This window comes from Streptomyces sp. NPDC050418 (assembly GCF_044458745.1).
GTDB lineage: Bacteria > Actinomycetota > Actinomycetes > Streptomycetales > Streptomycetaceae > Streptomyces.
In genome coordinates this window covers 392,714-446,006 of record NZ_JBITIG010000006.1, presented here as the reverse complement: position 1 = coordinate 446,006, position 53,293 = coordinate 392,714, and the positions used below count along the sequence as shown (strand labels likewise).

Below are 53,293 nucleotides of genomic sequence, written 5' to 3'. Positions count from 1 at the left end.
GGGGGCCACTCGCACTGGGGGCCCCCCCCCCCGGGGGGGGGGGGGGGCCCCCCCCCACCCCCCCCCCCCCCCCCACACCCACGTCGTCGTTTGGTGCGCTGGTGTGGGGGCTGACGCCCCCACACCCCCTACTTGGCCCGTCGCGGGACCAACCGCCCCATGTGCCACCGCTCCTTGACGGTGATCCACCGGTCCGAGACCGCCCAGCCCACCCGGACGGCCGAACGCGGTGCGAGGGTCGCGCGCCAGCGGGCGCCGCGGCTCATCGACGCGTGCATACCGGCCCGCATCCGGCGGACGTCCTCGGCCACCCCGGGCGCAGGCTGCGGCACCGGTGCGTAGAGGACCTGCTCCACCGCCGCCGCGATCCGGTGCACCGCCTCGGCCGCATCAAGCTCCAGCTCGCAGAGCCGTACGATCCGGGCCGCCGCCTTGCGCGGGGTCTGGGCCTCGTCCGGCGCGATGCCGTAGTCCCAGGCGGAGTCCGTGACTTCGAGCCAGGCGGCGAGGGTTCTCGCCACCCCGTCCTGCGCGGTACGTCCCGCTGATCCCAGCCGTACGCTCCGCAGCCGCGTACGCCACATGAACGGGAGCAGCGGCACCAGGAGGAGCGCCAGGACACCTCCCGCGATGCCGAGATACGTGCCCCACGGCGGACCGCCGTCCGAGCCGCCGGCTGCCGCACCGGGATCCTGCGAGCCGCACTCGTTGAAGCGGCGCAGCTCCGGCGGGCAGGAGTCGGAGGCCGAGGCGGACGGGTCGTCGCTGGGTGCCGCGGTGTCGGTGGCCGAGGGGGCCGCACTGCTCGGCGTGTCCGACGGGATGTCGTCCCGCGTGTAGTCCGGCGCCGAGCCACGCGTGGGTGTCGGCTCGAAGCGGGTCCAGCCCACGCCCTCGAAGTACAGCTCGGGCCAGGCGTGCGCGTCGCGCAGACCCACCGACATCGAGCCGTCCGCGGTCGGCGACCCGGGCGTGAAGCCCACGGCGACCCGGGACGGGATGTCGAGGGTGCGGGCCATCGCCGCCATCGCGAAGGAGAAGTGGACGCAGAAGCCCTCCTTGTCCTTCAGGAAGCGACTGATCGCCGCCGATCCGCTGCCCGCCTCGACGTTGGTGTCGTAGGTGAAGCCGCCCTCGACCGCGAAGTACTCCTGCAGCTTCACGGCCATCTCATAGCTGTTGGTGGCGCCTCTGGTCACCTCCTCCGCTTTCTCGTAGACATCGCGGGGCAGTGACCTGGGCACGTCGGTGAACTCGTCGACGATGTCCGCGTTGGGTGCCGGTGCGTCTGCCAGCTTCTGCGCCGTCGGCCGCACCTCCAGGCTCTTGACCGTGTACGTCTTGCCCTTGGTCGTCTCGCCGCGGTCACCGACCACCGCGCGCCCGATCGGCTCGAAGCGCCAGTTGCCGTCGATGTCGACCTGACTGGCGGGGTACGGCATCGGCAGCCAGGTCTGCGCGTACCAGTCGGCGGCGCTGATGGTGGTGCTGACCTCCTTGGTCGCCACGTCGCCGCTGAGCCCGCGGGGCTGCGGCAGCTGGGTGGGCACCTCGGTGATCGAGCGCTCGGCGGGCTTCCACTCCGTGCCGTCGAACTGGTCGAGCGAGACGATCCGCATGTACATGTCCTGGTTGGACGAGGCGTTCGTCCGGTACTTCAGGACCTCGCGGTCGTTCGGCTGGTTCAGGTTGTTCTGCAGCGAGACCAGCGGATTGACCGCGGAGATCGTGCCGCCCCCGCCGCTGCCGCCCCCGCCGGAGCCCGTCGGATCGAGCAGCCCGCCGTCCAGGGCGGGCAGCGCCGCCGGCACCACCAGCGCGATACCCAGCGCGAACGCGCCGATCCGCCGCCCGGTGCGCACCGGCGCCGTGGCGCCGCCGTCCGTGTCCAGTCCCGCATTCCGGCTCGCCCGCCGCGGCGCCCCGCCGAAGACACGGCCCCACTGCGAGAGCCGGTCGCGGCCCTCGGCGAGCAACAGCAGCAGATAGCCCGCCGCCGCGAGCACGAAGAGCGCCCAGCCCGCACCGTCCTTGGAGAGCCCCGCCGCCACCGAGTACAGCGCGAGCAGCGGCAGACCTGCCGGGGCGGCGCTGCGGAAGGTCACCGCGAGCGCGTCCACGGCCAGGCCGATCACCAGGACGCCGCCCACCAGCATCAGCCGGATGCCCTCGGACAGCGGCGCCGGAGTCGAGTACGCCGCGACGTCCTCGGCTCCCGCCTGCAGCAGCACCCCGAACTCCCTGATGGAGTCCGGGCTCGGCACGACCAGGGCGAAGGCCTGTTCCCGTGCGAAGAACACGGTCAGCAGGAGCAAGGTCACCAGGACCTGCGCCGCGACCGTCAGCGGACGGGCCAGCGGAACCCGCCGGGCCGCCGCGCCCACCCCGGACTGCACGGCGAGCAGAAGCGCCGCCTGGGCGATCCAGCCCGCCGAGAGGACCAGCGGCAGCATCGCGCACGCCGCCATCATCGTGGCCGCGTAGGCGCACAACGCGAGGCGTGTGCGGCCGCTCATGACCATCCCCCTGTCGCCTGTGCTTCCGAACGCCCCACGACGCCGGTCTTCTGCCGGTCCGCCTGCCGCCACAACTCGGCGAGCGGTAGCCCGGGCGGCACCGCGAGCGCCGTCCAGCCGGCCTCGCGCAGCAGCCGCAGCCGCTCCTCGAGCCGGGCCGAGGGGCCCTGGGCGCCGCCCTGGACCCAGGCCTCGTTGTCCATCACGAACGCCACCGCGGCGCCGCTGCGCTGCCGCATCCGGGCCGCGACCGCGGCCTGTTCCTCGTCGAGGTCGCCGAGGAACGCGATGAGCAGCCCTTCGCCGCCGCCGCGCAGCACGTCGTACGCGCGCGAGAGACCCGCGCCGTCCGAGTGGTCGACCACGGCGAGCGTGTCCATCATCAGGCCCGCGGCGTCCGCCGACTCCTGCGTGGAGCCCGCGAAACCGTCGGCGCCCTCACCGGGCACCGCGGTGCCGGTGTCGGTCAACAGCCGTACGGAGAAGCCCCGTTCCAGCATGTGCACCAGGGCCGAGGCCGCGCCCGAGACCGACCACTCGAAGGCCGAGTCCGGGCCCGTGCCCTGGTGGGCGATGCGGCGGGTGTCGAGCAGGACGGTGCAGCGCGCCCGCTGCGGCTGCTCCTCGCGGCGCACCATCAGCTCGCCGTACTTCGCGGTGGAGCGCCAGTGCACGCGCCGCAGGTCGTCGCCGTGCCGATAGCCGCGCGGGATCACATCGTCCTCACCGGCCAGCGCCAGTGACCGCTGCCGCCCGTCGCCGTATCCCTGGGCCTCGCCCGAGAGCCGGACCGCGGGCAGCGGCTCGACGCGCGGGATCACGGTCAGGGTGTCGAACGCGCTGAAGGAACGCGTCAGTTCGCACATCCCGAACGGGTCGCTCAGGCGCAGCTGCAGCGGTCCGAGCGGGTAGCGCCCGCGCAGATCCGAGCGCACGCGGTACGACACCTCGCGCCGCCCGCCCGCCTCGACCCGGTCCAGGACGAACCGGGGCCGCGGCCCGAGCACGTAAGGCACCCGGTCCTGCAGCATCAGGAGCCCGGTGGGCAGCCGCGACACGTTGTCCAGGCGCAGATGCACCCGCGACTCCGAGCCCGCGGGCACCCGGGCGGGCGCGAGGCGGCGCGAGCCGGCCACGCGGTACCGCGTGCGGTAGAGCACGATCGCGCTGACCAACGGCAGGACCGCGAGCAGCAGCCCGACCCGCAGCAGATCACTCTGGCCGAGCACATACGCGCACACGGCCGCGGCGATCCCGGCGGCCAGGAACGAACGGCCGCGTGTGGTCAGTCCCGCGAAGGCGGTGCGCAGCCCGCCCCTGTCGTCGTCCGACTGGGAAATCCCGCCCCGGGCCCGCTGCCCGCTGCCCTGCGCCGGCCCCCCGGCCGTCATCAGAGCCTCCGGGCGCCGGGGTGCTGCTGACCATAGGCAGGAGCCCCGGGCATCTGCGCGGAGGGAGCCGACGGATAACCGGCACCGGGCGCCTGGGCGGCCGGGACCGGGATGCGCTGCAGGATCTCGAGCACGACCTGCTCGGAGGTGCGGCGGTTCAACTGGGCCTGCGCGGTGGGCAGGAGCCGGTGCGCGAGGACCGCGACGGCCAGCGCCTGCAGATCGTCGGGCAGAACGTAGTCGCGCCCGCTGAGTGCGGCGGAGGCCTTCGCGGCCCGGAGCAGATGCAGGGTCGCACGCGGCGACGCGCCGAGTCTGAGGTCCGGGTGGTTACGGGTCGCGGCGACGACCTCCACCGCATAGCGCCGTACGGCGTCGGCGACATGGACCTTGCGGACCGCGTCGATCAGCTTGACGATGTCGTGCGCGTGGGCCACCGGCTGCAGGTCGTCGAGCGGCGAGACACCGCCGTGCACGTCCAGCATCTGCAGCTCGGCCTCGGCATTGGGATAGCCGATGGAGACCCGGGCCATGAAGCGGTCGCGCTGGGCCTCGGGCAGCGGATAGGTGCCCTCCATCTCGACCGGGTTCTGGGTCGCGACGACCATGAACGGGTTGGGCAGCTCGTAGGTCTGCCCGTCGATGGTGACCTGCCGCTCCTCCATGGACTCCAGGAGCGCGGACTGCGTCTTGGGCGAGGCACGGTTGATCTCGTCGCCGATCACGATCTGCGCGAAGATCGCCCCCGGCTTGAACTCGAAGTCCCTGCGCTGCTGGTCGAAGATGGACACACCGGTGATGTCCGACGGCAGCAGATCCGGTGTGAACTGGATGCGCCGCACCGAGCAGTCGATGGAGCGCGCCAGCGCCTTGGCGAGCATGGTCTTGCCCACGCCCGGTACATCCTCGATGAGCAGATGGCCCTCGGCGAGGAGCACGGTCAGCGAAAGCCGTACGACCTCAGGCTTGCCCTCGATCACTCCCTCCACCGACCTGCGGACTTGATCCACAGTGGTGGTCAGATCTGTGAGGCTCGCTCGATCTTCATAGGTCGTCACCCCGGCCCTCCTCGGCCACTTGCCACGGGCCGGTGTCACGACCGACCCGAACCCACCCCTGAATACGGACAGCGCGGCCGAATGGTTCCGCGCGGTGCCTTCCCCGCATTCTTGTTGCCGTTACCCGTTCGTGTCACTTGCCTGCGGACAACTGCCTGACCTATGTCGGGTTTTGGGCGGGTTTACGGGGCGGAATGGTCACCCGGGAGGAGCATGCGCCGGGCGCCGTGCGGGGGCGCCCGACGCGTTTCAGCCTGCGTCGATCTCGTTCAGGAGGCCGGTCTGGACGTCGAAGACGAAGCCGCGGACGTCATCGGTGTGCAGCAGGAACGGCGAGGTGCGCACGCGCGCCATGGACTGCCGCACGTCCTGGTCGACGTCGCGGAAGGCCTCGACGGCCCAGGCCGGACGCTGTCCGACCTCGTCCTCCAGCTCGTGCCGGAAGTCCTCGGTGAGCGTGAGCAGACCGCAGCCGGTGTGGTGGATCAGGACCACGCTGCGGGTGCCGAGGGCGCGCTGGCTGATGGTGAGCGAACGGATCACGTCGTCGGTGACCACGCCGCCCGCGTTGCGGATCGTGTGGCAGTCGCCGAGCTCGAGGCCCAGCGCGTCGTGCAGGTCGAGCCGGGCGTCCATGCAGGCCACGACGGCGACCTTGAGGACCGGGCGGGCGTCCATGCCCGGGTCCACGAAGTCCGCGGCGTAGTTCTGGTTCGCCTCGACGAGTCGGTCGGTGACGGTGCCCTGCCCGGTTATGGCGCCGTCCGGGCCAGGGGAGAACGATCGAGAAGTCGACATGACCGAACCGTAGCGGCGGATGTGTATACAAGCCCGCTGTGAGAGGTGACAAAGAACGTCAAAGCGCCTTGTCGTGATGCACTCCACAGGAGGGGCGGCAGGGGTCCGTACGGGTGAACGGGCGCGGGGGCGACGCGTGCGCCCGGTTGATTGACCGGGACCGGCGGTGGACTAAAGTGACGCGAACCGACAGACGTGTACGCGTCCGGCGGTTACCGAACTCCAGGAGACCGTCCCCCTACGACGGGCTCCCCGCGCGTGCGGTCGTACGTACGGCTAGGGGATCCGGCCGCACATCCGGTCCGTACCTGACTTGAGAAGGTGCGTTGAGCGAGCAGCGACACGTCCCGGTGATGCTCCAGCGGTGCCTGGACCTGTTGGCCCCCGCGCTCACCAAGCCGGGGGCGGTCGTCGTCGACTGCACCCTCGGTCTCGGCGGACACAGCGAGGCGCTCCTGCGGCAGTTCCCCGAGGCCCGTCTCGTGGCGCTCGACCGCGACAAGGAAGCGCTGCGCCTGTCCGGCGAACGCCTCGCCCCGTTCGGTGAACGTGCCACGCTCGTGCACGCCGTCTACGACGAACTCCCCGACGTGCTCGACCGCCTTGGCCTCCCCCACGTGCAGGGCGTCCTCTTCGACCTCGGCGTCTCGTCCATGCAACTCGACGAGGCCGACCGCGGATTCGCCTACGCGCAGGACGCACCGCTCGACATGCGCATGGACCAGACCACCGGTATGAGCGCCGCCGAGGTCCTCAACACCTATCCCGCGGGCGAACTCGTCAGGATCCTGCGGGCGTACGGCGAGGAGAAGCAGGCCAAGCGGATCGTCAGCGCGATCGTGCGCGAGCGCGAGAAGGAGCCGTTCGCGAACAGCGCGCGGCTCGTCGAGCTGATCCGGGACGCGCTGCCGCAGGCCGCCAAGCGCACCGGGGGCAACCCGGCCAAGCGCACCTTCCAGGCGCTGCGGATCGAGGTCAACGGTGAACTCACCGTCCTGGAACGGGCGATCCCCGCGGCCGTGAAGGCGCTCGCCGTCGGCGGCCGGTGCGCCGTCCTGTCGTACCACTCGCTGGAGGACCGCCTCGTCAAGCAGGTGTTCGCGGAGGGCGCCGCGAACACCGCGCCGCCCGGCCTGCCCGTGGTGCCCGAGCGCTACCAGCCGCGTCTGAAACTGCTCACGCGAGGCGCCGAACTCCCCACCGAGGAAGAGGTCGCCGAGAACCGGCGTGCGGCCCCGGCCCGCCTGCGCGGCGTGCAGCGCATCCGGGAGGACCTGTCGTGAGCCCGCGCGGGGTGGCGCGCTTGCGGGGGAGGGCCGCGCAGCTCGCGCGGCTGCTGCCCGCGGGTCCCGCCTCGGCGGCGCGCACCCCGTTCGTGCTGCTCATCGTGGTGCTGCTCGGCGGCGGCCTGATCGTGCTCCTCGTCCTCAACTCGGCGCTGAACGAAGGATCGTTCCAGCTCAGCAAACTCAAGCGGGAGACCACCGAGCTCACCGACGAGCAGCAGAAGCTGGAGACCGACGTCGACGGCTACTCCGCGCCCGACGCCCTGGAGCGCCGCGCCCGCGAGCTCGGCATGGTGCCCGGCGGACCGCCCGCGTTCCTCGACCCCGACGGCAAGGTCCGCGGCAAGCCAGGCGTGGCCGTCGCACCCCCGTCGCCGGCCAAGGCGCGCCCCAAGCCGTCCGCCTCCGCGCCCTCGGTGTCGGTCTCCCCGGGGCCCGGCGCCTCCGGCAGACCGACGCCCACCGGCACCCCCACCGCCTCGACCACCCCGTCACCCTCCACGACCCCCGGCAGGTGAGCCCGTGACCGACCGGCAACCGCCGCGCCGCCGCGTCCCCGGACCGGCGCGGCCCCCGCGTTCCGGAGCGCCGCGCCGGCCGGGTCCTGGCGGCCGGCCCGCCGCACGCCGTCCGCAGCCCGCGCCCAAGCGGTCCGCGTCCGGGCGGCCCGGGCCGAACCTGATCCGGCTCGGCAGCCCGCGCCCGCGGCTGCGCCTGGTGAGCCTCGGTCTGACGCTGGTGCTGCTCGCCTTCGTCGTACGCCTCGTACAGGTACAGGCGGTCGATGCCTCCGCGTACGCGGCGAAGGCCGAGGAGAACCGGTACTTCAGCCGGACGCTCACGGCCACCCGCGGCCAGATCACCGACCGCAACGGCCATCAGCTCGCGTCCAGCGTCGACGCGTACGACATCACCGCGGACCCGTCGATGTTCACGGCGAAGTCCGCCGGGACGAAGGACGCACCCGAGCAGGCCGCGGCGCTGCTCGCCCCGATCCTCGACAAGGACGCGTCCGAGCTCGCATCGAAGCTGAAGAAGCCCAAGTCGCGCTACGCGCTCCTCGCGCGCCGCCAGACCCCGCAGGTCTGGAACCAGATCAAGGACCTCAAGGGCGCGCTCGCCGACAAGTCGCCGAAGACCGGCGGCGTCCTGGCCGGTGTCTTCCAGGAGCCGAGCACCAAGCGGATGTACCCGAACGGTGATCTCGCCGCCGGGATACTGGGCTGGGTCAACGCCGACGGCAAGGGCGGCGGCGGTATCGAGTCGCAGCTCGACAAGGACCTGTCGGGCGAGGACGGCACGATCACGTACGCCCAGTCCGGCGGCCGCCGCGTCCCGACCGCGGGCAGCAGCGAGACCCCGGCCGTGCCCGGCTCGGACGTGGAGCTGACGCTCGACCGGGACATCCAGTACGTGGCGCAGAAGGCCATCGAGGACCAGGTCACGAAGTCCAAGGCCGACCGCGGGTACGTGGTCGTCCAGGACACGAAGACCGGCGAGATCCTGGCGCTCGCCAACGCGCCCGGCTTCGACCCCAACGACCTCACCAAGGCGAACGCGAAGAACCTGGGGAACCCGGCGCTGCAGGACGCGTACGAACCGGGCTCGACCAGCAAGCTGATCTCCATGGCCGCCGTCCTGGAGGAGAAGGCCGCCGCGCCCGACACGCACGTCACCGTGCCCAACCGGCTGCACCGCGGCGACCGGCTCTTCAAGGACGACATCGACCACGAGACCTGGTACCTGACGCTCAGCGGCGTCCTCGCCAAGTCCTCCAACATCGGCACGATCCTGGCGACGCAGCAGCTCGGCAAGACGCAGAAGGAGGCCAACCAGGTCCTCTACGACTATCTGCGCAAGTTCGGCATGGGCCAGAAGACGGGGACCGGCTTCCCCGGCGAGACGGGCGGCATCCTGCACAAGCCCGAGGACTGGTCGACCTCCACCCAGTACACGGTCCCCTTCGGCCAGGGCTACTCGCTCAACGCCGTGCAGGCCGTCTCCATGTACTCGACGGTCGCCAATGGCGGCGTCCGCGTGGAGCCCTCTCTCGTCCGCGGCAAGAAGGGCCCCGACGGACGGTTCACGCCCGAGGACGAGCCGAAGAAGACCCGGGTCATCAGCGAGTCCACCGCGAAGACGCTCTCCGGGATGCTGCAGTCCGTGGTCGACGACAAGGAAGGCACCGGCACCAAGGCGGCCATCGACGGCTACCGGGTGGCGGGCAAGACCGGCACGGCCAACCGGGTCGACCCGGAGACCGGCCGCTACAACGGGTACACGTCGTCCTTCGCGGGCTTCGCCCCGGCGGACAAGCCCCGGATCTCCGTCTACTGCGTCGTACAGAACCCGACGAAGGGCAACTACTTCGGCGGCCAGATCTGCGCCCCCATCTACCAGCAGGTCATGGAGTTCGCCCTCAAGACCCTGCAGGTCGCCCCCACCGGAGCCAAGGCCCCGGGGATGCCGGTCACCTTCGAACCGGGGGACTGAACCGGGACGAACACGCAGCAGCACCCCGTATGTACGCCCACAAGCACGAACAGGTACCGCCGCCGTGACAACCATCACCCCGGGTCCCGGGAACCGGACCGAGCCGTCGGGCAGCCACGCCGCCCCATTTCGCCCCGGGCCACCCACGCCCGGTACGCTCACCGCCGTGCCACACGCTGATCAGTCCCCCACCACCCGTGAGGGCGGCCCCGTGACCTACCCGGGACCGCCGCGGCCGGAGCGGGTCACCGCGAGCACGCTCGCCGACCTCGCCGCCGCCCTCGGAGTCGACAGTCCCGCGGACGCCGAGGTCACCGGCATCACCCACGACTCCCGTGCGGTGCGCCCCGGTGACGTCTACGCGGCCCTGCCCGGCGCCCGTCTGCACGGCGCCGACTTCGCCGCCCAGGCCGCCGACCTCGGCGCCGCCGCGATCCTCACCGACCCGGCGGGCCTGCCCCGCGCCGCGGCGACCGGGCTTCCGGTCCTCGTCGTGGGCGACCCGCGCGGCCGGATGGGCGAGCTGGCGGCCACGATCTACGGGCGTCCCGGCGAGGCCCTGCTGCAGATCGGCATCACCGGTACCTCGGGCAAGACCACGACCGCGTATCTCGTCGAAGGCGGCCTCAAGGCGGCCGGACGCGCCACCGGGCTCATCGGCACGGTCGAGATGCGCATCGGCGACGAGCGCATCAAGTCCGAGCGCACCACGCCCGAAGCCACCGACCTGCAGGCCCTGTTCGCGGTGATGCGCGAGCGCGGCACCGACGCGGTGGCCATGGAGGTCTCCAGCCACGCGCTGGTGCTCGGCCGCGTGGACGGCTGTGTCTTCGACATCGCCGTCTTCAACAACCTGAGCCCGGAACACATGGAGTTCCACTCCGACATGGAGGACTACTACCGGGCGAAGGCACAGCTCTTCACCCCGGAGCGGTCCCGGCTCGGCATCGTGAACCTCGACGACGAGTACGGCCGCCGGCTCGCGAAGGAGGCGTCCGTCCCGGTCGTCACCTTCTCCGCCGAGGGCCACCCGGACGCCGACTGGCGCGCCGACGAGGTCGAAGTCGGCCCGATGGACTCGGTGTTCACCGCGCTCGGCCCGCAGGGCGAGCGCATCACCGCCAAGTCCCCGCTGGCCGGCCCCTTCAACGTGGCCAACACGCTCGCCGCGATCGTCTCCCTGGCCGCCGCGGGCCTCGACCCGCAGACCGCCGCCGACGGCATCGCCGCCGTGCCCGGCGTACCGGGCCGCCTGGAGCGGGTCGACGAGGGCCAGCCCTACCTCGCCGTCGTCGACTACGCGCACAAGACGGACGCCGTCGAATCGGTCCTGCGCGCGCTGCGCAAGGTCACCGAGGGCAAGCTGCACATCGTGCTCGGCTGCGGCGGCGACCGCGACAAGACCAAGCGAGCGCCCATGGGCGCGGCGGCCGCACGGCTCGCCGACACCGCGGTGCTCACCTCCGACAACCCGCGCTCCGAGGACCCCCTCGCGATCCTCGCCACGATGATCGCGGGCGCCGCCGAGGTGCCCGTGCACGAGCGCGGCGACGTGGTCCTCTTCGAGGACCGGGCCGCCGCCATCGAGGCGGTGGTCGCCCGCGCCGAGGCCGGTGACACGGTGCTCGTCGCCGGCAAGGGCCATGAACAAGGACAGGACATCAACGGGGTCGTACGCCCCTTCGACGACCGCGACGTGCTGCGGACCGCAATCCGGCGCCACCGCGCAGCCGCCCAGAACCCCCGGGGATGAAGCTGTGATCGCCCTCTCCCTCGCCGAGATCGCCACCCTCACCGGCGGGCAGCCCCACGACATACCGGACACCGGCCGCGAGGTCACCGGACCCGTCGTCATCGACTCGCGCAAGGTCGAACCCGGCTCGCTGTTCGCCGCGTTCGCCGGTGAGCATGTCGACGGCCATGACTACGCGGACAAGGCCATCGCCTCCGGGGCGGCCGCGGTGCTCGCCACGCGGCCCCTGGGTGTGCCCGCGATCGTCGTCGACGACGTGCAGGTCGCACTCGGCAAACTGGCCCGCGAGGTCGTACGGCGCCTCGGCACCGAAGTCGTCGCGCTCACCGGCTCCGCGGGCAAGACGTCCACCAAGGACCTGATCGCCCAAGTGCTGCAGCACCACGCGCCCACGGTCTGGACGCCCGGCTCCCTCAACAACGAGATCGGTCTGCCGCTCACCGCACTCACCGCGGACGCCGGCACCCGCCACCTCGTCCTGGAGATGGGCGCCCGCGGCATCGGCCATATCCGCTACCTCACGGATCTGACCCCGCCGAAGATCGGCCTGGTGCTCAACGTCGGCACCGCGCACATCGGCGAGTTCGGCGGCCGCGAGCAGATCGCCCAGGCGAAGGGCGAGTTGGTGGAGGCGCTGCCGGCCGACGGCACGGCCGTCCTCAATGCGGACGACCCTCTCGTACGCGCCATGTCCTCCCGTACGAAGGCGAAGGTGCTGTTCTTCGGAGAGGCGGAGGATGCCGACGTACGCGCCGAGAACGTCCGTCTGACCGACCAGGGACAGCCCGCCTTCCTGCTGCACACACCCTCCGGGTGCAGCGAGGTGACCTTGCGCCTGTACGGTGAGCACCACGTGTCGAACGCGCTTGCCGCGGCCGCCGTCGCCCATGAACTGGGTATGTCCGCCGAGGAGATCGCGACAGCGCTCTCCGGGGCGGGCAACCTGTCCCGCTGGCGCATGGAGGTCACCGAGCGCGCGGACGGTGTGACCGTCGTCAACGACGCCTACAACGCGAACCCCGAATCCATGCGGGCCGCGCTGCGCGCCCTGGCCGCCATGGCCAAGGGCCGCCGGACGTGGGCGGTGCTCGGGCAGATGGCCGAGCTCGGCGACGCGGCACTGACCGAACACGACGCGGTCGGACGGCTCGCCGTCCGTCTCAACGTGAGCAAGCTCGTCGCGGTCGGGGACAGGGAAGCGTCCTGGCTGCAACTGGGCGCATACAACGAGGGTTCGTGGGGTGAGGAGTCGGTGCACGTGTCCGACGCACAGGCGGCTGTCGACCTGCTGCGCAGCGAGCTGCGCCCGGGAGACGTCGTACTCGTGAAGGCGTCCAGGTCGGTGGGCCTGGAGCAGGTCGCGCTCGCACTGCTCGAGGGTGAGGTCTGAGCCGATGAGGCAGATCCTGTTCTCCGGTGTCATCGGGCTCTTCCTGACCCTGATCGGCACCCCGCTGCTCATCAAGCTGCTCGCCAAGAAGGGCTACGGGCAGTACATCCGTGACGACGGCCCGCGCGAGCACGCCAGCAAGCGCGGTACGCCGACGATGGGTGGTATCGCCTTCATCCTGGCGACGATCATCGCGTACTTCGCCACGAAGCTGATCACGGGAGCACCGACCACCTTCTCGGGTCTCCTGGTGCTCTTCCTGATGGCGGGCATGGGCCTCGTCGGCTTCCTCGACGACTACATCAAGATCATCAAGCGGCGTTCGCTCGGTCTGCGGGCGAAGGCCAAGATGGCCGGCCAGCTGACCGTCGGCATCACCTTCGCGGTGCTCGCGCTGCAGTTCGCGGACGTCCGCGGCAACACCCCGGCCTCCACCAAGCTCTCCTTCGTGCAGGACTTCGGCTGGACGATGGGCCCGGTCCTGTTCGTGGTCTGGGCGCTGTTCATGATCCTGGCCATGTCCAACGGCGTGAACCTCACCGACGGCCTCGACGGTCTGGCGACCGGCGCCTCGGTGATGGTCTTCGGCGCGTACACGTTCATCGGTGTCTGGCAGTTCCAGGAGTCCTGCGCCAACGCGGTGACGCTCACCAACCCCTCGGCCTGCTTCGAGGTACGTGACCCACTGGACCTCGCGATCGTGGCGTCCGCGCTGATGGGCGCCTGCTTCGGCTTCCTGTGGTGGAACACCTCGCCCGCCAAGATCTTCATGGGCGACACCGGTTCGCTCGCCCTCGGCGGCGCCCTCGTGGGCCTGGCGATCTGCTCCCGTACCGAGTTCCTGCTCGCCATCCTCGGCGGCCTCTTCGTCCTGATCACCATGTCGGTGGTCATCCAGGTCGGCGCGTTCCGCCTCACCGGCAAGCGCGTCTTCAAGATGGCGCCACTGCACCACCACTTCGAACTCAAGGGGTGGTCCGAGATCCTTGTCGTGGTCCGCTTCTGGATCATCCAGGGCATGTGCGTGATCGTCGGTCTCGGTCTCTTCTACGCAGGATGGGCGAACAACAAGTGACCGCACTCGACGTCGCGGGACGCCACGTCACCGTCGCCGGTCTCGGCGTGAGCGGCATCAGCGCCGCCCGCGCCCTGGCCGGCCTCGGCGCTTCGGTGACCGTCGTGGACGGCGGCTCGGGCGAGCTGCATCGCGAGCGCGCGGCGGCCCTGGAGGCGGACGGTATCTCCGTACGCCTGGGGGACGCTTCGACGCTGCCCGAGTCCACCTCGCTCGTCGTCACCTCGCCGGGCTGGAAGCCCTCGTCCCCGCTGTTCGCGGCGGCGGCCGAGGCGGGCGTGGACGTGGTCGGCGACGTCGAGATCGCCTGGCTCCTGCGCGGCCCGGACGCGGCCCCCTGGCTCGCGATCACCGGCACCAACGGCAAGACCACCACGACCCAGATGCTGGCGTCGATCCTGCGCGCGGCCGGTCTGCGCACGGCGGCGGTCGGCAACATCGGTACGCCGATCATCGACGTCGTACTCGAAGGCGACGACGCGTACGACGTGCTCGCGGTGGAGCTGTCGAGCTACCAGCTGCACTGGGCGCCCTCGCTGCGCGCCCACTCCGCGGCCGTCCTGAATCTCGCGCCCGACCACCTCGACTGGCACGGCTCCATGGAGGCGTACGCCGCCGACAAGGGCCGTATCTACGAGGGCAACCAGGTCGCCTGCGTCTACAACACGGCGGACAAAGCCACCGAGGACCTTGTCGTCGAGGCCGACGTCGCGGAGGGCTGCCGCGCGATCGGTTTCACCCTCGGCACCCCGGGACCGTCCGAACTCGGCGTCGTGGACGGCCTCCTGGTCGACCGCGCCTTCGTCGAGAACCGGCAGAAGAGCGCCCAGGAGCTCGCCGAGGTCGCCGACGTCAACCCGCCGGCCCCGCACAACATCGCCAACGCCCTCGCGGCCGCGGCCCTCGCACGCGCCTACGGGGTGCAGCCCGCCGCCGTACGGGAAGGGCTGCGGGCCTTCCGCCCCGACGCGCACCGCATCGCGCACGTCGAGGACGTGGCGGGTGTCGCGTACGTGGACGACTCCAAGGCCACCAACACCCATGCCGCACAAGCCTCGTTGGCGGCGTACGAGTCGATCGTCTGGATCGCGGGCGGACTCGCGAAGGGGGCGACCTTCGACGAACTCGTACAGAAGTCGGCAAAGCGACTGCGCGCCGCCGTCCTCATCGGCGCGGACCGCGCGCTCATCGCGGAAGCCCTCGCGCGACACGCGCCGGACGTCCCGGTCGTCGACCTCGAACGGACCGACACTGGGGCGATGTCCGCCGCCGTCCGCGAGGCCGCACGGCTCGCAGAGCCGGGGGACACCGTCCTCATGGCACCTGCCTGTGCCTCGATGGACATGTTCGTGAACTACAACAAGCGCGGTGAGGCCTTCGCGGACGCGGTCCGCGCCCTCGCCGCCGAGCACGCCTAGCCCGGTCCGAGCCGCCCGGCCCGGCACGGGCGCCGGCGACGACTGGAGGGGACACGAGATGGGTGCGAGCCGTTCCGGCACAGTGCGGCGGCCCTCGCCGCGGCCGCGCACACCGGGCCCCGGCCGCCGCCCGTCGGGCGACGGCCCGCTGCGGCGGCTCCAGCTCCAGGCCAAGCGCGCCTGGGACCGGCCGCTGACCGCGTACTACCTGATCCTCGGCGGCAGCCTCCTGATCACGACGCTCGGGCTCGTGATGGTCTACTCGGCCTCGCAGATCCAGGCGCTCGAATACTCGCTGTCGCCCTCGTACTTCTTCCGCAAGCAGTTCTTCGCGGCCGTACTCGGCACGATCCTGCTGGTGGTCGCGATGAAGATGCCGGTACGGCTGCACCGCGCCCTCGCGTATCCGATCCTGGTCGGCAGTGTGTTCCTGATGGTCCTCGTGCAGGTGCCGGGGATAGGGCATGCGGTGAACGGCAACCAGAACTGGATCTCGCTCGGCGGACCGTTCCAGCTGCAGCCCAGCGAGTTCGGCAAGCTGGCGCTCGTCCTGTGGGGCGCGGACCTGCTGGCGCGCAAGGGCGACCGGCGGCTTCTCACGCAGTGGAAGCACATGCTGGTGCCGCTCGTCCCGGTGACCTTCCTGCTGCTCGGCCTGATCATGCTCGGTGGCGACATGGGCACCGCGATCATTCTCACGGCCATCCTCTTCGGACTGCTCTGGCTCGCGGGCGCACCCACCCGGCTCTTCGGCGGTGTGCTCGCCGTCGCGGGACTGCTCGGCTTCATCCTGATCAGGACCAGCCCGAACCGGATGGCGCGCCTGGCCTGTCTGGGCACCTCGGACACGGGACCCGGCGACCAGTGCTGGCAGGCTCTGCACGGAATCTACGCACTCGCCTCAGGCGGATTCTTCGGTTCCGGTCTTGGTGCCAGTGTGGAAAAATGGGGTCAACTGCCTGAACCCCACACGGACTTCATCTTCGCCATCACCGGGGAGGAGCTCGGCCTCGCGGGGACGCTGTCCGTACTCGGTCTCTTCGCGGCTCTAGGCTATGCGGGTATCCGCGTGGCCGGACGCACGGAGGAGCCCTTCGTGAGGTACGCCGCGGGAGGCGTGACCACCTGGATCACGGCCCAGGCCGTGATCAACATCGGTGCGGTGCTCGGTCTGCTGCCGATCGCCGGAGTCCCGCTCCCGCTGTTCTCCTACGGAGGCTCGGCCCTGCTGCCGACCATGTTCGCGATCGGACTGCTGATCGCGTTCGCACGAGATGAACCCGCGGCCCGGGCCGCGCTTGCCATGCGGTCGGCCGCCTCTGGTAAGAAGCGGTCAGCGGGGAGATGGAACACGATGCGACGGCGCGCCAAGGCGCGACCGTCCGGAGAGCGGTGAATTTCGGTGCATGTCGTACTCGCCGGTGGGGGGACCGCCGGCCACATCGAGCCCGCGCTCGCCCTCGCGGACGCCCTGCGCAGGCAGGACCCGACCACGGGCATCACGGCCCTGGGCACGGAGCGTGGACTCGAGACCCGGCTCGTACCCGAGCGCGGCTATGAACTGGCGCTGATCCCCGCCGTACCGCTCCCGCGCAAGCCCACCCCCGAACTGCTCACGGTCCCGGGCCGGCTGCGCGGCACCATCAAGGCCGCCGAGCAGATCCTGGAGCGCACCAAGGCCGACGCCGTCTGCGGCTTCGGCGGCTATGTGGCGCTGCCCGCGTACTTCGCGGCCAAGCGCCTCGGCGTGCCGATCATCGTCCACGAGGCCAACGCGCGCCCCGGTCTGGCCAACAAGATCGGCTCGCGCTACGCCGCGGCCGTCGCGGTCTCCACGCCGGACAGCAAGCTGCGCGGCTCGCGCTACATCGGCATCCCGCTGCGCCGCACCATCGCGACCCTCGACCGCGCCCGGGTCCGCCCCGAGGCGCGCGCCGCCTTCGGTCTCGACCCCAACCTGCCCACGCTGCTGGTCTCCGGCGGCTCCCAGGGCGCCCGCCGCCTCAACGAGGTGGTCCAGCAGGCCGCCCCGTATCTGCAGCAGGCGGGCATCCAGATCCTGCACGCCGTCGGCCCGAAGAATGACCTGCCGCAGGTGCAGCAGATGCCGGGGATGCCCCCGTACATCCCGGTACCGTACGTGGACCGGATGGACCTCGCGTACGCCGCGGCCGACATGATGCTCTGCCGCGCGGGCGCGATGACCGTCGCCGAGCTCTCCGCCGTCGGACTCCCGGCCGCCTACGTCCCGCTGCCCATCGGCAACGGCGAACAGCGGCTGAACGCCCAGCCGGTGGTCAAGGCGGGCGGCGGACTCCTCGTCGACGACGCGGAACTGACGCCGGAGTGGGTGCAGCACAACGTGCTCCCCGTCCTCGCCGATCCGCACCGGTTGTACGAGATGTCCCGCGCCGCCTCGGAGTTCGGCCGCCGGGACGCCGACGAGCTCCTGGTCGGCATGGTGTACGAGGCGATCGCGGCACGCCACCGGGCGTGAGCCCGCGCCGATCCGAAGCGGCACGCCACGGGGCGTGAGAAGGCAGGCGAGCGTGGCCGGACCCTCAGTTGTCACCGGTGAACGGCGGCGGCCGGACTCCCCGGCCCGCCCGCCGCGGCCGGCCGGCCGTCGCCGCCTCCCGTCGCCGCGGCTGCTGCTCGTCATCGCCGTGCTCACGACGGTCCTCGGGGGCGCGGCGATCTGGCTCCTGTACGGCTCCGAGTGGCTGCGCGTGGACCGGGTCACCACGTCGGGGACGCGCGTGCTCACCCCCGACGAGGTGACCGATGCCGCGGCCGTTCCGATCGGCGCACCGCTGATTTCCGTCGACACGGACGCGATCGAGGACCGTTTGCGGCGCGCATTGCCCCGTATCGACTCGGTTGACGTGGTGCGTTCCTGGCCGCACGGAATCGCACTGAAAGTGACCGAACGCAAGCCGGTTCTGCTGCTCGAAAAGGACCGCGAGTTCATCGAAGTCGATGCGGAAGGCGTGCGGTTCGCGACCGTCAGCAAGCCGCCGAAGAACGTACCGAAGCTGCAATTGTCCGCGGACCGCTCGCCGAGTCTGCACCGCTTCGGCATCGACAGGCTTCTCGTCGAAGCGGTCGAAGTGGCCCGTTCGATCCCGCCCGCCGTGGCCTCGCGGACCCGCACGATGGAAGTGCGTTCATATGACTCCGTCTCCCTGGAGTTGAACGACGGCCGCAGTGTCGACTGGGGAAGCAGCGAGAAGGGCAAGGCGAAGGCCGCCGCGCTGACCGCGCTGATGAAAGCGGCCCCGGATGCGGGGCACTTCGATGTGAGCGCCCCCACCTCCCCTGCCGTATCAGGGAGTTGACGTGCATACGCCCTGGCCAGCACCCTGGTTGGTCAGCGCAACGGCTGATCACATAGGGTGAAAAGAAAAACGGGAGGTTCGGCGTGTTCGTTGAACGCGCGCCACTTGTCGACTTAGTGTCCTGTTCGGAAGGGTCAGACAAAGACCAGCAACAGACGCACTGGTAACCCTAAACTTCAGCGTTAGGGTTCGGGTCGGCGCTCGGACCGTCCCCATTCGACATCAGTCGTCGCCGCGCACGACCGGCGGGCGACGACACGTAACTCGAGGCGAGAGGCCTTCGACGTGGCAGCACCGCAGAACTACCTCGCAGTCATCAAAGTCATCGGTGTCGGCGGCGGTGGTGTCAATGCCATCAACAGGATGATCGAGGTCGGTCTCAAGGGTGTCGAGTTCATCGCCATCAACACCGACGCGCAAGCCCTGTTGATGAGCGACGCCGACGTCAAGCTCGACGTCGGCCGTGAACTCACCCGCGGACTCGGCGCCGGCGCCAACCCCGCCGTCGGCCGCAAGGCCGCAGAGGACCACCGCGAGGAGATCGAGGAGGTCCTCAAGGGGGCCGACATGGTCTTCGTCACCGCCGGTGAAGGCGGCGGCACCGGAACGGGCGGCGCACCTGTCGTCGCCAACATCGCCCGCTCGCTCGGTGCCCTCACCATCGGTGTGGTCACCCGGCCGTTCACCTTCGAGGGACGCCGCCGCGCCAACCAGGCCGAGGACGGCATCGCGGAGCTCCGCGAAGAGGTCGACACCCTCATCGTCATCCCCAACGACCGACTGCTGTCGATCTCGGACCGCCAGGTCTCCGTGCTCGACGCCTTCAAGTCGGCCGACCAGGTCCTGCTCTCCGGTGTCCAGGGCATCACCGACCTGATCACCACGCCGGGTCTGATCAACCTCGACTTCGCGGACGTCAAGTCCGTGATGTCCGAGGCGGGTTCGGCGCTCATGGGCATCGGCTCCGCCCGCGGCGACGACCGCGCGGTGGCCGCCGCGGAGATGGCGATCTCCTCGCCGCTCCTGGAGGCGTCCATCGACGGCGCCCGTGGCGTGCTGCTCTCCATCTCCGGCGGCAGCGACCTCGGTCTCTTCGAGATCAACGAGGCCGCCCAGCTGGTGAGCGAGGCCGCGCACCCCGAGGCGAACATCATCTTCGGCGCGGTCATCGACGACGCGCTCGGTGACGAGGTCCGTGTCACGGTCATCGCGGCCGGCTTCGACGGCGGCCAGCCGCCGTCCAAGCGGGACAACGTGATCGGTGCCTCCTCCTCGGCCAAGCGCGAGGAACCGGCTCCGGTCCGCACCGAGTCGCGCCCCGCCTTCGGCGGTCTCGGCAGCGTCACCCCGCGTGAGGACGCCCCGGCGCCCGAGCCGGTCGCCGAGGTCAAGCCGGCCGAGGCGCCGTCCGCGCCGATCGCCCCGCCGCAGGTACCGCCGGCCCGTCCCTACCAGGACAGCCAGGCCGAAGAGCTGGACGTACCGGACTTCCTGAAGTGACACCGGTACCCATAGCGACACAGCACGACCTCGTGAGCGGCGCCCACTTCGCCTTCACCAACCGGTGGGGCGGGGTGAGCGCCGCTCCGTACGAGCAGCTCAACCTGGGCGGCGCGGTCGGCGACGACCCCGCGGCCGTGCTCCGCAATCGCGAACTCGCCGCACACTCCCTGGGTATCGAGCCCGGCGAGGTCGTGTGGATGAACCAGGTCCACGGCAAGGACGTCGCCGTCGTCGAAGGCCCCTGGGCCTCGGACGCGGACCTTCCTTGTGTGGATGCGGTGGTGACCGGCCGCCGGGGCCCCGCCCTCGCGGTCCTCACCGCCGACTGCACCCCCGTCCTGCTCGCCGATCCCGAGGCGGGCGTCATCGGCGCCGCGCACGCGGGGCGCCCGGGGATGCTGGCCGGAGTGGTACCCGCCACCGTCGAGGCGATGGTGGAACTGGGCGCCGAGCCGGGACGGATCATCGCCCGCACCGGGCCCGCGGTCTGCGGCCGCTGCTACGAAGTCCCCGACGGGATGCGGGCGGACGTGGCGGCCGCCGAACCCGCCGCCTTCGCCGAGACCAGCTGGGGAACGCCCGCGGTCGACGTGACGGCCGGGGTGCGGGCCCAGTTGGAGCGGCTCGGGGTCCGTGACCTCGTGAGTTCCGACGTGTGCACGCGGGAATCCGCCGACCACTACTCGTACCGCCGCGACCGCACCACGGGGCGGCTCGCAAGTTACATCTGGCTGGACTGATACGACATGACGGACTCAACGGACCGCAGGGCCGAACTCGCCGCGAATCTCGCGGACGTGGAGCAGCGGATCGCGGCCGCGTGCGCCGCTGCCGGGCGGGACCGCGACGAGGTGACGCTGGTCGTGGTCACCAAGACGTTCCCCGCGAGCGACGTCCGGCTTCTCGCCGGACTCGGTGTGCGTCATGTGGCGGAGAACAAGGACCAGGACGCGGCCCCCAAGGCGGCGGCCTGTGCGGACCTGGATCTGCAGTGGCACTTCGTGGGCCAGCTGCAGACCAACAAGGTCCGTTCCGTGGTGGGTTATGCCGATGTCGTGCAGTCGGTGGACCGGGCGAAGCTGGTCCACTCGCTGTCGGCGGCGGCGGTACGCGCCGGGCGCGAAGTGGGCTGTCTGATCCAGGTCGCGCTCGACGCCGATGTCGGCGGGCGGGGCGAGCGGGGAGGCGTCGCGCCCGATGGAATCGGGGAGTTGGCGGCTCTTGTCGCGGAATCTCCCGGATTGCGGATCGACGGTCTGATGACCGTCGCTCCACTCGAAGGACCGTTCGCCGGTGAGCAACTCAAGGCGTTCAAGCGGCTGATGGATTTGTCGACTGACCTGCGCCGCGCCCATCCGGCTGCGAACATGGTCTCGGCAGGGATGAGTGCGGACCTCGAACAGGCCGTGGCGGCAGGGGCGACACATGTACGCGTCGGCACCGCGGTACTCGGAGTCCGACCCCGGCTCGGGTAACGTCGCCAAGAAGTCGGACCACAGCACAAAATATGGTCATTCTCGCAGATCAGCGAGGATATCCAGTGGACCGTGGGCACTTGGCGGCGCCGGCGGATCCACCTCAGAGCGGAGGACTCAGAGCATGGCCGGCGCGATGCGCAAGATGGCGGTCTACCTCGGCCTCGTGGAGGACGACGGTTACGACGGCCGGGGCTTCGACCCCGACGACGAGTTCGAACCCGAGCTGGAGCCCGAGCCGGAGCGCGACCGCAGGCGGCATGAACCGTCGCGCGAACTGCACCGGGACGAACCGGAGCGAAAGGTACAGACCCCCGCACCGCGGGCACCTATCTCACCGTCCGTTCCCGTTCCAGCGGGCGGATCGAGTGCGCTATCGGCTGAAATCGGGCGTCCCGCTCGTATTGCCCCCGTGGCATCCATCACACCTGAACGTCAGAGCATGGAGAAGAACGCACCGGTGATCATGCCCAAGGTTGTCTCCGAGCGGGAGCCGTACCGCATCACGACGTTGCACCCGCGGACCTACAACGAGGCCCGTACCATCGGGGAACACTTCCGTGAGGGCACTCCGGTGATCATGAATCTGACCGAGATGGATGACACGGACGCGAAGCGTCTGGTGGACTTTGCAGCTGGTCTGGTCTTCGGACTGCACGGCAGCATTGAGCGGGTGACACAGAAAGTGTTCCTGTTGTCGCCTGCTAACGTCGATGTCACGGCGGAGGACAAGGCCCGCATCGCAGAGGGCGGGTTCTTCAACCAGAGCTGAAAACGAAGTAGCAACCGGAACGACGAGCTGTACGGGAACCTGGGGAGAGGGAAGCGCGAGATCATGAGCGTTGTGTGGACTGTGCTCTACGTCGCGTTGTCGCTGTTTCTCGTCGTACTGATCTTCCGGTTGGTCATGGACTACGTCTTCCAGTTCGCCCGCTCATGGCAACCCGGCAAGGCGATGGTGGTCGTTCTGGAGGCCACCTACACTGTCACCGATCCACCACTCAAGCTTCTTCGGCGGTTCATCCCGCCGTTGCGTCTCGGGGGCGTGGCACTCGACCTGTCCTTCTTCGTGCTGATGATCATCGTCTACCTGCTGCAGACCCTGGTGGGCAAGTGGGCGGCGATGTGAACGCTACGGTCTTGCCGAATGCCGACGACTACGTTGAGGTGAAGAGATGCCGTTGACCCCCGAGGACGTGCGGAACAAGCAGTTCACGACCGTCCGCCTCCGAGAAGGCTATGACGAGGACGAGGTCGATGCCTTCCTCGACGAGGTCGAGTCCGAACTGACCCGACTTCTCCGCGAGAACGAGGACCTGCGCGCCAAGCTGGCCGCCGCGACGCGTGCCGCCGCGCAGAACCAGCAGCAGGGCATGCGCAAGCCCCCGGAGCCGCAGGACCAGCGCGGTCCGGGCGGTCCCGGCGCCCCCGTGCCCGCCGGCATATCGGGTCCGCCGCAGCAGATGGGCGGCCCCATGGGAGGCCCGCCGCAGCTGCCCAGCGGTGCTCCGCAGCTTCCGGCCGGCCCGAGCGGCCACGGCCCGCAGGGCCCCGGTCCGATGCAGGGTGGTCCCCAGGGTCCCGGCCCGATGCAGGGCGGCCCCATGGGCGGTCCGATGGGTGGCCCCATGGGCAACCACGGCCCGCAGATGCCGCAGCCCGGTCAGGGTCCCGGTGGCGACAGCGCCGCCCGTGTCCTCTCGCTGGCCCAGCAGACCGCCGACCAGGCGATCGCCGAGGCCCGCTCCGAGGCCAACAAGATCGTCGGCGAGGCGCGCAGCCGTGCCGAGGGTCTCGAGCGTGACGCCCGTGCCAAGGCCGACGCCCTGGAGCGGGACGCGCAGGAGAAGCACCGCGTCGCGATGGGCTCCCTGGAGTCCGCCCGCGCCACCCTCGAGCGCAAGGTCGAGGACCTGCGTGGCTTCGAGCGCGAGTACCGCACGCGTCTGAAGTCCTACCTGGAGTCGCAGCTGCGCCAGCTGGAGACGCAGGCGGACGACTCGCTCGCCCCGCCGCGTACCCCCGCGACCGCGTCGCTGCCGCCGTCCCCCTCGATGGCCTCGGCCGGTGCCGGTGCGCCCTCCATGGGCGGCCACACCATGGGCGGTCAGCAGTCGATGGGCGGCCAGCAGTCCATGGCGGGTGCCCCGTCGTACGGCGGCCAGCAGCAGATGTCGCCCGCGATGACCCAGCCGATGGCGCCGGTGCGGCCGCAGGCGCCGCAGCCGATGCAGCAGGCGCCCTCGCCGATGCGCGGGTTCCTCATCGACGAGGACGACAACTGACGGGCCGTACGCGCTGATTGCGCGTGTAGCCGTCGGCGGCTTGTAGGGCCGGGCCCCGGGATCTGATCCCGGGGCCCGGCCCTTTTGTATGCCTGGCGGTGTCCAGTTGTACGGCGGTACGGATCGCCGAAGGCCCGGCTCCGCCCGATCCACGGGATCGGGTGGGGCCGGGCCTTCGGGTTGCCGGGGTGAGGTGGGTTGTACGGCCCGGGTGGTGCCGGGACCGTACAACCCCCTCTGCTTACGCCTCGGTCTTGCGCAGCCGGAACGTCAGGCCGAGGACCTCGTCCGTGAACGGGTCGCCGTACGCGTCGTCCGCCTCGCCCTGTGCGTAGTCCACCGCCAGGACCTCGTCCGCGATCAGACCGGCGTGCTCGGTGAGCGCCTCGGTCAGGGCGGGGTCCGTGGACGTCCAGCGGACCGCGATCCGGTCGGCCACGTCGAAGCCGCTGTTCTTGCGGGCCTCCTGGATCAGGCGGATCGCGTCGCGGGCCAGGCCCGCGCGGCGCAGCTCCTCGCTGATCTCCAGGTCGAGCGCGACGGTCGCGCCGGCCTCGGAGGCGACGGACCAGCCCTCGCGCGGGGTCTCGGTGATGAAGACCTCGTCGGGGGTCAGGGTCACGGTCTCGCCGTTCACCTCGACCGTGGCCGTGCCTTCGCGCAGGGCCAGAGACAGCGCGGCGGCGTCAGCATTCGCGACCGCCTTCGCCACGTCCTGGACGCCCTTGCCGAAACGCTTGCCGAGCGCACGGAAGTTGGCCTTCGCCGTCGTGTCGACCAGCGAACCGCCGACCTCGCTCAGGGAGGCCAGCGAGGCGACGTTGAGCTCCTCGGTGATCTGCGCGCGCAGTTCCTCGCCGAGCTGCTCGAAGCCGACCGCCGCGATCAGCGCGCGCGACAGCGGCTGACGGGTCTTCACACCGGACTCGGCGCGGGTCGCGCGGCCGAGCTCGACGAGGCGGCGGGCCAGCGCCATCTGCTGCGAAAGGGACGGGTCCACAAGGGACTTGTCCGCCTCCGGCCAGGTGGACAGGTGGACGGACTCCGGGGCGCCCGGCGTCACGGGGACCACCAGGTCCTGCCACACCCGCTCGGTGATGAACGGGGTCAGCGGGGCCATCAGGCGCGTGACCGTCTCGACGACCTCGTGCAGGGTGCGCAGCGCCGCCTTGTCGCCCTGCCAGAAGCGGCGACGGGAGCGGCGTACGTACCAGTTGGAGAGGTCGTCGACGAACGCCGAGAGCAGCTTTCCGGCGCGCTGGGTGTCGTAGGCCTCCAGCGCCTCGGTGGTGTCGTCCACGAGCTGGTTCAGCTCCGAGAGCAACCAGCGGTCCAGGAGCGGGCGTTCGGCGGCGACCGGGTCGGCGTCCGAGGGGGCCCACTTCGACGTCCGGGCGTACAGGGCCTGGAAGGCGACCGTGTTCCAGTACGTGAGGAGGGTCTTGCGGACGACCTCCTGGATCGTGCCGTGGCCCACGCGGCGCGCGGCCCACGGGGAGCCGCCGGCCGCCATGAACCAGCGCACCGCGTCGGCGCCGTGCTGGTCCATCAGCGGGATCGGCTGCAGGATGTTGCCCAGGTGCTTGGACATCTTGCGGCCGTCCTCGGCGAGGATGTGGCCGAGACAGACCACGTTCTCGTACGACGACTTGTCGAAGACGAGCGTGCCGACCGCCATCAGCGTGTAGAACCAGCCGCGGGTCTGGTCGATGGCCTCCGAGATGAACTGCGCCGGGTAGCGCGACTCGAAGAGCTCCTTGTTCTTGTACGGGTAGCCCCACTGCGCGAACGGCATCGAACCCGAGTCGTACCAGGCGTCGATGACCTCCGGCACGCGGACGGCGGTGAGTTCACAGCCCTCGTGGGTGCAGGTGAACGTCACGTCGTCGATGTACGGGCGGTGCGGGTCGAGGGCCGACTGGTCGGTGCCCGTCAGCTCGGAGAGCTCGGCGCGGGAGCCGACGCACGTGAGGTGGTTCTCCTCGCAGCGCCAGATCGGCAGCGGGGTGCCCCAGTAGCGGTTGCGGGAGAGCGCCCAGTCGATGTTGTTGTTCAGCCAGTCGCCGAAGCGGCCGTGCTTGATCGAGTCCGGGTACCAGTTGGTCTTCTCGTTCTCTTCGAGGAGACGGTCCTTGACCGCGGTGGTGCGGATGTACCAGGACGGCTGCGCGTAGTAGAGCAGCGCCGTGTGGCAGCGCCAGCAGTGCGGGTAGCTGTGCTCGTACGGGATGTGCCGGAAGAGCAGGCCGCGCTCGTCGAGGTCCGCGGTGAGCTTTTCGTCGGCCTTCTTGAAGAAGACGCCGCCGACCATGGGGACTTCGGGGGAGAAGGTGCCGTCGGGCAGGACGGGGTTCACGACGGGGAGGTCGTACGCCTTGCAGACCAGGAGGTCGTCGGCGCCGAACGCGGGGGACTGGTGGACCAGACCCGTACCGTCCTCGGTCGTCACGTACTCGGCGTTGACGACGAAGTGGGCCGGAGCCGGGAACTCAACCAGCTCGAACGGACGTTGGTAGTTCCAGCGCTCCATTTCGGCGCCCGTGAAGGTCCGGCCGGTGGCCTCCCAGCCCTCGCCCAGGGCCTTCTCGAGCAGCGGCTCGGCGACCACGAGCTGCTCGGTGCCGTTGGTCGCGACCACGTAGGTGACGTCGGGGTGGGCGGCGACGGCGGTGTTGGACACGAGAGTCCACGGCGTCGTCGTCCAGACCAGGAGTGCGGCTTCGCCCGCCAGAGGTCCGGAGGTGAGGGGGAAACGGACGAAGACCGACGGGTCGACGACCGTCTCATAGCCCTGCGCGAGCTCGTGGTCGGACAGGCCCGTGCCGCAGCGGGGGCACCATGGCGCCACGCGGTGGTCCTGGACGAGCAGGTCCTTGTCGAAGATCTCCTTCAGGGACCACCACACGGACTCGATGTACTCGGGGTCCATCGTGCGGTAGGCGTCGTCGAGGTCGACCCAGTAGCCCATACGGTTCGTGAGCTCGGCGAAGGCGTCGGTGTGCCGGGTCACGGACTCGCGGCACCTGTCGTTGAACGCCGCGATGCCGTAGTTCTCGATGTCCTTCTTGCCGGAGAAGCCGAGCTCCTTCTCGACGGCGAGCTCGACCGGGAGGCCGTGGCAGTCCCAGCCGGCCTTCCGGGCCACGTGGTAGCCGCGCATGGTGCGAAAGCGCGGGAAGACGTCCTTGAAGACGCGGGCCTCGATGTGGTGGGCGCCCGGCATGCCGTTGGCGGTGGGCGGGCCCTCGTAGAACACCCACTCGGGGCGCCCCTCGGACTGCTCGAGGCTCTTCGCGAAGATCTTCTGCTCGCGCCAGAAGTCGAGCACCGCGTGCTCGAGGGCGGGCAGGTCGACCTGGGCGGGTACCTGCTGGTACTGCGTCATCTGTCGTCCTCCGGCGGATGTCATGCCTTCCGTCGGAGGGACGAGTGCCCGCTGCGTCGTGCGCAGGGCTCCCGCGGTACCACCCTCCTTGGCTCTCCGGCGGCTGCCGGTGAGCCCCCTCATTGGGGTCGCGATGCCGGGTCTACGGCCGCCTCGGTCGAGCGGCGGCTTTCTTCCGGCGGCTCCGGGGTGATCTTCACGCTCGCGCTCGCCCCCGGGCTCACACCGTCCCCGGGTCGCTCTGGGCTGCGTACGGACGCTACTCGTCCCCATCCATGCCTTTTCGCTGTGCCCAGTGTACGGCGCCCGGGTGGGGCCGGCCGACCGGTTTTGCGGCGCGGGGAGGGTGGGGACGGGGGCGGGCGGGGTCAGGCGTGCTGGGGGATCTCGTCCTTGAGCCCGCTGCGGATCATCTCCCGCAGTTCCGGGCTGTCGGTGTGGCTGTGGACGGAGACGGCGTGCTCGGCGGCGGCGCGCACGACCTCTTCCTCCTCGCCGGAGATGGTGAGCGTGCAGTTCATCTCGCTGGGCGTGTCACGGCAGTCGACCACTTTACGCATGGTGATGCACCTTCTTCTCTTATGTCACATTCTATGTCCGTGGGACGGCTTCGGGAGAGGCAGGAAGAGGGCTGCGCGGGGGTGGCCGCGGGAGAGCGGCGTGACCCGAATGGCCATACGGAGGCCGCCCCGGGTGTGGCGGGGGTCCGGTCGCGGATTACCGGGCGGGGAGCTGGGCACAACGGATGCAGACCCGTCGCGTGGGTGGCTCGGGGCGGGCGGATCGGGTGGCGTGCCCCGTTGCCGCGGGCCTGGAGTCGATTTATCGTCCCAGCACGATTGCGCGAGCAAGATCACAATATGTGAAGGGGCCGCGGCCATGGTGGCGAAAAAGACCGCCGTACAGCACTCGGCGACGGGCAGATCCGCAGCCGCGGCCAAGGATGTGAGCGGCAAGAAGTCGACCGCGGCCGCGACGTCCCGTACGGCGAAAGCGGTGAAGTCGGCAGCGGGGGGCAAGAAGACCGCGGCGGCCGAGGAGGCCGGGGCCGCGGCGGACGCGAAGAAGACGGTCAGGACGGCGACGAAGGCTGCCGCCACGAAGGCCGCTACGAAGGAGCCGTCGAAGGAGCCGTCGAAGTCGGCGGGGAAGGCCGCGGCGAAGAAGGCACCGGCCGCCAAGAAGACCGCCGCCACGAAGACCGCAGCCAAGAAGGTCGCCGCAAAGAAGACCGCGGCCAAGAAGACCACCGCCAAGAAGGCGCCGGCCAAGAAGGCGGCGGCGGACGGGGCGGGGAGCAGGCCCGAAGGCAAGGCGCAGAGCAAGCCGGACAGCAGCGAACAGGCCGCTAAGCAGACGGGAGCCAAGTCGGTGGGTGCGAAGAAGGCTGTGAAGACGGTGGAGACGGCCGCGTCGGCCAAGGGCGGGGGCGCGGTGCCCAAGGCGCGTACCGTGCCGGCCGCGCCCGGCGAGCTCGCGGTCCGTCCCGGCGAGGACCCGTGGACCGAGGAGGAGATCGCCGAGGTCCGTACCGAGCTGCAGACGGAGGTCGAGCGGCTGCGGGCGGAGATCGCCGCGGGCGAGGCGGCGCTCGCCGGTCTGATGCGGGACTCGGGCGACGGCGCGGGCGACGACCAGGCCGACACGGGCACGAAGAACATCACGCGCGAGCACGAGATGGCGCTGGCGAACAACGCGCGCGAGATGCTGGAGCAGAGCGAGCGGGCCCTGGTCCGGCTCGACGCGGGGACCTACGGGCTCTGCGAGAACTGCGGGAATCCGATCGGCAAGGCACGCGTCCAGGCCTTCCCGCGGGCGACGCTGTGCGTCGAGTGCAAGCAGAAGCAGGAACGGCGGTACTGACGGCCTGTACGGAGGCATTGCCTGCCCGGAGGAACCGGGCTCCGGGGCTCGGAGCCCGTACGCATGTGCCGTACCCTCGTGCTCAGTCAGGCATCTAGGTTGAGGGACTCACGTGGCAGAGGCGGAGAGCATCATCGGAACGCCGGATGTTGAGGGCGCGGAGCCGGAGCAGGACCCGCGGTCCGAGGGAGTCCAGGAGGCCGGCGCCGACGACGAGGCGAAGGCCGGGGCGGACGAGGCCGGGGACGAGGCTCCCAAGGGGCGGCGCAGGATCGTCGCGCTCTTCGCCGTGGCCGTGCTCGCCTACGCGCTCGACCTGATCAGCAAGATGATCGTGGTCGCGAAGCTGGAGCACCACGAGCCGATCGAGATCATCGGCGACTGGCTGCGCTTCGAGGCGATCCGCAACGCGGGGGCGGCCTTCGGCATGGGTCAGGCCTTCACCATCGTCTTCACCTTCATCGCCGCCGCCGTCATCGTGGTGATCGTCCGCCTCGCCCGCAAGCTCTACAGCCTGCCCTGGGCCATCGCGCTCGGGCTGCTGCTCGGCGGTGCGCTCGGCAACCTCACGGACCGCCTGTTCCGTGCGCCCGGCGTCTTCGAGGGGCATGTGGTGGACTTCATCGCGCCCAAGAACTTCGCGGTGTTCAACCTGGCGGATTCGGCGATCGTGTGCGGCGGCATCCTGATCGTGATCCTGTCCTTCAAGGGCCTCGACCCGGACGGCACCGTCCACAAGGACTGAGCGCGTCCACGGGCACCTGACCCGTCGGTCATAATTTCGGGGTGAGCACACACCCCGAGATCCGCAGTCTGCCCGTACCCGACGGCCTGGAGGGCGAGCGTGTCGACGCCGCCATCTCGCGCATGTTCGGCTTCTCCCGTACGAAGGCGGCCGAGCTGGCCGCTGCCGGAAAGGTGCAGGTCGACGGGGCTGTCGTCGGGAAGTCCGAGCGGGTGCACGGCGGTGCGTGGCTCGAGGTCGAGATGCCGCAGGCGCCCGCGCCCGTGCAGATCGTGGCCGAGCCCGTCGAGGGCATGGAGATCGCGTACGACGACGACGACATCGTCGTGATCGTGAAGCCGGTCGGCGTGGCCGCGCACCCGTCGCCGGGCTGGACCGGGACCACCGTGATCGGCGGTCTCGCCGCCGCCGGATACCGGATCTCCACGTCCGGTGCGGCCGAGCGGCAGGGCGTGGTGCACCGGCTCGACGTCGGTACGTCGGGCCTGATGGTGGTCGCCAAGTCGGAGCGCGCGTACACCTCGCTGAAGCGGCAGTTCAAGGAGCGGGTGCCGGAGAAGCGGTACCACACGCTGGTGCAGGGGCACCCGGATCCGCTGAGCGGCACGATCGACGCCCCCATCGGGCGCCACCCGCAGCACGACTACAAGTGGGCCGTGACGGCCGACGGGAAGCCCTCCGTCACGCACTACGACCTGATCGAGGCGTACCGCTCGGCGTCGCTGCTCGATGTGAAGCTGGAGACGGGCCGCACGCACCAGATCCGCGTCCACATGTCGGCTCATCGACACCCCTGCGTCGGCGACCTGACCTACGGCGCCGATCCGACGCTGGCCAAGCGCCTCGGGCTCACGCGGCAGTGGCTGCACGCGGTGAAGCTCGGCTTCGAGCACCCGGCGGACGGACGGTGGGTCGAGTTCGAGAGCGAGTACCCGGCGGATCTGCAGAAGGCCCTGGACCTGATCGCCGCGGAGACGTACCGGTGAGCGACGACGGGCCCGCATTCGTGGTCCGGGAGGCCGTGAGCGACGAGGACCGCGCGGCCTGCTTCGCCGTCCGCAAGGACGTGTTCGTCGGCGAGCAGGGCGTGCCCGAGGACATCGAGTACGACGCGTACGACGCCGGGGCCGTGCACGTGCTCGCGGTGCGCACCGAGGACGGGCTGCCGCTCGGGACCGGGCGGCTGCTGACGGGGGACGCCGGGTTCGCGAAGACCGGTGACGCCGCGGTGGGCTCGCTGGGCCGCCTCGCCGTCGTGAAGGCGGCGCGCGGGCTCGGGGTCGGGGTCGCGCTCGTGCGGGCCATCGAGGAATGCGCCGTCGCGCGAGGGCTCGGCGCGGTCGATCTGCACGCGCAGACGCATGCGCTGGGCTTCTACGAGCGCCTCGGGTACGAGGCGTACGGGCCGGAGTTCGACGACGCGGGGATGCCGCACCGGGGGATGCGGCGGGGTTTGTAGAACTCCGTTCGGATCTGCTCAAACGCCGCAGTGGCTGAAAATGCCCGAGACTGACCCCGTGGAACAGTTGGCGTTGCTCTTCGTCTTGTTGCTCGGGGCCGTGGTCAGCGTGCCGGTGGGGGAGCGCCTGAAGCTGCCGGCGCCCGTCCTGATGACCCTCGCCGGGATCGTCCTCGCGCTGCTGCCCTTCGTGCCCAACGTGGAGATCCCGCCGGAGTACATCCTTCCGCTGGTCCTTCCGCCGCTGCTCTACGCCTCCGTGCAGCGCACCTCCTGGCGGCAGTTCGCCGCCAATGTGCGGCCCATCCTGCTGCTCGCGGTCGCCCTCGTGTTCGTGACCACGATCGCCGTGGCGGCCGTCGCCCACGCCCTCGTCCCCGGGCTGCCGATCGCGGCGGCCGTGGCCCTCGGGGCGCTGGTCGCGCCGCCCGACCCGGTGGCGGCCACCGCCGTCGCCGGGCAGCTGGGCCTGCCGCGGCGGCTCGTCTCGATCCTCGAAGGCGAGGGGCTCTTCAACGACGTGACGGCGATCGTGCTCTACCACGTGGCCATCGCCGCCGCGGTCAGCGGAACGTTCTCGCTGCCGCAGGCCGTCCTGGAGCTGGTGCTCTCGGCGGTCGTCGCCGTCGTCGTGGGTGTGGCGCTCGGCTGGGCCACCAACAAGCTCATCGGGCTGCTCGACGACGCGACGCTGCAGGTCGGGCTCACCCTCCTCGTACCGTTCGTGTCGTACGTCGCCGCCGAGGAGCTGATGGGCTCCGGGGTGCTCGCCGTCCTGGTGACCGCACTGTTCCTCGCCGAGCACGCCGCCGACGCCGACGACGTGATGGGGCGGCTGGTCAACCGGAGCTTCTGGGAGATCGTCGACACGCTCGTCACCGGGATCGCCTTCGGCCTGATCGGGCTCGAACTGCACAACGCGATCAGCGCCGCCTCCGGGAAGTGGGTGCAGTGGAGCGGCTGGGCCGCCGCCGTGGTCGGGGTCGTCATCCTCGTCCGCCTGGTGTGGCTGCTCCCGGCGACCTGGCTGGCGAAGAAGCTGCACGACCGGCGGGACTACGACGAGGAGATCCCGGTCAGCTGGCGCGAGACCGTCGTCATGTGGTGGTCGGGGATGCGCGGGGTGGCCTCGGTGGCGCTTGCGCTCGCCGTTCCGCTGACGATGGACGACGGCTCGCCCTTCCCGGGCCGCGACCAGATCGTGTTCATCGCGTTCGGGGTCATCATGGTCACGCTCGTACTGCAGGGCCTGACGCTGCCCTGGCTCGTCGGAAAGCTCGGGGTCGAGGCGGACGCCGAGGCCGAGGACGCCTTCGAGCGGGAGCTGGCGCTGCGGGCCACCAAGGCGGCGAAGGCGCGGCTCAAGGAGATCGAGTCGGTCGAGGAGCTGTCCGAGGAGTCCATGGAGCAGCTGACGCGCTCGGCCCTCGACATCGGGATGCGCATCAACCCCGACATGCTCGACGACAGCCGCAAGGAGCAACTGGCCAAGCGCACCGCCAAGATGAAGCGGCTGCGGGCGATCCGCGGCGAGATGATGTCGGCCGCCCGCCACGAGGTGCTCGCGGCCCGCAGCGAGCCGGGCGCCGATCCGGAGATCGTGGACCGGGTGCTGCGGCATCTGGATGTACGCAGTCTGCGGTGAGGGCCGGGGCCGGGGGCCAGGTCAGCCGCGGCCCGTCCGCGGTGCCGGTCCCTGCGGTGCCGAGTGGTCCGGGCCGCCGCTGTCCGGTGGGGTGGCGAAGGCGGTCGTTACACGGGGCAGGGCGTACGGGTGGTGGTCGGCGAGCCAGCCGACGAGCTGTTCGCGGACCGTGACCCGTACCGTCCAGATGTCGTCCGCGTCCTTCGCCGTGGCCAGCGCGCGCACCTGGATCGTGGTCGGGGTGGTGTCGGTGACCGCGAGCCCCCAGTCGCGGCCGTCCCAGGCCGGGCAGTCGCGCAGGATCTCGTGCAGCTTCTCGCGCATGTCGTGCACGGGCGCGGTGTGGTCGAGGTGGAAGAAGACGGTGCCGGTCATCTGGGCGCCGCCGCGCGACCAGTTCTCGAAGGGCTTCGAGGTGAAGTACGAGACCGGCATGGTGATCCGGCGGTCGTCCCAGGTACGGACGGTCAGGAAGGTCAGCGTGATCTCGTCGACCGTGCCCCACTCGCCGTCCACCACCACCGTGTCGCCGAGCCGCACCATGTCGCCGAACGCGATCTGCAGGCCCGCGAAGAGATTGCCGAGCGTGGACTGGGCGGCGATGCCCGCCACGATGCCGAGGACGCCCGCCGAGGCGAGCATCGACGTGCCGACCGTACGCATCGCCGGGAACGTGAGCAGCATCGCGGCCACCGCCACCGTGCCCACGATCGCGGTCACCACCCGCTGGATCAGCGTCACCTGGGTCCGCACCCGGCGGACCCGGGCCGGATCGGGGTGGCGGGCGGCGTAGCGCACATAGCTCGCCTCGACCACGGCCGCCGCGATCCGCACCACGAGCCAGGCGCACGAACCGATCAGCACCAAGGTGAGGAACTGGCCGATCCCCGCCGAGTGGTCCTCGAACACCTCGGCCTGCTCGTACGACCCGCGCAACAGGGCCGTGAGCAGCACGCATTGGAGCGCCAGGCGGCAGCGCCTGAGCAGCCCCCACAACGGGGTATCCGTGCGGCGGGCGTCGGCCCGGCGCAGAAAGCGGTCCACCAGCCAGCCGACGGCCAGCGTGATGAGGACCGCGGCCACGATCACGATCACCGGACGCAGCACGTTCTCCATACGTCCGAGAGTAGGTGGCACGATGGCCGCATGAACATCATGCTTTTCCATTCGGTCTACGGCCTGCGGCCCGCCGTGCACAGCGCCGCCGAGCGGCTGCGGGCCGCGGGGCACGAGGTGCACGTGCCCGATCTGTACGAGGGCCGGACCGCGGAGACCGTCGAGGAGGCCCGGGAGATCAAGGACGAGATCGGCACGGACGAGCTGCTGCGCCGCGCGGTCGCCGCCGCGGCCCCGTACTCCGAGAGCGGGCTCGTGTACGCGGGCTTCTCGCTGGGCGCTGCCCTCGCGCAGAACGTGGCGCTCGCCGACGAGAAGGCCCGCGGACTGCTGCTCCTGCACGGCACGTCGGACCTCGCCGACGACGCGTCCGTCGACGACCTCCCCGTACAGCTGCATGTCGCCGAGCCGGACCCCTTCGAGCCGGACGACTGGCTGACGGCCTGGTACCTGCGGATGCAGCGGGCCGGCGCCGATGTCGAGGTCTTCCGCTACCGCGGCGCCGGGCATCTGTACACCGACCCGGACCTGCCGGACCACGATTCCGAGGCGGCCGAGGCGACGTGGAAGACGGCGATGGGGTTCCTGGAGACTCTGTAGGTTCCGGGAGGCCAGGGGGCCAGGAGGCCAGGGGCCAGGGGGCGGGCGCTACCAGTAGAGCGCCGACAGCGGGCCGAGGCGGTCCCAGCGGCCGCCCTTCGCGTCCGTCCAGCGGTGCAGCCAGATGTCGTGGCCGAGACCGAACACATGGCCCTCGGGCTCGCCACTCGGGTCGAACCAGCCGCCGAGGCTGCGGACGATCTGCTCGCCGATGCCCTCGGCCAGCGCGTCGGCCAGCGTGGCGGGGGCCTCGGGCACTTCGCCCTTGCCGTGGTGCCGGACCGTCAGGTACATCCGGACGATCATCTGGGCCGCCTCGTACTCCTCCAGGGCGCCCGGCCGGTCGGGGAGCTTCGCGAGCCAGGGGCAGCGCTCGGTGTTCCCCTTCACGCAGTCCTTCGCGCGGACGCCGCCGGGGGCGGACGTGTCGACGCGGTAGAGCGTGATGCCGTCGGGCACCCGGCCGGGGCGCTCCGGAACGGGCTGTCCGCAGAGGCTCTCGACGTCGGTCGCAGTCAGCACGGGACCGCGGTAGCCGGTGCGGCCGAGGGCGCGCAGGTCGGCGGCGAGCGAGGAGCCCGGGCCCAGGATCAGGACGGCGTCGCCCTCGCGGAGTGTCGTACGCAGCGCACGGGTGGAGAGCCGGCCGGGCTGCTTGGTGACCATGACGGATCCGGCCGGCGCATTCCATCCGGCATCGGAACCGCGCTCCCCGAGCTCCTCGGCGAGCTCGGCGTCGGTGCCGTAGGTCCCGAAGATGACGAGCCGCCGCGTGTCCTCCTTGTGGGCGAGGTACGTCCTCAACTGCCAGCCGACCTCGGCCACTTCGGGGGCCACGGTCGTGGTGAATCCGACGGAGATCGAATCCTCCGCGTAGCAGGTGCCCACGACCGGGGCGGACCTGCCGTCGTCCTTGAACGGCTCGTCCGCGATCACGGCGACGAGCCGCGGGTACCGCATGCGCAGCGCTTCGGTCGTCATGCCGTCCTTCGGCGGCACCGTCACGAAGTCGAGCGGCAGAGTGCCGGGCGACTTGTCGGTCCGCAGGGTCGCGCGCAGTTCTTCCAGGGCGATACGGGCCCCCGCGGCATCGTCCTCGCCTGCATGCCCGGTCACCACCGCGACGGTGAACGGCTTCGGGTTCTTCGTTTTCTTCGTCGGATCCGGACCGCGGTTCCCGTCCTGCGGCGTACCGGCGGCGAGCGCGAGGGCGACGAGCCCCGCGAGCGCCGCCACCGCGCAGATCGTCCACCACGCCTTGCGCCATTCCCCCATACGCCCGACGGTAGACGCGGAACTCCCGCCTCGGCAGGGCGAGTTGCCGCCGGTCCCCGCTTCCCGCGCAGGCCCTAGTCGCGGCGGCAGGTCCCCGAGGGCGCCGAGGCCGGCGGATAGCAGAGGTACTTGATGTCCGCGGCCACGGTGGACACAAAGCGGCCGACGCACTCGTCCCGGCTCGTGAGCCCGCGTTCCGCGCAGTACGAGAGGGCCGCGCTGCCGTGCGGGAACGGGCCCGCGTGGATCACCCAGAAGCCCGGGCGCAGCGAGGGGTAGTCGTCGCTGAGCAGGTACTGCGCCTCCGGCACGGTCCGCCGCACCTTCGCGAGCCGGCTGTCGCGGGCCGCCGCGCCGCTGGACGTCGGCTCGGAGTACAGCATCGCGACCCAGCTCCCGCCCTCCGGGATCGTTCCGGGTTCGGTGTTCGGCGCCTTGGGCTGCTTCTTCTTCGGCGGCTGCTCCGTGCTCGGTGGAGCGGAGGTCGTACCGCCGCCCTTGCTCTCGGGGCTGTCCGATCTATCGCGCAGGGTGATGACCAGCGCTGTCGCCGCCACGACCGCGACGGCCACCGCGACGGCGGCGACGATCACCGGGATACGGCTGCGCGGCGCAGGGCGGACCGCGGTGGGTGCGGCGGGACGCGGGCTGTCGGTCCGCGGGCGCGGCGCGGGCGGCGACGGGAGCAGCGGGGCCTGGGCCGTCAGCGTCGGCGCCTGCGGTGCGGGCTGCGGGGACCGTCCGGACTCGGCAGCGGCGAGCAGCGCGTCGAGCGCCGCCGCGTCGGGCCGCGCCGCAGGGTCCCGTACGAGAAGGGCGTCGAGGACGGAAGTCAGCGCACCGGAGCGCACCGGCGACGGCACCGGCTCGTCGAGGACGGCCGCGAGTGTGGCGAGGGGCGTGGGGCGGCGCAGCGGCGAGACGCCCTCCATCGCGACGTACAGGACGAGGCCGAGCGACCACAGGTCGGAGGCCGGGTCGCTGTCCGTGCCGCGGATGCGCTCGGGCGCCATGAACTCGGGGGAGCCGACCATCTCGCCGGTCTGCGTGAGGGCCGTGGAGCCATGGAGCGCGGCGATGCCGAAGTCGGTGAGGACCGCGGTGCCGTCCTCGCGCAGCATCACGTTCGCGGGCTTCACGTCACGGTGCTGGATCCCGGCGGCGTGCGCGACGCGCAGCGCGGAGAGGATCTGGCGGCCGAGGCGGGCGGCTTCTGCCGGGGTCAGCGGCCGGTCGGCGAGGCGGTCCTGGAGTGTCCGGCCCGGGAGCAGCTCCATCACGATCCAGGGGTGCGTGGAGCCCGCCGGTTCCAGGATCTGGTGGATCGTCACCACATGCGGATGGCTGAGGCGGGCGAGCGCCCGCGCCTCGCGCAGGACCCGCTCGCGCAGTACCGCGCTCCGCTCACCGAACGCCGGGTCGACCGGCTTGACCTGTTTGAGCGCCACCTCGCGGTCGAGCACGGTGTCGCGGGCCCGCCACACCGTGCCCATGCCGCCGCTGCCGAGCCGTTCGATGAGCTCGAAGCGTCCGTCGATGCTGTCCCCGGGAGCACTCACGCCGTCCCCGTCCCCCTCAACCCCGTCTGTGGCAGACAGAGTAGAGGGGAACGGCAGCGGTGTGCTCCCGGGGGCGAGTCAGGTGAGCAGGTCAGCCGCGGTACGCGGCCCAGCTGTCCTGCATCCGCTGGGCCTGCCCGGACGTGAACTGGTACATGCAGGCGTCGTACGTGTAGTCCATGAAGTTGTGGATCGGGTCGACGCCCGGCTTGCGGGTGCAGCTGTCCTGGCCCTCGGGGCAGGCGAAGGCCGGCTCCTTCTCGGCCGCGGTGTCGTCGACGTAGTCGCCCTTGCCGTTACAGCCGCCCTGGAACGTGTGGTAGAGCCCCATCCAGTGGCCGACCTCGTGGGTGCCCGTGTCGCCCTCGTTGTAATTGGCCGTGGAGCCGCCCGGCAGCGAGGAGTCGAGGACGACCACGCCGTCGTCCGACGGGTTCGCCTTGTACGAGGACGGGAAGGTGGCCCAGCCGAGCAGACCGCCGCCGAGCTTCGCGGTGTAGAAGTTCAGCGCCTCCGGACCGCCCTTGCGCAGCGAGGACTTCATCGCCTTCTCGGCGGACGAGCCCGGCTCGACGCCGTTGTACCAGGTGGCGTTGTCCGTGTAGTCCGTGCCGGCCAGCGTGAACTGGAAGCCGGAGTCCGCGTTCCCCTCGCCCTGGCCGCCGAAGCCGGAGTTGAGGACGTCGAGCTGCTTGGCGAGGTCGGTGGCCGTGAGCTTGCCCGCGGCGCCGTCGTGGACCACGTGGAAGTAGACCGGGATGGATGTGGTGGCGGCGGTGGCCGCGTCGGTGGTGCGCTGACCGCTCGCGCGCAGCTTCTCCAGTCTGCGCTGCAGGTCCGCGTCCATGGCCTTGGCCTTCGTCGCGCTGACCTCGTTGGGTTCGGCCGCGTGGCCGGCGCCCTTCGCCTCGCGGGCCGAACTGACCTGGCCGTCCTCGCATTCGGCCGCCGAGGCCGCGCCGGACGCGGCCGCTGTCGCCGTGCCGCCGGGTGCGGCGAGCGGGCTGAGTACGAGAGTTCCGGCCACCAGGGCCGTACCGATGAAGCGCCTGCGCAGACGCGGCGATATGGAGGGAAGAGCGCGCATGTGGGGACTCCTCGCGGATGGGGCGGGAGGGACTTCCTCGCCGCCGCGGGGAGATTACGTGCCCATGTCAGTCTTTGAGGAGAGGTGATCAAGCCTGATGAATCATCCGGCGAATGGGGCCAAGCGCGGGAAATCCTCTGGTCAGGTCCGAGGTTTGAGACGCCGCCGTGACGCGTGGTGTCATCGGGGCGGGCGGTGTGTCCGGGTTCGGTCCTCGGGGCACACCGCCCGTCATGCGGCGGTGATCGGCTCTTAACGAGCGTGCGTGTGGCCGGAATTCGACGGTGCCCGGGCCGTCGGTCCCGACGCGCCGCCGATGTGCGGGTCAGCCCACCGGCCGGTCCGCCCGCTCCACCTTCTGCGTCCCGCTCGCGGTCCGGTACGAACGGGCCCATTTCGCCGTCGCGTCCGGCCGCGTCTTGTCGGAGAGGACGTAGTAATCCATCTGCGTCCGCGCGGGCGTCACGTCGAGCACGCCGTAGCCGTGACTGTCCATGTCCAGCCACTTCACATGGCGGTTGGCCGCCCGGATCGCCCCGGCCGCGACCAGCGACACCGTGTGCGGGGCGACGCCCAGGATGTCGTCGATGTTGTCCGAGGTGACCGAGGTGACCACGAATTCCGTCGCCGCCGACTTCGAGAAGGGGTACGTGGCCGCCTTGAGGGGCACGTCGTTGGCCCACGCCATGTGGATGTCACCGGTCAGGAAGACGGTGTCCTCGATGCCCTGGTCGCTGAGGTGGCCGAGCAGCTCGCGGCGGTCGTCGGTGTAGCCGTCCCACTGGTCGACGTTGACCGCGAGCCCCTCCTTCGGCAGCCCGAGCAACTCGGCCAGCGGCTTGAGGACTTCGGCCGACACCGACCCGAACGCCACCGGCGAGATCATCACCGAGGTGCCGACCAGCTTCCACTGCGCCTGCGACCGGCTCAGCCCCTGCTTCAGCCAGTCGAGCTGGGCGCGGCCCGTGATCGTGCGCTCCGGGTCGTCCACCTCGCCGCTGCCGATGCCGGTCTGCTCCGAACGGAAGGAGCGCAGGTCGAGCAGATGCAGATCCGCCAGCTTCCCGTACCGGATCCGCCGGTAGACCGTGCCCTCGGTCGCCGGACGGACCGGCATCCACTCGAAGTAGGCCTGCTTGGCGGCCTTCAGGCGGTCGGCGTACGGACCCTCGGTCTCCGGGGTGTGGTTCTCGGCGCCGCCCGACCACGCGTCGTTGGCGACCTCGTGGTCGTCCCAGATCGCGATCACCGGGTGGCGCGCGTGCACGGCCTGCAGATCGGCGTCCGTCTTGTACGAGCCGTGGCGCAGCCGGTAGTCGGCGAGCGAGACGATCTCGTGCGCGGGCTGCTGCGCCCGCAGCACGTCGTCGGTCTCGGGGTAACCGCCGCTCTGGTACTCGTAGATGTAGTCGCCGAGATGCAGCACCGCCTCCAGGTCCTGGCGGGCGGCGAGATGGCGGTACGCGGAGAAGTAGCCGGCCTCGTAATTGGCGCAGGAGACCACGCCGAAGCGCACGTTGGCGGCCGTCGCGTCGTACGCGGGCGTCGTACGGGTGCGGCCCGTCGGCGACGTGGTGGGTCCGGCCGAGAAGCGGAAGTAGTAGTCGGTGGCGGGGGCGAGCCCGCGTACGTCGGCCTTGACGGTGTGGTCGGCCGCGGCCTTCGCCGTCACCGTGCCCTGCGCCGCGACGCGGGCGAAGGACTTGTCCTCGGCGAGTTCCCAACGCACCTCGGTGTCGGGCCCCTTGCCGGAGCCGGGTATCGCATCCGGCACCGGCGTCACACGCGTCCACAGCAGGATGCCGTCGGGCAGCGGGTCGCCGGAGGCCACACCGTGCAGGAACGCGGGCGGCTGGTCCGCGGCGCCCGCGGGCGGCGCACCGGCCACCAGAGGTGCGGCGACGGCGGCGGTCGCGGCGGCCTTGACGACCGTGCGGCGGCGGGGAGTTGAGGGGGTGGCGGCCTCGTGGGGAGGCTTGAGTCTACTGGTCACGAGCGACGACATTACTGATCAGTAGACGCGGAGAGCGGGCGAACCGGGAAAGTTCGCCCGCTCTTCAGCTTCGCTTCGTCCTGCGTGCCACGCGCTTGCTCGGTGAAGCCCGCCTGTGCTCGGTGAAGCCCGCCCCTACTTGGTGACGCCCGCCGCCTTCAGCGCGGCGGCCCAGGCCTCGGCGCTCGAAGGCGTCTCGATGCGCTTGTCGTTGATCTTGATGGTCGGGGTGCCCTCGACGTCATCGGCGGCCTGGAAGGAATCGCTCATCTTCATCGCCCAGGCGTCGTACGTGCCCTTCTCGACGTCGCCCTGGAAGTCCTTGTTGTTCTTCAGGGCGTCCACGGTGTTCGCGACCTTGATGAGGTAGTCGTCCTTCGCGAAGTCGTCGGTGGACTCCGACGGGTGGTACTCCTTCGAGTACAGCGCCGCCTTGTAGTCGAGGAACGCCTCGGGGCTGACGTCCAGCGCCGCGCCCAGCGCGCTCAGCGCGTTCTTCGAGCCCTCGCCGGTGAGGTTGCCGTCGAGGAAGGTGCCGATGGTGAACGACAGCTTGTAGTCGCCGTCCTCCATGCCCTTGTTGATCTGCTCGCCGATCGTCTGCTCCATCGAGGCACACGCGGGGCAGCGCGCGTCCTCGTAGAGGTGGACGGTGTTCTTCTCGGCGTCGCCGATGGTGACCGTCGAACCGTTCTTGCCCGAGGCGTTCGCCGGGACGACGACCTTCGCATCGGCGGCCTTGTCCCAGCCGCTGGGCTCGTTGGCCTGCATGATCAGGAACCCGGCGCCGCCGGCGACCGCGAGCACACCGACGATGCTCGCGCCGACGATGACCTGCCGGCGTGCCTTGTCCTTCTTGGCCTGCCGCTCGCGCTCCTCGCGCAGCCGCTCGCGGGCCGCTGCCTTGGATGCCTGGCTGTTGCGCTTGCTCATGACTGAAATCTCCGTGCGTGAAAGGGGTGGTGTGTGCGCTGTGACCGGTGGCTCAGAGAGCAGCCGGGCAAGGCGGACCACGCCGGCCCACGCAGTGGGCGATGAGCAGCGGAGCAAGGGGGCGCGCCGGACGGGAGGCGCGCACGACGCGACGTACGGGGACGGGGTGCGCGGTGACCGCGGCCACCGCGATCGCCAGCGGCCGGAAGGCCACGGCGACCATCGCGCGCAGGAGCTGGGCGAAGGCCCGCTCGCCGCGCCGCAGCCAGGCCGCCGCGCCCAGACCGATCACGACATGGGCGGCGAGCAGCAGCCAGGAGGCCGAGGGATCGGCCGAGGCCAGCAGGTCGGCGGCCGGGCGCTGCCCCGCGCCGGCGACCAGGGCGCCGCCGACGTCGGAGCCGCCGCACAGGACGTCGAAACCGAAGGAGCGCAGGGTGCCGGCGACCGGGCCGCCGGTCCCGCCGTAACAGATGTGCTGTCCGGTGGTGAAGACCGTGTCCGCGGCCAGTTCCAGCGGCACGAGCAGCGCCGCGATCGACCAGAAGCCGCGCTCGCGTCCGGCGAGCAGATACGCGAGGACGAAGACGCCCCCGGCCACCGCGGCGATCGTGCCGAGCGGCAGCGGCACCTGCGAGAGCAGCACATGGGAAGCCGCGGACAGCGTCACGACCAGAGCCGTGAAGAGCGCCGCCCGCAGCAACCTCGGCTGCGTCCCTGAGATGTCCATCGCTGTGAGTGTGCCAGATGCGTAAGTAAGAGCCGGTTCAGGGTTTCCTGTGAGATCCGTCCCTTACGGACCAGGCCCGGACCCGCGAGGCGATCCGTGCCTTACAGACCCGGAATCCGGCCGTTGCGGAACAGATCCACGAAGATCTGGTGGTCCTGGCGGGCCCGCGCCCCGTACTCGTGCGCGAACTCCACGAGCAGCGGCGCGAAGCCCTCCTCGTCGGCGGCGATGGCCGCGTCGATGGCGCGCTCCGTCGAGAAGGGGACGAGGCCCGTGTACCCGCTCTCGTCGTCCGCCGCCGCGTGCATCGTGGCGGTCGCCCGCCCGAGGTCGGCGACGACGGCCGCGATCTGCTCCGGGTCGTCGATGTCCGACCAGTCCAGGTCCACCGCGTACGGCGAGACCTCGGCGACCAGCTGGCCCGCGCCGTCCAGCTCGGTCCAGCCGAGCCACGGGTCGGCGTGCGCCTGCAGGGCGCGCTGCGAGATCACCGTGCGGTGGCCCTCGTGCTGGAAGTACGAGCTGATCGCCTGGTCCGTGATGTGCCGCGAGACCGCCGGGGTCTGGGCCTGCTTCAGATAGATCACGACATCGTTCTCGAGGGCGTCCGAATTGCCTTCGAGCAGGATGTTGTACGAGGGCAGGCCGGCCGAGCCGATGCCGATCCCGCGCCGCCCGACCACGTCCTTCACGCGGTACGAGTCGGGGCGGGCCAGCGAGGACTCGGGCAGCGTCTCCAGATAGCCGTCGAAGGCGGCGAGCACCTTGTACCGCGTGGCCGCGTCCAGCTCGATCGAGCCGCCGCCGGGCGCGAAACGGCGCTCCCAGTCGCGGATCTCGGTCATCGAGTCGAGCAGCGAGAAGCGGGTGAGCGAGCGGGCGTCGCGCAGCGCCTTGAGGAGCGGGCCCTCGGCGGTGTCGAGCGTGAAGGGCGGCACCTCGTCGTCCTTGGCGCCGGTGGCGAGCTGGTGGATGCGCTCGCGGTAGGCCGCCGCATAGATCGTCACCAGTTCGGTGATCTGCGCGTCACTGAGCGCCTTCGAGTAGCCGATCAGGGCGACGGAGGCCGCGAAGCGCTTGAGGTCCCAGGTGAAGGGGCCCACGTACGCCTCGTCGAAGTCATTGACGTTGAAGATCAGCCGGCCCGTCGAATCCATGTACGTGCCGAAGTTTTCCGCGTGGAGATCGCCGTGGATCCACACCCGGCCCGTCCGGTCGTCGAGGAACGGGCCGCCGTGCTGCTCGCGCTCCAGATCCCGGTAGAAGAGGCAGGCCGTGCCGCGGTAGAAGGCGAAGGCCGAGGCCGCCATCTTGCGGAACTTCACCCGGAACGCGGCCGGGTCCGCGGCGAGCAACGCGCCGAACGCGGTGTCGAAGACGGAGAGGATCTGCTCGCCGCGCTCTTCGGCGCCCGTCTGCGTGACCGACATTCCTGGTGCCTCCTGGTGCTGGGCCTGCTGTCCGGCCGGACAGATGTTCCGTCCGTACCAACGCCCGAAGGTACCCCGGAGTGCCCACGGCCTGTCAGTGGCCGGACGTAGACTTCACGGCTGTCGCCCCCATCAGTAGCCGAGCGTTTTCCCGGAGGTCCTCGACCGTGACCAAGCCGCCGTTCACGCACCTGCACGTGCACACGCAGTACTCGCTTCTCGACGGTGCCGCGCGGCTCAAGGACATGTTCAACGCGTGCAATGAGATGGCCATGACGCATATCGCCATGTCCGACCACGGCAACCTCCACGGCGCGTATGACTTCTTCCACACCGCGCAGAAGTCGGGCGTCGTGCCGATCATCGGCATCGAGGCGTACGTCGCCCCGGAGTCGCGGCGCAACAAGCGGAAGATCCAGTGGGGCCAGCCGCACCAGAAGCGCGACGACGTGTCCGGTTCGGGTGGTTACACCCACAAGACGATCTGGGCGGCGAACAGCACCGGACTGCACAACCTCTTCAAGCTCTCCTCGGACGCGTACGCCGAGGGCTGGCTGCAGAAGTGGCCCCGGATGGACAAGGAGACGATCTCCCAGTGGTCCGAGGGCCTGATCGCCTCCACCGGCTGCCCGTCCGGTGAGCTGCAGACCCGGCTGCGCCTCGGCCAGTTCGACGAGGCGCTGAAGGCGGCCTCCGAGTACCAGGACATCTTCGGCAAGGACCGGTACTTCCTGGAGCTGATGGACCACGGCATCGAGATCGAGCGCCGGGTCCGCGACGGTCTGCTCGAGATCGGCAAGAAGCTCGGCATCCCGCCCCTTGTCACCAACGACTCGCACTACACGTACGCGCACGAGGCCACCGCCCATGACGCGCTGCTGTGCATCCAGACCGGCAAGAACCTCAGCGACCCGGACCGCTTCCGCTTCGACGGCACCGGCTACTACCTGAAGACGACCGAGGAGATGTACGCCATCGACTCCTCGGACGCCTGGCAGGAGGGCTGCGCCAACACCCTCCTGGTGGCCGAGCAGATCGACACCACCGGCATGTTCGAGAAGCGCGACCTCATGCCGAAGTTCGACATCCCGGAAGAGGGCTACACCAACGTCACCTGGTTCAAGGAGGAGGTGCGGCGCGGCATGGCCCGCCGCTACCCCGGAGGTGTCCCCGACGACCGCCAGAAGCAGGCGGACTACGAGATGGACATCATCATCCAGATGGGGTTCCCGGGGTACTTCCTCGTGGTCGCCGACTTCATCATGTGGGCCAAGAAGAACGGCATCGCGGTGGGGCCGGGACGAGGCTCCGCGGCCGGCTCGATCGTGTCGTACGCCATGGGCATCACCGACCTCGACCCGATCGAGCACGGACTGATCTTCGAGCGCTTCCTCAACCCCGAGCGCGTCTCCATGCCCGATGTCGACATCGACTTCGACGAGCGTCGGCGCGTGGAAGTGATCAGGTATGTGACGGAGAAGTACGGCGCCGACAAGGTCGCCATGATCGGCACGTACGGAAAGATCAAGGCGAAGAACGCGATCAAGGACTCGGCCCGCGTCCTCGGCTACCCGTACGCGATGGGCGACCGCCTCACCAAGGCCATGCCCGCCGACGTCCTCGGCAAGGGCATCGACCTCTCCGGCATCACCGACCCCTCGCACCCGCGCTACAGCGAGGCCGGCGAGATCCGCGGGATGTACGAGAACGAGCCGGACGTGAAGAAGGTCATCGACACCGCCAAGGGCGTCGAGGGCCTGGTCCGGCAGATGGGCGTGCACGCCGCCGGCGTCATCATGTCCAGCGAGCCGATCATCGACCACGCCCCGGTCTGGGTGCGGCACACCGACGGCGTGACGATCACGCAGTGGGACTACCCGCAGTGCGAGTCGCTCGGCCTGATCAAGATGGACTTCCTGGGCCTCAGGAACCTGACGATCATGGACGACGCCGTCAAGATGGTGAAGGCGAACAAGGGCATCGACCTGGAGATGCTGGCCCTTCCGCTCGACGACCCGAAGACGTACGAACTGCTCTGCCGCGGTGACACGCTCGGTGTGTTCCAGTTCGACGGCGGGCCGATGCGTTCGCTCCTGCGCCAGATGCAGCCCGACAACTTCGAGGACATTTCCGCCGTCTCGGCCCTGTACCGGCCGGGCCCGATGGGAATGAACTCGCATACGAACTATGCGGAGCGCAAGAACGCGCGCCAGGAGATCACGCCGATCCACCCGGAGCTCGAAGAGCCCCTGAAGGAGACGCTGGGTCTGACCTACGGCCTCATCGTGTACCAGGAGCAGGTGCAGAAGGCCGCCCAGATCATCGCGGGCTACTCGCTCGGCGAGGCCGACATCCTCCGCCGCGTGATGGGCAAGAAGAAGCCCGAGGAACTGGCGAAGAACTTCACCATTTTCCAGGAAGGCGCGAAGAAGAACGGCTTCTCGGACGCGGCGATCCAGGCCCTGTGGGACGTGCTGGTCCCGTTCGCCGGATACGCGTTCAACAAGGCGCACTCCTCCGCGTACGGTCTCGTCACCTACTGGACCGCGTATCTCAAGGCGAATTACCCGGCCGAATACATGGCGGCCCTGCTCACCTCGGTGAAGGACGACAAGGACAAGTCGGCCGTCTATCTGAACGAATGCCGGCGCATGGGCATCAAGGTGCTCCCGCCGAATGTCAATGAATCCGAGCAGAACTTCGCGGCGCAGGGCGACGACGTCATTCTCTTCGGCCTTTCCGCGGTGCGTAACGTCGGTACGAACGTCGTCGAGTCGATCATCCGCAGCCGCAAGGCGAAGGGGAAGTACGCCTCGTTCCCCGACTACCTCGACAAGGTCGAGGCCGTCGCCTGCAACAAGCGCACCACGGAATCCCTGATCAAGGCCGGCGCCTTCGACGAGATGGGGCACACCCGCAAGGGCCTCACCGCGCAGTACGAGCCGATGATCGACAACGTCGTGCAGGTCAAGCGCAAGGAGGCCGAGGGGCAGTTCGACCTCTTCGGCGGCATGGGCGACGACGACGGCGGGGACGAGCCGGGCTTCGGGCTCGACGTGGAGTTCTCCACCGACGAGTGGGAGAAGACCTACCTCCTCGCGCAGGAGCGCGAGATGCTCGGCCTCTACGTCTCCGACCACCCGCTCTTCGGTCTGGAGCACGTGCTGCAGGACAAGGCGGACGCGGGCATCGGCCAGCTCACCGGCGGCGACTACTCCGACGGCGCCGTCGTCACGGTCGGCGGCATCATCTCCGGCCTGCAGCGCAAGATGACCAAGCAGGGCAACGCCTGGGCGATCGCCACCGTGGAGGACCTCGCGGGCTCCATCGAGTGCATGTTCTTCCCGGCCACCTACCAGCTCGTCTCGACCCAACTCGTCGAGGACGCCGTGGTGTTCGTGAAGGGACGCCTCGACAAGCGCGAGGACGTGCCGCGCCTTGTCGCGATGGAGATGCAGGTGCCGGACCTGTCCAACGCGGGCACCAACGCGCCGGTGATCATCACGATTCCCACGGTCAAGGTGAACCCGCCGATGGTCCAGCGGCTCGGCGAGATCCTCGGCCACCACCGGGGCAACTCCGAGGTGCGGATCAAGCTCCAGGGCGCCCGTAAGACGACCGTGCTGCGGCTCGACCGGCACCGCGTCCAGCCGGATCCGGCACTGTTCGGCGATCTGAAGGTGCTGCTCGGCCCGCAGTGCCTGGCCGGGTAACCGCCTTACCGCTCAGCCGAGTTGATACGCCGAGGGGCGCGTCCGACGATACGGACGCGCCCCTCGCGTGTGCCTGGACCGGACGGAGCCGGTGCTCAGTTGTGGCCGAACTTCTTCTGCTTCTTACCACCACCGCTAGCGAACTGAGCGGGGCTGGGCGCCTGGTCGGCCGCCGATTCCATCTGCTCGGCGCCGCGCTCGGCCTGCTCCTGCTGCGCTCCACGCTGCTGCTGGCCGCGCTGCTGCTGACGGTTCTTGTTCTTGGCCATGGTGATCTGCCTCCTGAGGGGGATCTAGGGGCCAGGGCCGCGACCAGATTCACATATGGCGACATTCCGCGCATTTCGGAGAATCACCGTGCGTGATAAGGGCTGTCGGGGAGTGTTTTTCCGGTGGGTACGAGGGTGATGTTCCGCCAGGTAAAGGACGGGGCGCGTGCGGGTTCGTGTGCACGCCACGCCGAAGATCGAGTTCCGGCCGTTAACCCTTGCGCCTTCGGGCAGACTCGAAGACAACCCCGTTGCAAACCCGCCCCGTGCTCCCGCCGTCCGCCGGAGCGCCTCGGGCCTCTTGGGAAGAGGGTGGAACGCGTGGACCGCTGCGTAGTCCTGGTGGACGCCGGATATTTGCTGGGTGCCGCCGCGAGCCTGCTCGCCGGAGAACCCTCACGGTCGCGGATCACCGTCGATCATGCCGCCCTCATCCAAGCCCTGCGGGAACGCGCCGAGGCGGAGACACAGCAGCCGCTCCTGCGCATCTACTGGTTCGACGGCGCCCCCGACCGCGTCCCGCAGCCCGAGCACCGCAGGCTGCGCGTGATGTCCCGGGTCACCGTGCGCCTGGGCGCCCTGACCCGCAGCGACGGGCGCTGGGCGCAGAAGGGGGTGGACGCGGCGATGCACGCCGAGCTGACCGAGCTGGCCCGCAACCGCGCCTGCTCGGACGTGGTGCTCGTGACCGGGGACGGCGATCTGCTGCCCGGTCTGATGTCCGCGAAGGAGCACGGGGTCGCCGTCCACCTGTGGGCGGTGCAGGCCGCGGACGGCGACTACAACCAGTCCGAGGACCTGGTGGCCGAGGCCGACGAGCGGCGGGTGCTCGACCGGTCCTGGATCACCCAGGCCGTACGGGCCAAGGAGCTCGGCGGGATCTGCGCACCGCCGCCCGCGCCCCGGCCCGAGATCGCCGCGATCCTCTCGGCGCCCCTGCCGGACGCGGCGCTGGCCGCGGCGGCCGAGCGGGCCGTCGCGGAGCCCGTGCAGAACGGGTCCGCCGAGCATGCCTCCGCCGAGCGGCACGCCCCGGCGAAGGGGGTGCCCACACCGAAGGACCTCGCGGCGCGCGGCCCCGCGGCCGCGCAGCCGGCCCAGCACCCCGCCAACGCGACGCTGCGCTGGTCGTCCGACAAGGGGTGGATCGACCGGCCCGGCGCCCCGTCGGAGCCGACGGAGGTCGCCTCGCTGCCGACGCTCGCGCAGCTCACCACGGCCGAGCAGCGGTGGGCGGACCGCGAGGAGGACATCACGACCGTCGGCGGCGACCCGTTCGAGGTCGGCCAGGTCTTCGCACGACGGTGGCTGGCACGGCTGCCGGACCCGGCCGGGCGGCAGAAGCTGTCGGTGCTCTATCCGCGGATCCCGCACCGGATCGACGGGGAGCTGCTGCGGTACGCCGCGCGGTTCGGTCTCCTCGCGCACAAGGACGATCAGATCGACGAGCACGACCGCTATGCGATCAGGGCGGGGTTCTGGCGGGAGATCGATGTACGGGCCGGGGTGGATGCGCCGGTTTCGGCGGAGTGAAGTCCGGACGAGGGCCCCGGGGACAAAGCATGCCCACCCGGTCCCGTAGGCTGCTTCGTCGTGAGTGCGCGAGTCCGACCGGATGCGGCAGACGGCAAGGATGCCGTGTGCGTGGTGCGTGAGCTGGTCAAGACGTATCCCGCTGTGCGCGGCCGGCGCGGTGTGCCCGCGACGCCCGAGGTCAGGGCCACCGACAAGATCTCGCTCGAGGTGCGCCGCGGGGAGATCTTCGGGCTGCTCGGCCCCAACGGCGCCGGCAAGTCCACTCTCGTACGGCAGCTCACCGGGCTGATGCGGCCCGATTCCGGCAGCGTCGAGATCCTCGGACACGACGTCGTACGCCATCCCGAGCGCGCCGCGCGGCTCCTCGCGTACCTCGGACAGGAGTCCACCGCGCTCGACGAGCTGACCGTCGCGCTGGCCGCCGAGACCACGGCGCGGCTGCGCGGGCTGCCGCTCAAGGAGGCGCGAGTCGAGCGGGACGCGGTGCTCGACGAGCTGGGCCTCGCCGCACTGGCCTCGCGGCCCCTCAAGAAGCTCTCCGGCGGACAGCGGCGGCTCGCCTGCTTCGCCACCGCCCTGGTCGGGGAGCGCTCGCTGCTCGTGCTCGACGAGCCCACCACCGGGATGGACCCCGTCGCCCGCCGCGCCGTCTGGGCCGCCGTCGACCGGCGCCGGGCCGAGCGCGGCACCACCGTCCTGCTGGTCACGCACAACGTGATCGAGGCGGAGACCGTCCTCGACCGTGTGGCCGTGCTCGACCAGGGCCGGGTCATCGCCTGCGACACGCCCGGCGGACTCAAGAGCACCGTGGCCGGCGAGGTCCGGCTCGACCTCGTATGGCGCGAGAAGGCACCGCTCGACGTGCCCGAGGTGTCCGCGCTGCGCGGCTCCGCAGAGGAGACCGGGCGGCGCTGGACGCTGCGGCTCGGGCCCGAGGAGGCGCGCGCCGCCGTGGCCGCCGTCACCGGCGGCGAGGCCTTCGCGGCCCTTGATGACTTCACCCTGGCCACCCCGAGCCTCGAGGACGTCTACCTCGCGCTCGGCGGCCGGACCGACACAGCGAAGGGGCTGGTGAAGGCGTGAGCGTGGTGCCTGTCGAGGCGGTCGCCGAGGCGGCTCTCACCGAGGCCGCACCGGGCACGGGCGAGGCCGTACTCGCACCGCGGGCGCGGCTGCTGCCCTCGCTCGCGGCCGTCTACCGGGCCCAGCTGTCGAGGGCCCGCGTGGCCCGGATCCCCCTGCTGTTCGTGGCGACCTTCCAGTCCGTCGGGATCATGATTCTGATGCGCGGGGTCGTGGACGGCGGCTCCGAGGCGCGGGCTGTCGTCGCCGGGTCCTCGGTGCTCGTCGTCGCGTTCGTCGCGCTCAACCTTCTCGCGCAGTACTTCGGGCAGCTGCGCGCGAGCGGCGGGCTCGACCACTACGCCACGCTGCCCGTGCCACCCTCCGCCGTGGTGCTCGGGGCCGCGGCCGCGTACGCCTCGTTCACGGCGCCCGGCACGGTCGTCACGGCGGTGACCGGGAGCCTGCTCTTCGGTCTTCCGCTCACGCACCTGTGGGTGCTCGTCGCCGTCATCCCGCTCGCCGGGGCCGCGCTCGCCGGTCTCGGCGCCGCGCTCGGACTGCTCGCACCACGGCCCGAACTGGCCACACTGCTCGGCCAGTTGGGCATGTCCGCGGCTCTGCTGCTCGGGGTGCTGCCCGCGGACGGCATGCCCACGCTGCTCCAGTACGCACGTGACCTGCTGCCGTCCACGTACGGCGTCGAGGCCTTCGCCCGCACCTTCGACCCGAGCCCCGACTGGGCCGTCGTCCTGCTCGACCTCGGCGTCTGCGCCGCGGTCGGCGTCCTCTCCCTGGCCGTCGCCACGTGGGCGTACCGCCGGGCCGCGGTGCGCTGACGCGATCTCCTGGGCCCCCGATCGGCGGCCCACCCCTGGGCGGATCGGCGGGGCCTGGCACGATGGCAGGGTGACCGCACCGCTGACGCCGCCCCAGAAGCCCCACCACGACCAGCCGGAGGACCCCTGGCAGGTCCCGCCGCAGGGACCCGCGCCGGCCGCGGACGCCGGGCCCGGCATGGCGGCGGAGCTGCGCGACGCCGTGCTGATCGTCGTGGGTCTCGCGCTGTGCGGGGTGATCCTCGGGGTGCTGTGGGCGTGGCTCGCGCCGCATGTGCCGCTGGTCTCCGACGGCAAGGCGGTCTTCCTCGACGACACCGAGGGCGAGCAGGCCATCGGCGCGGAGGGAACGTTCATCCTGCTCGCGCTCGCCTGCGGGGCCGTCACCGGCGCGCTGGTGTTCCTGCTGCGCCGGCACGGCGGCATCCCGCTCGTCGTCGCGCTGGCCGTGGGCGGAGTGCTCGCCTCGGTGGTCGCCTGGCGGCTCGGTCTCGTCTTCGGGCCCGGTGACGACGTCGTGGCGCGCGCCAAGGAGGCCGGCAAGGGTGTCCCGTTCGACGCGCCGCTGGAGCTGAACGCCAAGGGCGCCCTGATCGCCTGGCCGATCGCCGCCCTCGCGGTGCATCTCGCGCTCACGGCACTGTTCGGACCGCGTGACCCCGAGCCGCAGCCCGCGTACGGGAAGTGGGACGCCCCGCAGCCCGCCCCGAAGGACGGCTACGGGACGCCGCACGGCACCGGTCAGTAGGCAGGGCCTGTCCGGCGGATCAGGCGGGCCTGCGCCCGTGGTTGGACTTGCCCTTCTTGATCCGCCATTTCCGCTTGCGCGTCTTCTTCGACATGTCCTCGGTACTTAGCCGAGAACGGGCGGTACGGGAAGGTCCCGCGTACGGGTTCCGTGTACTGCTCAGCCCCGGCCGACGGGCGCAAGCACCGCCGAGGTGAGCTGCGCCAGGTCGGCGGGTGCCAGTTCGACCTCCAGGCCGCGGCGGCCCGCCGAGATGCAGATCGTGGCATGCGCCTGTGCCGAGTCGTCGAGCACGGTCCGCAGCTTCTTGCGCTGGCCGAGCGGCGAGATCCCGCCCCGTACGTACCCCGTGGTGCGCTCGGCCGCCGCCGGGTCGGCCATCGCCGCGCGCTTGCCGCCCACCGCGGCGGCCAGGGCCTTCAGGTCGAGGGTGCCGGCGACGGGCACGACCGCGACGGTCAGCTCGCCGTCGACGTCCGCGACGAGCGTCTTGAACACCCGCTCCGGCGACACCCCCATCGCCTGTGCCGCCTCCTCGCCGTACGAAGGGTGCGCGGGGTCGTGCTCATAGCTGTGCACGGTGAACGGGACGCCCGCCGCCGTCAGCGCCACCGTCGCCGGGGTGCCGCCGGTCTGCTGCTTCTTCGCCTTCTTCGCCACAGTGCCGCTCCGTGCGTCAGTTGAGACTGGTGGGTGCCCGGGTCAGTTCGACGGCGGGCAGCGAAGGCAGGTTACGGAGCAGGGCCGTCTCCGTGCGAAGGAGTTTCAGCTCCTCGTGCAGCCGGCTCGCGGTGTCCTCGGCTTCGAGCAGCCGCTGCTTCGCGGGGACGTCGAGGACGGCCGCGGCCGCCACCAGATACGAGACCACCGAGGGCTCGTCGGGCAGCTCGGCCCCCGTGGTGAGGCTGCGCTCGCGGGCTCCGGCGAGGCGCTTCTGGTAGCTGCGGAAGGCGCGCAGGACGCCCTCCGCGAGCGCGCCCGCCTCCTCGCCCTGCTCCTCGGGGAGCTCCTCGAGCTCGGCGGTCAGATACTCGCCGCTCGCGTCGACCGAGAGCAGCCGTACGCGCGCGGTGCCGGTCGCGAGGACCTCGAAGCTGCCGTCCGCGCGCTCGCGCACGGTGGCCGCGTCCGCGATGCAGCCGACCTCGTGGAAGGCCTTCGCCGGGTCGTCGCCGAAGCCGGCCGACGGGCCCTTCTCCACGGTGGCGGTCTGGTCCGGGAGGCCGGGGGCCGCCGGGGCCACCTCGTGCCCGTCGCGGATCGCCACGACGGCGAAGCGGCGGGGCTCGTCGGCGTCCTCGGGGACGGCCTTCACCAGGTCGCGCATCATGGCCCGGTAGCGCGCCTCGAAGACGTTCAGGGGCAGTACGAGTCCCGGGAACAGCACGGTGTTCAGGGGGAAGAGCGGAAGCCGGACGGTGGTCACGGCTCCGTACTTTAGTCGCCGGGGTGAGTGCGCCGTGTACGGAGCGGGCGTCGTGCACGCAGCGGGGTGGCCGCCGCGACCTGGAGGCGGACGCCGTCGCG

At 70.7% G+C, this 53,293-nt stretch carries 45 protein-coding genes (1 of these 45 only partly in view); 27 read left to right on the top strand and 18 right to left on the bottom strand.

What is annotated here, in order from left to right:
- Positions 1-128: 128 nt before the first annotated feature.
- The 4 genes from ACIBI4_RS17295 to ACIBI4_RS17280 form a co-directional block, all read right to left on the bottom strand.
- Positions 129-2,516 (bottom strand): DUF3488 and DUF4129 domain-containing transglutaminase family protein, encoded by a 2,388-nt coding sequence (locus ACIBI4_RS17295; protein ID WP_399204730.1) that lies wholly within the window; start codon positions 2,514-2,516, stop codon positions 129-131.
- Positions 2,513-3,907: a DUF58 domain-containing protein gene (locus ACIBI4_RS17290; RefSeq protein ID WP_399204729.1), complete on the bottom strand. Its 1,395-nt coding sequence runs from the start codon at positions 3,905-3,907 to the stop codon at positions 2,513-2,515. The genes ACIBI4_RS17295 and ACIBI4_RS17290 overlap by 4 nt, the downstream gene beginning before the upstream one ends.
- The gene (locus ACIBI4_RS17285) at positions 3,907-4,965 is read right to left on the bottom strand and encodes an AAA family ATPase (RefSeq protein ID WP_399204728.1); all 1,059 of its coding nucleotides are present in this window, start codon (positions 4,963-4,965) and stop codon (positions 3,907-3,909) included. The genes ACIBI4_RS17290 and ACIBI4_RS17285 overlap by 1 nt, the downstream gene beginning before the upstream one ends.
- A gap of 249 nt (positions 4,966-5,214) precedes the next feature.
- Complete coding sequence (locus ACIBI4_RS17280) at positions 5,215-5,763, bottom strand: beta-class carbonic anhydrase (protein WP_399204727.1); 549 nt, start codon at positions 5,761-5,763, stop codon at positions 5,215-5,217.
- A 326-nt stretch (positions 5,764-6,089) separates the two neighbouring features.
- Here ACIBI4_RS17280 and rsmH point away from each other — a divergent pair, with 326 nt between their 5' ends.
- The 16 genes from rsmH (at position 6,090) to ACIBI4_RS17200 (ending at position 23,779) form a co-directional block, all read left to right on the top strand.
- Positions 6,090-7,046 (top strand): 16S rRNA (cytosine(1402)-N(4))-methyltransferase RsmH, encoded by a 957-nt coding sequence (gene rsmH / locus ACIBI4_RS17275; RefSeq protein WP_399204726.1) that lies wholly within the window; start codon positions 6,090-6,092, stop codon positions 7,044-7,046.
- Positions 7,043-7,567: a septum formation initiator family protein gene (locus ACIBI4_RS17270; RefSeq protein WP_399204725.1), complete on the top strand. Its 525-nt coding sequence runs from the start codon at positions 7,043-7,045 to the stop codon at positions 7,565-7,567. The genes rsmH and ACIBI4_RS17270 overlap by 4 nt, the downstream gene beginning before the upstream one ends.
- A 4-nt stretch (positions 7,568-7,571) precedes the next feature.
- A complete protein-coding gene (locus ACIBI4_RS17265) occupies positions 7,572-9,542 on the top strand; it encodes a peptidoglycan D,D-transpeptidase FtsI family protein (RefSeq protein ID WP_399204724.1) in 1,971 nt (656 codons plus the stop codon).
- 64 nt (positions 9,543-9,606) lie between these two features.
- A complete protein-coding gene (locus tag ACIBI4_RS17260) occupies positions 9,607-11,295 on the top strand; it encodes a UDP-N-acetylmuramoyl-L-alanyl-D-glutamate--2,6-diaminopimelate ligase (RefSeq protein WP_399204723.1) in 1,689 nt (562 codons plus the stop codon).
- Positions 11,296-11,299: 4 nt separating this feature from the next.
- Positions 11,300-12,685, top strand: a complete 1,386-nt coding sequence (gene murF, locus ACIBI4_RS17255; RefSeq protein ID WP_399204722.1) for a UDP-N-acetylmuramoyl-tripeptide--D-alanyl-D-alanine ligase — start codon at positions 11,300-11,302, stop codon at positions 12,683-12,685.
- Between the two features lie 4 nt (positions 12,686-12,689).
- Positions 12,690-13,760 carry a phospho-N-acetylmuramoyl-pentapeptide-transferase gene (gene mraY, locus ACIBI4_RS17250; RefSeq protein WP_399204721.1) on the top strand — a complete coding sequence of 357 codons (1,071 nt, stop codon included), beginning with the start codon at positions 12,690-12,692 and terminating at the stop codon, positions 13,758-13,760.
- On the top strand, positions 13,757-15,178 hold the full coding sequence (gene murD / locus ACIBI4_RS17245; RefSeq protein ID WP_399204720.1) for a UDP-N-acetylmuramoyl-L-alanine--D-glutamate ligase: 1,422 nt from the start codon (positions 13,757-13,759) through the stop codon (positions 15,176-15,178). Before mraY ends, murD begins: the two co-directional genes overlap by 4 nt.
- Positions 15,179-15,236: 58 nt before the next feature.
- The gene (gene ftsW / locus ACIBI4_RS17240) at positions 15,237-16,574 is read left to right on the top strand and encodes a putative lipid II flippase FtsW (protein WP_399204719.1); all 1,338 of its coding nucleotides are present in this window, start codon (positions 15,237-15,239) and stop codon (positions 16,572-16,574) included.
- Between the two features lie 6 nt (positions 16,575-16,580).
- On the top strand, positions 16,581-17,675 hold the full coding sequence (gene murG / locus ACIBI4_RS17235; protein ID WP_399204718.1) for an undecaprenyldiphospho-muramoylpentapeptide beta-N-acetylglucosaminyltransferase: 1,095 nt from the start codon (positions 16,581-16,583) through the stop codon (positions 17,673-17,675).
- Between the two features lie 52 nt (positions 17,676-17,727).
- On the top strand, positions 17,728-18,516 hold the full coding sequence (locus tag ACIBI4_RS17230; RefSeq protein WP_399204717.1) for a cell division protein FtsQ/DivIB: 789 nt from the start codon (positions 17,728-17,730) through the stop codon (positions 18,514-18,516).
- A gap of 285 nt (positions 18,517-18,801) precedes the next feature.
- Complete coding sequence (gene ftsZ, locus ACIBI4_RS17225) at positions 18,802-20,016, top strand: cell division protein FtsZ (RefSeq protein ID WP_399204716.1); 1,215 nt, start codon at positions 18,802-18,804, stop codon at positions 20,014-20,016.
- A 32-nt stretch (positions 20,017-20,048) separates the two neighbouring features.
- The gene (gene pgeF, locus ACIBI4_RS17220) at positions 20,049-20,759 is read left to right on the top strand and encodes a peptidoglycan editing factor PgeF (protein ID WP_399204715.1); all 711 of its coding nucleotides are present in this window, start codon (positions 20,049-20,051) and stop codon (positions 20,757-20,759) included.
- 6 nt (positions 20,760-20,765) lie between these two features.
- Entirely contained in the window at positions 20,766-21,494 is a 729-nt protein-coding gene (locus tag ACIBI4_RS17215) for a YggS family pyridoxal phosphate-dependent enzyme (RefSeq protein ID WP_399204714.1), read from the top strand.
- Between the two features lie 124 nt (positions 21,495-21,618).
- On the top strand, positions 21,619-22,266 hold the full coding sequence (locus tag ACIBI4_RS17210) for a cell division protein SepF (RefSeq protein ID WP_399204713.1): 648 nt from the start codon (positions 21,619-21,621) through the stop codon (positions 22,264-22,266).
- Positions 22,267-22,329: 63 nt separating this feature from the next.
- Positions 22,330-22,623: a YggT family protein gene (locus ACIBI4_RS17205; RefSeq protein ID WP_399204712.1), complete on the top strand. Its 294-nt coding sequence runs from the start codon at positions 22,330-22,332 to the stop codon at positions 22,621-22,623.
- Between the two features lie 46 nt (positions 22,624-22,669).
- Complete coding sequence (locus ACIBI4_RS17200) at positions 22,670-23,779, top strand: DivIVA domain-containing protein (RefSeq protein ID WP_399204711.1); 1,110 nt, start codon at positions 22,670-22,672, stop codon at positions 23,777-23,779.
- Between the two features lie 241 nt (positions 23,780-24,020).
- On the opposite strand, the gene ileS is transcribed toward ACIBI4_RS17200, so the two are convergent.
- Positions 24,021-27,164 (bottom strand): isoleucine--tRNA ligase, encoded by a 3,144-nt coding sequence (ileS, locus tag ACIBI4_RS17195; RefSeq protein WP_399204710.1) that lies wholly within the window; start codon positions 27,162-27,164, stop codon positions 24,021-24,023.
- 368 nt (positions 27,165-27,532) lie between these two features.
- Entirely contained in the window at positions 27,533-27,724 is a 192-nt protein-coding gene (locus ACIBI4_RS17190) for a DUF1059 domain-containing protein (protein WP_399204709.1), read from the bottom strand.
- 319 nt (positions 27,725-28,043) lie between these two features.
- On the opposite strand from ACIBI4_RS17190, the gene ACIBI4_RS17185 reads away from it, so the two are divergent.
- The 5 genes from ACIBI4_RS17185 to ACIBI4_RS17165 all read left to right on the top strand — a co-directional run bounded on the left by ACIBI4_RS17185 (position 28,044) and on the right by ACIBI4_RS17165 (position 32,876).
- Positions 28,044-29,027 carry a TraR/DksA family transcriptional regulator gene (locus ACIBI4_RS17185; protein ID WP_399204708.1) on the top strand — a complete coding sequence of 328 codons (984 nt, stop codon included), beginning with the start codon at positions 28,044-28,046 and terminating at the stop codon, positions 29,025-29,027.
- A gap of 112 nt (positions 29,028-29,139) precedes the next feature.
- Positions 29,140-29,772 (top strand): signal peptidase II, encoded by a 633-nt coding sequence (gene lspA / locus ACIBI4_RS17180; protein ID WP_399204707.1) that lies wholly within the window; start codon positions 29,140-29,142, stop codon positions 29,770-29,772.
- Between the two features lie 41 nt (positions 29,773-29,813).
- Complete coding sequence (locus ACIBI4_RS17175; RefSeq protein WP_399204706.1) at positions 29,814-30,758, top strand: RluA family pseudouridine synthase; 945 nt, start codon at positions 29,814-29,816, stop codon at positions 30,756-30,758.
- The gene (locus tag ACIBI4_RS17170) at positions 30,755-31,231 is read left to right on the top strand and encodes a GNAT family N-acetyltransferase (protein WP_399204705.1); all 477 of its coding nucleotides are present in this window, start codon (positions 30,755-30,757) and stop codon (positions 31,229-31,231) included. Before ACIBI4_RS17175 ends, ACIBI4_RS17170 begins: the two co-directional genes overlap by 4 nt.
- A gap of 40 nt (positions 31,232-31,271) precedes the next feature.
- Positions 31,272-32,876: a Na+/H+ antiporter gene (locus ACIBI4_RS17165; protein WP_399204704.1), complete on the top strand. Its 1,605-nt coding sequence runs from the start codon at positions 31,272-31,274 to the stop codon at positions 32,874-32,876.
- A gap of 21 nt (positions 32,877-32,897) precedes the next feature.
- On the opposite strand, the gene ACIBI4_RS17160 is transcribed toward ACIBI4_RS17165, so the two are convergent.
- The gene (locus ACIBI4_RS17160; protein WP_399204703.1) at positions 32,898-33,992 is read right to left on the bottom strand and encodes a mechanosensitive ion channel family protein; all 1,095 of its coding nucleotides are present in this window, start codon (positions 33,990-33,992) and stop codon (positions 32,898-32,900) included.
- Between the two features lie 30 nt (positions 33,993-34,022).
- Here ACIBI4_RS17160 and ACIBI4_RS17155 point away from each other — a divergent pair, with 30 nt between their 5' ends.
- Positions 34,023-34,592, top strand: coding sequence for a dienelactone hydrolase family protein (locus ACIBI4_RS17155; protein ID WP_399204702.1), 570 nt, complete (start codon positions 34,023-34,025; stop codon positions 34,590-34,592).
- 48 nt (positions 34,593-34,640) lie between these two features.
- Here the strand turns inward: ACIBI4_RS17155 and ACIBI4_RS17150 are convergent, their stop codons facing one another.
- From ACIBI4_RS17150 to ACIBI4_RS17120, 7 genes are all read right to left on the bottom strand, one after another.
- Entirely contained in the window at positions 34,641-35,867 is a 1,227-nt protein-coding gene (locus ACIBI4_RS17150; protein WP_399204701.1) for a hypothetical protein, read from the bottom strand.
- 74 nt (positions 35,868-35,941) lie between these two features.
- Positions 35,942-37,426: a serine/threonine-protein kinase gene (locus ACIBI4_RS17145; RefSeq protein WP_399204700.1), complete on the bottom strand. Its 1,485-nt coding sequence runs from the start codon at positions 37,424-37,426 to the stop codon at positions 35,942-35,944.
- Between the two features lie 91 nt (positions 37,427-37,517).
- Positions 37,518-38,513, bottom strand: coding sequence for a zinc metalloprotease (locus ACIBI4_RS17140; RefSeq protein ID WP_399204699.1), 996 nt, complete (start codon positions 38,511-38,513; stop codon positions 37,518-37,520).
- A 325-nt stretch (positions 38,514-38,838) separates the two neighbouring features.
- Positions 38,839-40,506, bottom strand: a complete 1,668-nt coding sequence (locus ACIBI4_RS17135; RefSeq protein WP_399204698.1) for an alkaline phosphatase D family protein — start codon at positions 40,504-40,506, stop codon at positions 38,839-38,841.
- A gap of 135 nt (positions 40,507-40,641) precedes the next feature.
- Positions 40,642-41,439 carry a thioredoxin domain-containing protein gene (locus ACIBI4_RS17130; protein ID WP_399204697.1) on the bottom strand — a complete coding sequence of 266 codons (798 nt, stop codon included), beginning with the start codon at positions 41,437-41,439 and terminating at the stop codon, positions 40,642-40,644.
- A gap of 52 nt (positions 41,440-41,491) precedes the next feature.
- The gene (locus tag ACIBI4_RS17125; RefSeq protein ID WP_399204696.1) at positions 41,492-42,169 is read right to left on the bottom strand and encodes a hypothetical protein; all 678 of its coding nucleotides are present in this window, start codon (positions 42,167-42,169) and stop codon (positions 41,492-41,494) included.
- 101 nt (positions 42,170-42,270) lie between these two features.
- Entirely contained in the window at positions 42,271-43,599 is a 1,329-nt protein-coding gene (locus tag ACIBI4_RS17120; protein WP_399204695.1) for a DUF2252 domain-containing protein, read from the bottom strand.
- 167 nt (positions 43,600-43,766) lie between these two features.
- Here ACIBI4_RS17120 and dnaE point away from each other — a divergent pair, with 167 nt between their 5' ends.
- Positions 43,767-47,312: a DNA polymerase III subunit alpha gene (dnaE, locus tag ACIBI4_RS17115; protein ID WP_399204694.1), complete on the top strand. Its 3,546-nt coding sequence runs from the start codon at positions 43,767-43,769 to the stop codon at positions 47,310-47,312.
- Positions 47,313-47,407: 95 nt separating this feature from the next.
- Here the strand turns inward: dnaE and ACIBI4_RS17110 are convergent, their stop codons facing one another.
- Entirely contained in the window at positions 47,408-47,581 is a 174-nt protein-coding gene (locus tag ACIBI4_RS17110) for a hypothetical protein (protein WP_399204693.1), read from the bottom strand.
- Positions 47,582-47,902: 321 nt separating this feature from the next.
- On the opposite strand from ACIBI4_RS17110, the gene ACIBI4_RS17105 reads away from it, so the two are divergent.
- The 4 genes from ACIBI4_RS17105 to ACIBI4_RS17090 all read left to right on the top strand — a co-directional run bounded on the left by ACIBI4_RS17105 (position 47,903) and on the right by ACIBI4_RS17090 (position 51,766).
- Entirely contained in the window at positions 47,903-49,114 is a 1,212-nt protein-coding gene (locus tag ACIBI4_RS17105; RefSeq protein WP_399204692.1) for an NYN domain-containing protein, read from the top strand.
- Positions 49,115-49,219: 105 nt separating this feature from the next.
- The gene (locus ACIBI4_RS17100) at positions 49,220-50,200 is read left to right on the top strand and encodes an ABC transporter ATP-binding protein (RefSeq protein ID WP_399204829.1); all 981 of its coding nucleotides are present in this window, start codon (positions 49,220-49,222) and stop codon (positions 50,198-50,200) included.
- Positions 50,197-51,018: an ABC transporter permease gene (locus tag ACIBI4_RS17095; RefSeq protein WP_399204691.1), complete on the top strand. Its 822-nt coding sequence runs from the start codon at positions 50,197-50,199 to the stop codon at positions 51,016-51,018. The genes ACIBI4_RS17100 and ACIBI4_RS17095 overlap by 4 nt, the downstream gene beginning before the upstream one ends.
- Positions 51,019-51,088: 70 nt before the next feature.
- Positions 51,089-51,766 (top strand): hypothetical protein, encoded by a 678-nt coding sequence (locus tag ACIBI4_RS17090; protein WP_399204690.1) that lies wholly within the window; start codon positions 51,089-51,091, stop codon positions 51,764-51,766.
- Positions 51,767-51,925: 159 nt separating this feature from the next.
- Here the strand turns inward: ACIBI4_RS17090 and ybaK are convergent, their stop codons facing one another.
- The 3 genes in view from ybaK to ACIBI4_RS17075 are tightly spaced (at most 16 nt apart) and all read right to left on the bottom strand, a layout consistent with a single transcriptional unit that may run on beyond the window.
- Positions 51,926-52,426: a Cys-tRNA(Pro) deacylase gene (gene ybaK / locus ACIBI4_RS17085; RefSeq protein WP_399204689.1), complete on the bottom strand. Its 501-nt coding sequence runs from the start codon at positions 52,424-52,426 to the stop codon at positions 51,926-51,928.
- Positions 52,427-52,442: 16 nt separating this feature from the next.
- The gene (locus tag ACIBI4_RS17080; protein ID WP_399204688.1) at positions 52,443-53,192 is read right to left on the bottom strand and encodes an LON peptidase substrate-binding domain-containing protein; all 750 of its coding nucleotides are present in this window, start codon (positions 53,190-53,192) and stop codon (positions 52,443-52,445) included.
- An 11-nt stretch (positions 53,193-53,203) separates the two neighbouring features.
- Positions 53,204-53,293, bottom strand: partial view of a hypothetical protein gene (locus ACIBI4_RS17075; protein ID WP_399204687.1) — the end only. It continues 927 nt past the right edge of the window; the window shows 90 of its 1,017 coding nt (coding positions 928-1,017); the start codon falls outside the window, past its right edge; it ends in the stop codon at positions 53,204-53,206.

Coding starts and splice junctions, on each gene's coding strand:
- ACIBI4_RS17295 (WP_399204730.1), bottom strand. CDS start 2,516: ATGAGCGGCCGCACACGCCTCGCGTTGTGCGCCTACGCGGCCACGATG.
- ACIBI4_RS17290 (WP_399204729.1), bottom strand. CDS start 3,907: ATGACGGCCGGGGGGCCGGCGCAGGGCAGCGGGCAGCGGGCCCGGGGC.
- ACIBI4_RS17280 (WP_399204727.1), bottom strand. CDS start 5,763: ATGTCGACTTCTCGATCGTTCTCCCCTGGCCCGGACGGCGCCATAACC.
- mraY (WP_399204721.1), top strand. CDS start 12,690: ATGAGGCAGATCCTGTTCTCCGGTGTCATCGGGCTCTTCCTGACCCTG.
- ftsW (WP_399204719.1), top strand. CDS start 15,237: ATGGGTGCGAGCCGTTCCGGCACAGTGCGGCGGCCCTCGCCGCGGCCG.
- ACIBI4_RS17215 (WP_399204714.1), top strand. CDS start 20,766: ATGACGGACTCAACGGACCGCAGGGCCGAACTCGCCGCGAATCTCGCG.
- ACIBI4_RS17210 (WP_399204713.1), top strand. CDS start 21,619: ATGGCCGGCGCGATGCGCAAGATGGCGGTCTACCTCGGCCTCGTGGAG.
- ACIBI4_RS17205 (WP_399204712.1), top strand. CDS start 22,330: ATGAGCGTTGTGTGGACTGTGCTCTACGTCGCGTTGTCGCTGTTTCTC.
- ACIBI4_RS17200 (WP_399204711.1), top strand. CDS start 22,670: ATGCCGTTGACCCCCGAGGACGTGCGGAACAAGCAGTTCACGACCGTC.
- ileS (WP_399204710.1), bottom strand. CDS start 27,164: ATGACGCAGTACCAGCAGGTACCCGCCCAGGTCGACCTGCCCGCCCTC.
- ACIBI4_RS17190 (WP_399204709.1), bottom strand. CDS start 27,724: ATGCGTAAAGTGGTCGACTGCCGTGACACGCCCAGCGAGATGAACTGC.
- ACIBI4_RS17185 (WP_399204708.1), top strand. CDS start 28,044: ATGGTGGCGAAAAAGACCGCCGTACAGCACTCGGCGACGGGCAGATCC.
- ACIBI4_RS17165 (WP_399204704.1), top strand. CDS start 31,272: ATGCCCGAGACTGACCCCGTGGAACAGTTGGCGTTGCTCTTCGTCTTG.
- ACIBI4_RS17160 (WP_399204703.1), bottom strand. CDS start 33,992: ATGGAGAACGTGCTGCGTCCGGTGATCGTGATCGTGGCCGCGGTCCTC.
- ACIBI4_RS17155 (WP_399204702.1), top strand. CDS start 34,023: ATGAACATCATGCTTTTCCATTCGGTCTACGGCCTGCGGCCCGCCGTG.
- ACIBI4_RS17150 (WP_399204701.1), bottom strand. CDS start 35,867: ATGGGGGAATGGCGCAAGGCGTGGTGGACGATCTGCGCGGTGGCGGCG.
- ACIBI4_RS17140 (WP_399204699.1), bottom strand. CDS start 38,513: ATGCGCGCTCTTCCCTCCATATCGCCGCGTCTGCGCAGGCGCTTCATC.
- ACIBI4_RS17130 (WP_399204697.1), bottom strand. CDS start 41,439: ATGAGCAAGCGCAACAGCCAGGCATCCAAGGCAGCGGCCCGCGAGCGG.
- ACIBI4_RS17125 (WP_399204696.1), bottom strand. CDS start 42,169: ATGGACATCTCAGGGACGCAGCCGAGGTTGCTGCGGGCGGCGCTCTTC.
- ACIBI4_RS17120 (WP_399204695.1), bottom strand. CDS start 43,599: ATGTCGGTCACGCAGACGGGCGCCGAAGAGCGCGGCGAGCAGATCCTC.
- ACIBI4_RS17110 (WP_399204693.1), bottom strand. CDS start 47,581: ATGGCCAAGAACAAGAACCGTCAGCAGCAGCGCGGCCAGCAGCAGCGT.